The organism is Microbispora triticiradicis (assembly GCF_005864065.1).
In the GTDB taxonomy this organism is placed as follows: domain Bacteria; phylum Actinomycetota; class Actinomycetes; order Streptosporangiales; family Streptosporangiaceae; genus Microbispora; species Microbispora triticiradicis.
Map to the genome: position 1 here is coordinate 1 of NZ_VANP01000003.1, position 57671 is coordinate 57671.

The following is a 57671-nucleotide window of genomic DNA, read 5'->3' on the forward strand; positions in this document are numbered from 1 at the left end:
CGGTGAGGCACAGGCCGCTGGCGCCGTTGACGATGCGGTAGGCGCCGGTGGTCGGCGCGGCGTTGGAGACGCCGGTGAACACACCGCCGACCAGGGCCACGACCCCGGCGACGGCGCCGACTACCCCCGCTGCGTTTCTGGTGCTCCTTCTCAAGGCCGAGCTCCTTGCGTGTCGTGCAGGACCCCTGACCGAGGGGATGAATCCTGGTCCCACGAGGAATTCATGAATGTAAACGGCATTCATGAATCGGAACTGACTCCAAGTTACGGAGCACGCGGATACGGGTCAACGCAGCACCGGGCATCTCACCGTCCGCTCCGGCCGCCCGCGGGTCCGACCAGGTGAGAGCCGAAGTGCCGCGGCCATCGCGGTGAAAGTTTCATGAAACACACGTGTGACGCTCCCGGCGGGCGCGCCCCCGCAACGACCGCCGGCCGCCGTCGTGGACACGACGGCGGCCGGTGTGTGGGAGGGCTCAGCGCGCGCCGGCGCCGGCCGTGACGACGGACTTGACGCTCGACGGGGTGTCGAGGGAGTAGGAGTAGGGGATGGAGGCCACGCTGCCGCCGGCGTCCCCGCTTCCCGAGCCGACCAGGTAGTTGTTGCGCGCCACGAGGTTGCCCGGGGCCGACGACCCCTCACCGCGGTGGTAGGGATCCTGCACGTTCTCGAAGTAGTTGCCCTCAACCAGCACACCCGCCCCCTCGGTGGAGGCGACGCCGTACCCGCTGTTGCGGTTGTAGTAGTTGTTGAAGACATGCACCGGGTTGCCGAAACGCACGCGCGGATGCCGCTGGGTGGTCCCGTCGAACCAGTTGTGGTGGTAGGTCACCCGAAGGTGCCCGCGGTCCTCCGCGCCGTTGTCGTCGCTGTGACCGAGCAGCATCGTCTTGTCGTGGTTGAAGAGGTGGTTCCACGACACGGTCACAAAGTCGCTGGCCCGCTTGACGTCGATGGCGCCGTCGTAGCCGTGCGACAGTGTGTTGTGGTCGATCCACACGTTGGTCGAGTACTGCACGTTGATCGCGTCGTCGCTCCAGTCCCGGAAGACCAGGTTCCGGATGATCACGTTCTTGGCCTCCGACACGTTCAGGCCGCAGCCGACGATCGTGGCCCCGGAGGCGCCGACGATCGTCTTGTTCGACCCCACCCTGAGCATGCCCGAGCACGAGATCGTGCCGGACACCCGGACCACGGAGGCGGTGGTCCCCTGGATCGCGCTCGTCAGGGCCGAGGCGCTGCTGACCGTGACCGTGCCCGCGTTCCCGCCGCCGGTGGTTCCGCCGTTCTGAGTGGCCCAGCCGACCAGGCCGCTGCCGTTGCCGCCCGGGGTCTGGGACGGGCTGGGCGACGGACTGGGTGACGGGGTGCGTGAGGGACTGGGTGACGGGGTGCGCGACGGGGAGGGCTGGCCGGACGGCGATCCGGTGACCCCGCCGGTGCAGGACACCCCGTTGAGGGTGAACGCGGTGGGCACGGGGTTGGACGAGCCCGACGTCCCCTGGAAGCCGATCGAGGTGCTGCCACCGGTGCCGATCGACCCGTTGTAGGAGAGGTTCGTCGCGGTGACACCGGCGCCGCTCTGCGCGAACGTGGCGCCCCAGCCGCTGCTGACCGTCTGGCCGGCCCCGAAAGACCAGCCGAGGGTCCAGTTGGACAGCGGGTCGCCGAGGTTGGTGATCGCGATGTCCGCGACGAACCCGCCGTCCCACTGCGAGGCGACCTTGTAGTCGACCCGGCAGCCCGAGGCGGCGTTCGCCGCCGAGGAGGTCACTCCGACGAGCCCGGCGGCGGCTGCGGCCACCGCGGTGACCGCTCCAAGTAACGCCGCGTGATGTCTGCGTACGGACATCTTCCTGTCCCCTTTCAACCCAAGGATGATGACGACACCGGTCCAGCCGACCGGCGTTCGAGCAGGCAGCGCCGAGATGAGGCGCGCGGATCCCAGGCGGTGACCTCGTTCGGCTACATGGATGCGGTTTACATACGGGTGGTGGTGGCGTGAACGTAACCACGAGGACGGGACGGGTCAACGAAGCGCTTCGACACCGCGGCCGCATCCCGCGAACTGCCTGACAGGGGGCCTCATCGGCCGGAGCGCGCACCTGAAAGTTGCAGGTTCGAGACGCGAAGCCGCGGCCGGCCGCGTACGGGAACATGACCGCGGTGTTAGCGGGGCGAGATGATCGGCAACTAAGGTGATCCGCCGTTCGTCGGGATTAGTACCGGTATCCCGTTGACATGAAGGAGATCCGTGTATCCCCCACCGCAGCAGAAGCGCCGCCGCAGCGTGGCCCCGTTCATCGTCGCGGTCATCGTGGCGGGAGCGCTCATCGTCGGCCTCAAGACGGTGTTCGGCGGGATGCCCGACGTCGGGAAAGCCTTCCGCGGCGACGCGGGCGGCGACTCGGCCGGACGTGCCTGCGGGGACGACGGGATCACCCTGACCGTCTCCGCCTCCAGCGACAAGGCCGAACTGCTCCGCACGATGGCCAAAAGCTACAGCGGCCACGAGGTGGACGGCCGGTGCGTGGACGTCGTGGTGAGCTCCAAGGCGTCCGGTGACGCGATGCAGGCGCTGGCACGCGGCTGGAACGCGCGGCAGGACGGGCCGAAGCCGGACGTGTGGACGCCCGCGTCCGCCGGGTGGGTCGCCCTCCTGCGGCACCGCGTCGAGGGCGGCGACCGGCAGTCGCCGGCCTCCGCCGACAACCCCACGATCGCCAAGTCGCCGCTGGTCATCGCGATGCCCAAGCCGATGGCGCAGGCGCTCGGCTGGCCGTCGAAGAAGATCGGCTGGTCGGACGTCCTCGATCTCGCCGACGACCCGAAGGGCTGGGCGAAGTACGACCATCCCGAGTGGGGCCGGTTCCGCCTCGGCAAGACGAACCCGAACTTCTCCACCTCGGGCCTCAACGCGACCGTCGGGGCCTACTTCGCCGCCACCGGGCTGTCGGGCGACCTCACGGAGCGGGACGTCACCGGGGCGAAGGCGCGCGACTTCGTCAAGGGCGTCGAGCGGTCCATCGTGCACTACGGCGACACCACGCTGACCTTCCTGACGAACCTCCAGCGCGCCGACGACGCGGGAACGGCCATGTCCTACATCTCCGCGGTGACCGTGGAGGAGAAGTCGGTGTGGGACTACAACCAGGGCAACCCGACCGGCGACCCGAAGACACTCGGCGACCACGCGAAGCCGAAGGTCCCGCTGGTGGCGATCTATCCCAAGGAGGGCACGCTCTTCTCCGACCATCCGTACGCCGTGCTGTCCTGGGCGGACGCGGCGAAGAAGGCCGCGGCGGCCGACTTCCTGAAGTACCTGCGGGCGTCCGACCAGCAGAAGGAGTTCGCGAAGTACGCGTTCCGGTCGTTCGACGGCAAGCCGACCGGCCACATCACGGCCGCCGACGGCCTCGACCCCAAGCAGCCGGCGACCACGCTGAGCACCCCGACCCCGCAGGTGCTCGACCGGATGTTGCGAAGCTGGGCGGAGCTGCGCAAGCCCGCCAACGTGCTGATGGTGATGGACGTCTCCGGCTCGATGGGCGCCGACGTCTCCGGCACCGGCAAGACCAAGCTCGACCTCGCGAAGCAGGCCGCGGTCAACGCGCTGCCGCAGTTCGGCCCGAACGACCGCGTCGGCCTGTGGATGTTCTCCCTCAAGCAGGACGGCGAGAAGGACTACCGCGAGCTCGTGCCCATGGGCAGGAACAACCAGTCGCGCCTCAAGAGCCGCATCCAGGGCCTGATCCCCAGCGGCGGCACGGGCCTGTACGACACCGCCCTCGCGTCGTACCAGGAGGTGCTGCGGCACCAGAGCGGCGACGCCATCAACGCGGTCGTGTTCCTGACCGACGGCAAGAACGAGGACAACAACTCCATCTCCCTCGACGACCTGCTGCCGCAGCTGCGTCAGGAGACCGGCCAGGACACGGTGCGCATGTTCACCATCGCGTACGGCGGCGACGCCGACCTCGACGTGCTGCGGCGCATCTCGCAGAGCACCGACGCGGCGGCCTACGATTCCCGCAAGCCCGTGAGCATCGACCAGGTGTTCACCGCCGTCATCTCCAACTTCTGACGATCTCCGACTTCTGACCGGGAGCCCCCTTGTCCCGCTTCACCGAGGAACTGCGCGACCCCTGGGCGCTGCTCCTGGGCGCCACGGCCGCCGGCGCGGCCTGGGCGGTCGACGTCCATCCGGCGGGGGCGGCCGTCGCCGGCGTGGCGGTGTGGCTCACCAAGGCCTTCGCCTCCGCGTGGCAGTCCACAGGAGACGAGAGCCGCCCCGAGCCGCAGGGGCCGCCGGTAGCACGCGGCAGCGCGGAGGAGGCCTGGCTGCGGCGGGCCGAGCGCGCCGCCGGGTCGTTCGCCGACCTGGCCGGCTCGATGCGCGGGCAGATCCTGCTCGACCGGATCGCGGACATGCGCCCGCAGGTGGACGACACGGTCGGCACGTTGCGGCGGCTGGCCGGGCACGCCTCCGTCACCGGGTCCGCGCTCGCCCGTTTCGACCCCCGTTTCCTCGACCAGGAACGCGCCCGGCTCACACAGGCCCGCCGTACGGCACGTCAGGAGGTCGCGGGTGAGCTCGACCGGTCGATCGCCGCGCTGGACGCGCAGCGTGAGGTGTACGGCCGGCTGTCCGGCGCGCGGGAGCGGGTGCTGGCCCGGCTGGAGTCCGGCGCCATCAGCCTGGAGGGCCTGGTCGCGCGGGCCGTCGAGATCTCCGCCATGACCGCGACCTCCGGCGGCGCGGACGGCGGCGGCCAGGCGCTGCACGACCTGACGACCGAGCTCGAACTCACCCGGCAGAGCCTGCACGAGGTCGAGGAGGCGACCCGCCGCGACCTCGGCCCCTGACAGAGGCCCAAAGGGCGGCGCGAAGGGCGGCACAGAGGGCGGCTCAGAGGGCGGCGAGGAGGCGGGCGAGTTCCTTCGGGCCCGCGTTGCCGCCCGTGCAGACGACGGCGACCCGCCGCCCGGCGAACTCCTCGCGCCGGGCCAGCAGCCCGGCCAGGGCGGCCGCTCCCGCTCCCTCGGCGAGCGTGTGGGCCTCGCCGAGCAGCATCCGCTGGGCCCGCAGGATCTCGTCGTCGCCGACCAGGACGAAATCGTCCAGCCGGTCCCGCATCACGGCCTGGGGCGTCGCGAACGCCGAGCCCGTGGCGAGGCCCTCCACGACGGTCTTGACCGGCCGGTTCACCAGGGCGTTCAGCCGCCACGAGTCGTGCGCGGCGGGGGCCTGCGCCGACTGGACGGCGATCACCCGGCAGCCGGGCGCGAGCGCGGCCGCGGCCAGGCACGCCGCCGCGGCTCCGGTGCCGCTGCCCACGGGCACGAACACCGCGTCAAGGTCCGGCCGGGCGGCGAACATCTCGGCGTAGAGCGTGCCGACCCCGGCGATGATGTCCGGCTCGTCGGCCGGGCCGATCAGCCTGCGCCCGGTGCGCTCGGCGAGATCGCGGGCGTGCCCGGCGGTCTCCACCATCGTCGCGCCCCGGACCTCGACGGTCGCGCCGAGCGCCTCGACCGCCGCCACCTTGGCCGGGTTCGGGTTGTCCGGCATCAGCACCGCGCAGGGCACGCCGTACAGGCGGGACGCGTACGCGATCGACTGGGCGTGGTTGCCGGTGGAGTACGTGACGACCCCGCGACCGCGGTCGGCCATCCGGGCCAGCAGCGTGATGCCGCCGCGCACCTTGAACGCTCCCGTGGGCTGCACGTTCTCGTGCTTGACGTACACCTCCACGCCGACCGCCGCGTTGAGCACCGGATAGGACCACATGGGCGTCTCGGGGAGCTGGTGGGCGATAAGCCGCCGAGCGTCCAGAATGTCGCGAATGCCTGTCATACGCACCAGCGTGGCCGCACACTGGTGAATACGTCCAACTGAAGTGTTCGAGGAAACCGATAGACATGGTTGATAGATGACGATCGACGTCGTACGACTGCGTGTCCTCGTCGCGCTGGCCCGCGCGGGCACGGTGACGGCGGCGGCCCGCGAGCTGCACTACTCACAGCCGTCGGTGAGCCACCACCTCGCCCGGCTGGAGGCGGAGACGGGCGCCAAGCTGGTGCAGCGGGTGGGGCGCGGCGTCCGCCTGACGGAGGCGGGCCGCCTGCTCGCCGAACGCGGCGCCGAGATCCTCGGCCGCCTCGACGCGGCGTCCGCCGAGCTGTCCGCGCACGTCGGGCTGCGGGCCGGGCGCGTACGGCTGGCCGCCTTCCCCTCGGCCCTGGGCACGTTCGTCCCCGCCGCCGCCCAGCGGCTCGCCAGGGAGCATCCCGGGCTGGACCTGCGCCTGATGGAGGCCGAGCCACCCGAGGCGCTGCGCCTGCTGCGGGCGGGCGAGGTCGACGTGGCCGTCGTCTTCCGGTACGGCGGGACCGGCCCCGAGGACGACGGCGTCCGGCTGGTCCACCTGCTCGACGATCCGAGCCTTCTCGTCACTCCTCTGGGGGCCGCCTCAGGAAGCGACCTGGCGGCGTACGCCGACGCCCCCTGGATCGCGGGCTGCGAGCGGTGCCGCGCCCATCTGCTCGCGCTGTGCGGCGAGGCGGGCTTCGAGCCGCGCGTCTCGTTCACGACGGACGACTACGTGGCCGTGCAGGCGATGGTCGCCGCCGGGCTGGGCGTGGCGGTCCTCCCCCGGCTGGCGCTGTCGGCCCATCGTCATCCGGACGTGCTGACCTCCGATTTACCGGGCCCGGCCCGCCGGGTCCACGCCGCCACGTACGGCGAGCCGCCCGACCCGCCCGCCACGGCGGCCCTGGTCGCCGCCCTGCTCCGGGCTCAGCTCGGCGCGGGCGACGGTGCGGGGGACGGCGTGGGGCCGTCGTTGTCCAGTTCCGTGGCGCTCCAGACGGCGGTCCCGGTGCCGGGAAGCTGACTGATCCGGGACAGGAACGTGGCGGTGCCGTTCGACGAGTCGGCGTCCTCCTCCGCGAAGACGAGGAGCGTCTGCCAGGTGCTCCACGTGTCCGCGGGGAAGAGCAGCCGGGGGCCGATCAGCAGATCGGAGTCACCGGACAGCCGCTCGCTGTCGACGGTCACCCAGCCGTACGACGGCCGGCCGCTGAGCCGTACGTGGATGACCGCCGAGCCGCCCTCGGGCACGGCGATGTGCGACGGCGAGACGATGACGCCGGGCGTGGGAGTGACGGTGGGGGTCGGCGAGGGGCTCCACGAGGAACTGGAGACCGTTGTTCCCTGAGCGGCGACGGCCGCACCCGGACCGGCGAGCCCGGCCGCGGCGGACGCCGTGGCCACGACGGCCGCGAGAACGGCCGCACGACGCAGGCGGGCGGGGGCGAGTCGCATCGACACCTCCACGAGGAAGACGCAGGACCATCCGGCGATCACCGGCGGTGCTCCCAGCGTCGTTTCTTCTCCGCGGCCTGTACAGGAACCGCGGCCTGGCGCTCTCGTCCCACCACCCTCGTCCCACCGGCCGTACGGCACGCCGCCGGGCCGGTCCACCTGGGCGAACGCCGCCCGAGACGGTCGCCGGTGGCCGGGCGATGCGGCCGCGGGCCGGTGAAAGATTCAGCCGGCCCGGCGAAACTCCGCCGCGGCGTTCGGGCCTTCCGCACAGGCGGCGGCGAGTTCGTCCAGGGACAGGCCCAGCGCGGCGGCGAGCGCGGCGACCGTGAAGAAGGCCGGGGTCGGCGCGCGGCCGGTCTCGATCTTGCGCAGCGTCTCCGCCGACAGCCCGGCCGCCGCGGCGACCTCGATCATGCTGCGTTCGCCACGCGCCTGCCGGAGCAGGGCGCCGAACCGCTCCCCCCGCTGCCGCTCCTCGGGGGTCAGGGGCACTCTCACCATGACTGTGATACTAATACCGGGATACTTATACCGGTATAGTTATTGGTGCCACTTGGAGGGGTGCGTCATGGTGGAGATCAAGACCGACGCAGCGCTGGACGCGATGCGGGAGGCGGGGCGCGTCGTCGCCCGCGCGCTCGACGCCGCGCGCCGGACGGCGGCCGTCGGGATGCGGCTCAGGGAACTGGACGAGACGGCGCGGGAGGTGCTGCGCGAGGCGGGGGCGCGTTCGCCCTTCCTCGGCTACCGGCCGCACTTCGCGCCGAGCCCGTTCCCCGCGGTGATCTGCGTGTCCGTCAACGACGCCATCGTGCACGGCGTCCCGGGCGACTACCGGCTGCGTGACGGGGACGTCGTGGGCGTGGACTGCGGGGCGGAACTGGACGGCTGGACGGCCGACGCCGCCGTCACCTTCGTCGTCGGCACTCCCCGCGCCGGTGACGTGGAGCTGATCGACACGACCCGGCGGGCGCTCGACGCGGGGATCGCCGCCGCGACCGTCGGCAACCGCATCGGGGACATCTCCGCGGCGATCGACGCGGTCGCCCGCGACGCCGGGTACGGCATGCCGAGGGACTTCGGCGGCCACGGCATCGGCCGCCGGATGCACGAGGACCCGCCGGTGCCCAACCACGGCCGCCCCGGGCGGGGTTATCCGCTGCGGCACGGCCTGGCGCTGGCCATCGAGCCGATGTTCATCGCCGGCGGCCGGGACGGCTACCTCACGGCGGCGGACGGCTGGACGTTGCACACCACCGACGGCAGCCGGGCCGCCCACATGGAGCACACGATCGCGATCACCGAGGACGGCCCCCGGGTGCTCACCCTGCTCTGACCGGGCGCTTTGAAGGGGCGCCCTGACTGGGCGCTCTGACCGGGCGTTCGCGAAAAATCGGGATGCCCGCACGAGGGCGGCGTCCGTACGATCCGGACATGCCTACGCTGCCCGCACTCGCCCTCTTCGCCGCCGCCACGCTCGCCCTGCTCGTGGTGCCTGGACCCGCCGTGCTCTACATCGTCACCCGCAGCGTCGCGCAGGGCCGTACGGCGGGGCTGGTGTCGGTCCTCGGCGTCCACGCGGGCTCACTGGTGCACATCGCCGCCGCGGCGCTCGGGATCACCGCGCTGCTCGCCGCGTCGGCCACGGCGTTCGCCGTCGTCAAGTATCTCGGCGCCGCCTACCTCGTCTACCTGGGCGTACGCAAGCTGCTGCGGCGGCCGGAGACGGAGGCCGCCGAGGTCAGGGTCGCCTCGCACAGCCGCCTGTTCGGCGAGGGGTTCGTGGTCAACGTGCTCAACCCGAAGACCGCGATGTTCTTCCTGGCGTTCCTGCCGCAGTTCATCGATCCCGCGCGCGGGCCGGTGGCGCCGCAGGTGCTGGTGCTCGGGGCCGTCTGGGTGGCGCTCGGCATGGCCAGCGACGGCACGTACGCGCTGCTGGCCTCGGTGCTGGCCGGGCGGCTGCGGTCGTCGGCGCGTGCCCGGCGGCGGCTCGACCGGGGCAGCGGCGTCGTCTACCTCGGTCTCGGCGTCGTCGCCGCCCTGGCCCGTGAGGGCGCCGCGAAGGCCTGACCCGCCGGTCGTGCGACCCGGGACATTTGTACTGCCGGAGTCGGGATCGGCGAATCTGTCCGGCGGAACCGGGTTCCGGGAGGCTTGAGGCGCAGGAAGACACCAGCGCCCACCCCCGGAGGAGCCGCGCCGATGACGCAGACCCTGACCTCCCCTGCCCTCCCGGCCGCTTCGGCCGCTTCACCGGACGCCGCCCAGGCGCGGAAGGGCAACCTCCGCCGGATGCTCGTCCCGCTGGCGCTGGACATCGCCGCGCCGCTCGCCTGCTACTACGTCCTGCACGGCGCGTTCGGGCTGAGCGAGGTCGCCGCGCTCGCCGTGAGCGGGGTGATCCCGGCCATCCGGGTGATCGCCGGGATCGTCCGCGAACGGACCCTGAACGGCATGGCCGCGCTGACGCTCGTGGTCAACGTGGCGGGCATCGCGCTGAGCTTCCTCACCGGCGACGCCCGGATGATGATCGCCAAGGACTCCGGTCTCAGCGGGGTGCTCAGCCTGGCGATCCTGCTCTCGGCGTTCACGCGGCGGCCGGTGATGACCGCGGGCATGCGCCTGTTCGTCACGCAGGGGAACGCGGCGAAGGAGGCGGCCTGGGAGCGGCTCGCGGAGGGCTCGGCCCGGTTCCGCCGGGCCGAGCGGAGGTTCAGCGCGATCTGGGGCGGCGTGCTGCTCGCCGAGTGCGTGGTCCGGCTGGTCGGCGCGTTCACGCTGCCGGTCGCCACGATGATCTGGCTGTCCAACGTGCTGCTGCTCGCCGCCATCGCGCTGGGGCTTGTGCTCGCGGGCGCGTTCGGTTCCGGGCCGATCATGGGGATGGTCGGCATCGAGGCCAGGAGTGGGCGATGAGAGGCAGAGGCATCAATTACGACACCGGTTTCCTCCCGGGTGGACACACCTCGCGGGAGAGCTTCGACCCGGAGACGGTCCGGGAGGAGATGCGGGTCGTCGCCGAGGAGCTGAACTGCACCGCCGTACGCGTCACGGGCGGCGATCCGGAACGGATCGGCGTCGCCGCCCGGCACGTGCGCCAACACACACGTGCGCCTACACAGGGGCAGGCGCACGTGGCGGCATGGCGTGGGCCATCGTCGACGACACGGCCCAGCCGCCCCGGCTGAACGGCGACTGCCTCCGCGACGAGGGCGAGCAGGTCCGCTACCTGCTTCTAGCCCACCTGAGGACCGCCGCGGCCCTGGATCATGGCGTGGGTGCCGCTGGTGCGCCAGGCGCGGCCGGTCGCGTCCAGCTCGGCCACGGTGCGCTCGGGCACGCCGACGAGCGCGTCCGACTTCAGCGTGCGGAGCGCGACGACCGGACCGGGGAAGTAGCCGGTGACCGCGGCGAACGGGGTGGCCGGGGGCCACATCCGGTCACCGGTCAGTCTGCGGTAGTTCAGGTCGCCCTTCATGATCGTGAGGTCGGCCGCCGCGAACTCGCCGCGCAGGTCGTCCGGCATGTCCGCGTACGGCAGCGGGGCGCACGCGAACGGATGCGCCCGCAGCGTGAGCCGCCCGTCCTCCGTCGCCGCCCAGAGCCGGGCGCCGGCCTCCCCCGCCCGGCCGGGGGCCGCGGCGAGCCACCGCAGGCACGCGAGCACGTCGGACGGCGTGGCGTCGGACACGAAGTAGGGGACCGGCTTGACGTGCAGCGCGACCTCCCTCGCCTGCCCGTGGGCGAGGAGATGGTCGGCCAGCACGAGATCGGGCAGCAGCTCCCGCCCGGCGTTGTCGGCGACCAGGCAGATCCTCGCCGGAGCCAGGTCGCCGAGCAGCGCCCGCAGCAGGGGGCCGTCGTCCACGACCAGGCCGGTGGCCCGCTCGCCGCCGCCGGCGCCTGTGGCGCCGTGGGAGAGGTCCGCGCGGTTGCCCCAGAGTGAGCCGAGCAGGAGCGCCTCGGCCCGCTCGTCCGGGGACAGCGCGGCGGTCTCGTCGAGCGCGGCGAGCTCTCCGTCCACGTCCGGCCCGTCGAGCTCGGCCTGCTTCAGGGGGCCGAACGGGTCGACCCCCCGCCACGGGCCGTCGCCGAAGTATCCGGTGGCCTCCAGCAGCTTCCGGTAGAAGTAGCTCTCGGCCCACAGGAACGGCGCGTCGACCCAGCGGCCGCCGATCTTGCCGCGGCCCCACTCGGCCCAGGCGGCGCCGTCGTGCGCGGACGGCTCCAGCGGCTCCATGACGTCGCGCTCGACCTCGCCGAGGAGCCGGTCGAGCGCGCGCCGCCGGTCCGGTGTGTACGGCAACGCCTCCCTGACCTGCTTGATCAGGACGGGATGCCGCTCCCGGAACACGCTCAGCGCGTACGACCCCGGGACGTTGCCGAGGATCGGCGCGGCCTCCGGCGTCTCGTCCCGGGCATCGTCCAGGGCACGGCTCATCCGGCGTCCTCCCCCGCTCGTGACACTCCACCGTCAGTAAAGCGCAGGGCGCCGCACGAGCCGCACCGCCCCCTCTGCTCACGCGTTAAAGTCAAATTTCATGACAATGTGGGATTGCGGCCATACCACTGTCGCCGTAGTTTCCCGGTATGGATCTGGAGATCCGCCACCTCAGGATCGTGCACGCGGTAGCCGAAGCCGGGAGCGTCACGAAGGCGGCCACCCGGCTAGGCCTCGCCCAACCGTCCCTCACCGCCCAGCTCAAACGCATCGAACGCTCACTCGGAGGGCCGCTGTTCGAACGCGACCGCAACGGCGCCCGCCCCACTCCCCTCGGTGAGATGGTGCTGGCCCGCGCGCGGGTGCTGCTGCCCGCCGTACGCGACCTCCAGGAGGACGCCGTACGGTTCGCCAACACCTCGGTCAAACTGCCCGGCTACCGGCTCGGCGCCACGCACGGCCCCATACTCGGCGGGCTCGTCGAACGGCTGACCGCGGCGCAGCCCGGGATCCCGATCACCACCCGCACCTCCTGGTCGGCCGACGAGCTGACCGGGCTGGCCGCGGCCGGCCGGCTCGACTTCGTGCTCCTCGGCAGGTGCGGCGACAGCCCCCCGCCTCCGGCCGACGCGATGAGCTGGACCACGGTGGGCATGGACCCGGTCTTCGTGCTCCTGGGCGAGGAGCACCCCCTCGCCGGGGAGAAGGAACTGGAGCTGTCCCGCCTCGCCGACGAGCGCTGGGTGGTGGCCCCGGGGGACGGGTGCTTCTCCGACTGCTTCGCCACCGCCTGCGCGCGTGCCGGGTTCGTGCCCGAGTCCATCTACGAGACGGACGTCGGCACCTGCCTGCACCTGGTCGGCGTCGGCAAGGCCGTCGCCCTGTGCCAGGCCACGTTCCAGCTCACGTCCGGGCTCGTGATGATGCCGCTGGCGGGGGCTCCGCTGGGCTGGCGGCACCTGCTCGGCTGGCACTCGGGATCGATCGGCGCGCGGGCCGCGCCGGTGGTGGCGGCCCAGGCACGAGCCGCGTACGCTGACGCCGTCAGGCGCAGCTCACGCTACGCGGACTGGCTCGTCACCAATCCTGACTATGGTGCCGTGCCGTGACATCCTTCGCGGAGGAGCTTTCCATAACGCCGTGATAGGGGCGAACTGATAGATCCGCGTGACGCGGATGGTCGGTTACGTTGACGGCACCCCCCGAAGACAAGGAGAGCCCCACATGCTCCGCAGACGCACGGTAACCGCCGCATGCGCCCTGGCCGTCACGGCCCTCGCCACGGTCGCCACCCCGGCCCTGGCCGAGCCGAGCAACTCCTCCGCCTCTTCCATCGGCACTCCGTCGCCCGGCATGATCGAGGCGATGCAGCGCGACCTCGGGCTCAGCGCCGACCAGGCCAACGCCCGCCTGGCCAACGAGGCCAAGGCCATGAACACCGACGCCAAGGTCCGGGCCACGCTCGGCGACGCCTACGCCGGATCCTGGGTCTCCGGCGTCACCTCCGACAGCCTGATCGTCGCCACCACCGACGCCTCGAAGGCGGGCGCCATCCTGTCCGCGGGCGCGCAGCCGACGGTCGTCTCCCGCAATCTGGGCGCCCTCGACGCCACCGCGGCCGCGCTGGACAAGGCCGCCGCCGGCGCGCCCGCCTCCGCCGCCTCTCTCTGGTACGTCGACGTGCGCACCAACAGCGTGGTCGTGCTGGCCTCCGACACCGCCGCGGCGGAGAAGCTCGTCGCGGCCAGCGGCGCCGACAAGTCGGCCGTACGCGTCGAGCGGTCGGGCGAAGCGCCGCAGACCTTCTACGACATCCGCGGCGGCGACGCCTACTACATCGGCAGCTCGGCCCGCTGCTCGATCGGCTTCTCCGTGCGCAAGGGCAGCACGCCCGGGTTCGTCGACGCCGGGCACTGCGCCACCGCCGGAAGCACCGTGTACGGCTACAACCACGTCCTCATGGGCACCTTCCAGGGCTACTCGTTCCCCGGCAACGACTACTCCTGGGCGGCGGTCAACAGCAACTGGACCGTCAGGCCCTGGGTGAACAACTACAGCGGCGGCAACGTCGTCGTGAAGGGCTCTTCCGTGGCAGCCGTCGGCTCCTCGATCTGCCGGTCCGGCTCGACCACCGGCTGGCACTGCGGCACCGTGCAGCAGCTCAACGCCAGCGTCCGCTACTCGCAGGGCACGGTCAGCGGGCTGACCCGCACCAACGTCTGCGCCGAGCCGGGCGACTCCGGCGGCTCGTTCATCTCCGGCAGCCAGGCCCAGGGCGTGACCTCCGGCGGCTCCGGCAACTGCTCCAGCGGCGGCACCACCTACTTCCAGCCCGTCAACGAGATCCTCTCCGTCTACGGCCTCACCCTGGTCACCGGCTGATCACCAGCTCAGGAAGGCTCCTCCGCCCGACCGGCGGGGGAGCCTTCCCGCGTTCCGCCGCCGCGCCAGACGGGCATCGGCCGCTCGCCGACGGCGACCTCGTAGGCCGCGCGGGCCAGCAGACGGGTCGAGTCCAGGGTCGGCAGGGCGGAGACCTCGGGCGTGATCAGCAACGGAATCTCGGTGCAGACGAGGGCGACCGCGTCGCAGCCGCGGGCGGCCAGCCGTTCGATGACCCGGAGGTACTCCCGGCGCGACGCCTCGCTGATCACGCCGTTCACCAGTTCCGTGAAGATGACCTTGTCGACCAGGTCGCGGTCGCCGGCGTCCGGCAGTTCGGCGGCGATCCCGCGGGCGGCGAGCGCACGGGGATACAGCGGGCCGTCCATCGTGAACCTGGTGCCCAGGACGCCGACGCGCGTGCGCCCCTCGGCCGCCGCCTGTTCCGCGACGACCTCGGCGATGTGCAGGCCCGGCAGCGGCAGGTCCGGTCCCGGCGCCTCCAGAGCCAGGTGGGCGGTGTTGTCCGGGCAGACGAAGAAGTCGGCGCCGGCCCGCGCGAGCCGATCGGCGCTCCTGGCCAGGGTGGCGCGGACGGTCGCGTGGTCCCCCGCCTCCCAGGCGGTCATGCTGTAGCCGAAGGCGATGTAGTCCAGGGTGATGTCGGGATGCTCGTTGCGGCCGGTCCGGTGGAAGCCCTCCTCGCAGAACGTGAGGAAGCAGAGGGCGGCTCCTCCCGTGCTGTGCGCGAGAACGCCGAGATGTCTCACGACGGCTGCTCCGAATACTCGAACCGCTCCGGTCGCTCGGGTCGCATGAGCCAGCCGCCGACGAGGAGGAACGCGAGACCGACGATCAGCGAGACCAGCGGGATCGTGGTCTTGAGCAGCGCGATCTGGTTCATGTTGTCCCTGGCCGTGCGGACGAGCGAGCCGACCGTCTCCGGGGTGTAGGTCGCGGTACCGACGAGGGCGGGGGTGCGCTCGACACCGTCGACGGTCTTCAGCACCTCGTGGCGCCGCTGCTCCTGCTTCACCGGCAGGCCGGTCTCGGGCTCGACCCAGAAGGTGGTCGTGCCGTCGTACACGCGCTCGGCCTGCTTGTCCCCCTTCCCCTTCATCCCGAGCACGGTGGCGGGCACCTTGAGCGTGTCGGTGACCGTCGGGGGGATCTTCTGCACGAACCGGTAGACCCGCAGCCCGTCCAGCACCTCCTCCCCGGCGAACTCCGCCGGGAAGGCCTGCTTGGCGGCGGGGTTGTAGACCGGGTAGGTCTTCTTCTCGACCCCGAAGGGGAACAGGAAGATCTGCCCCTGCAGCCGCACCGGCGTCTTGTCCACGTTGACCTGGCAGCAGTTGACCCCGGTGCCGTCGTACTTGTTGAAGGCGCTGCGGAACAGGCTGAATGAGATGCCGCGGCGTTCGTTGGTGACGTCGTTGACGTTGGTGAACTGGTCCCACACGACGTGGTCGCCGGCCGACTCCGCCGTGTCGCCGCGGGTGGTCACGGTGATGGCGAGGTTCCCGGTGAGGACCTTCATGTCGGCGACGCTGAAGTAACGGGCGTTCGGCGCGCTCAGTTCCGTCGTGCTGTCCTGGTCCGCGGGCGCGTGCACGAGCCGGTCCGCCGCCCAGAAGCGGAGCAGCGGAGCCAGCACGACGAAGAACACCCCTAGCGCGAGGAGAACGAGTCCACCGGTCCGTCTCATCAAGTCCTCCGGGATCTCCCCAGTACGGCCTGGAACCTGTTATGCCGAATTCGTCTGGTTGGCCCGCGTATCGTAGTGCGGGCTCGTGACCGCCGCCAGCGACGGCCGCCAAATCGATAAGAACACGTTCTATTTACGGACGTCTGCGGCGCCGGACCTGAGATAAAGTGTGCCGATCGTACGCCTATGTGCCGGAGTGATCAGTTTTGACCGCCACGCAGGTCGACCTCGACACGCCCGCGGGACCGGTCCCCGGCGACGGCGGTCATCTGAACTCCCTCGACGGAATCCGGGCGGTCGCCGCGCTGCTCGTGCTGACGCTGCACGTCGCCTCGGTCACCGGGGAGATGTACGGGGACACGGAGTTCTCCTGGCTCGTCGCCCACGGCGACGTGGGCGTCGCGATCTTCTTCGTGCTCTCCGGCCTGCTTCTCTACCGCCCCTGGGCGGCCGCTCTCCTCGGCTCGGGGCGACGCCCCGACGTACGCGTCTACCTGTGGCGGCGCGCGCTCCGCGTGCTTCCGGCCTACTGGGTGGCGGTGATCGCCGGGCTGGTCGCGTTCCACTCCGCGCGGCTGGGCTCGGTGCGGACGTGGGTCGAATGGCTCGGCCTGCTCTCGATCTACGATCCCGACCCCTGGTGGACCGGGACCGGCCCCGAGGGGCTCTACCAGATGTGGACCCTCCCGGTGGAGGCGACCTTCTACCTGGCGCTCCCGCTGTTCGGCGCGGGGGTCGCGTTCCTCGCGACGCGCCGGGACGGTGACGTGGACCGGAGAGGTTCCCGCGCCCTGGTGGCGCTCGCCCTTCTCGGCTCGGTCTCGTTCGCCTACATCGCCCTGACCTTCTGGCCCACCTGGAAGCCGACGATGGGCATGCACCTGCCACGCTACCTGCTGTGGTTCTCCCTGGGGATGGCCGTCTCCCTGCTCGCCGCCTGGGCGAAGGCGCGGCCGAGCGGCCGGGTGAGCGTGCTGTGCCGCGCGCTCGGGTCCTCCGCCGGTCCCTGCTGGCTGATCTCCGCGCTGACCTTCGTCGTCGCGAGCACCGAGCTGACCGGTCCCAGGACCCTGAGCGGGGACACGTTCTGGGCCTCGTGCTTCAAGACCGCGCTCTACGGGATCACGGCGGTCTTCCTCGTCGCGCCCCTGGCGCTCTCGGACGGACGGGCGAGCTTCGCCGACAGGGCACTGGGCAACCCGGTGATGCGCTTCCTCGGCCGTGTCTCCTACAGCCTGTTCCTGTGGCACGTGCTGGTGATCGCCGCTCTCTACCGGCTCGCGGACATGAAGCCCCTAACGGGCGGGTTCTGGCCGGTGCTGCTCGTGGTCGTGCCCGTCTCGGTCCTGGTCGCCGTCCTGAGCCACTTCCTCGTCGAGCAGCCCGCCCGGCGACTCGGGCTTCGACTCGGCCGCCGTAGGCGCCGCGAGCCCGACCAGTAGCGCCGAGACAACGGGAAGGCAGAGCAGTTGCGCGGCCCGCTGCTGCCAGGAGTCGCCCCACGAGAGGGTCGCCAGCACTCCGGCGGGCACGAGCAGTGACACCACCGACATCGACACCACAGGCAGCGACACCACAGGCAGCGAAACCGCCGGCAGCGGCGACCGCAGGAGACGGCCGAGCGCCGGCCTTCCCCACAGGGCGGCGAGAACGCAACCGGTGACCACCGCGAGGCCCGCGGGACCGGCGATCCACCACCCCGCCGCGGCCGCCGCCGCAGGCAGCAGCCGCCGGTCCACCGCCCCCGCCCTGGTCCGTACGGTCCGCGGGGCGCGCAGCCGAACCGGACGCGTCGCGAGGCACACCACCAGGAGCAGACCGGCGAGGCCCGCGACCAGCACGACGCGGTAGACCCGGTCGGGCGTGTAGTCGAGCCGGACGACCCCCGACGTGCCCGCGGGGACCCGCCACGCCTGCCGCCAGCCGTCGATCCGCACGGCCGTCAGGGCGCGCCCCGCCACGGTGGCGGTCCAGCCCGGGTTGAAGTTCTCCCCCACCACCAGGTAGGCGTCGGCCTCCGCCGAGACGGACACCGTGCGGCGCGAGGCGCCCCAGGACTCGACCGAGACCCTTCCGGAGGGCTTCGAAACGGTGGGGTGTGCTGAGTCCAGTACGACGGGATCCAGTACGGCGGGGTCCAGTACGACGGGGTCCAGCACGACGGAGTCCACCCGGAACGGGTCCAGCGGCACGGCCCGGATCCGGTTGGCGCCCGCGGCGACGCGCACCTCGCCGCAGGAGGTGAAGCGCAGCGGGCGCCCGGTCAGCACGTCGCCGTAGACGCCCTCGACCCGGGTCGCCACCCGCTCGCCGCCGATCGTCAGAGCGGGCCCGAAGCCGCAGTCGAGTGTGAACGGAACCCCGGCGATGTCCGGCAGCGGCCGGACCCCGTCGACCAGCACGTCGGTGACCTGCAGCGGCGGGGCCGCCGGGGAGAACTGGATGCGCAGGCGGTCGGTCTTCACCGGGCGGAACCGCACCTCGCCCTCGTCGTCGTGCCAGCCGCCGCGCACGCTGCCGTCGCCCGCCGTGAGCAGCACCGACGTCCACGGGCGCGCTCCCCTGGGGCGCTGGACGACGATCCGGCCGACCGTCCTGGCCTTCGCCCACCGGATCGACAGCTCCGGATGGCGGTCGTTCTCGCCGCTGATCCAGGTGGTGCGCGCGTCGCCGTCGAAGGCCGACCTGGCCGCCGCCACCGGCTGGTCGACGGCCACACTCGACCCGCTCACCTGCGGAAATTCAGTCAGTCGCGCGTACCGGTCGATGGCGGCGGCGTCCCGCAGCACGGCCCGGCCGGTCAATGTCGGAGAGCCGGCGGCGGGGACGGTGACGGTGTGGTCGAAGGTGTAGCCCTCCTCTCCCTGCCGCTCCGCCGACGGCTGACACAGCCACCGGACCGGCCCGAGCACGCAGGGCGGCTCCTCTCCCGCCGCCCTCGTCATGACGTACGTCGTGGGCGTCCCGGCGGTCCGCCCGGAGACGTCGGGCGACCGGTACGTCCGGCCGGCGGCGAGGCCGGGAACGGTGATCTCCGCGATGCCGACCGAGCTGCCGAAGGGAGAGCCGGACGCGTCCTCCGGCTGTTCGGCCAGCCGCAGGACGCGCAGCCGCAGCCAGGACGACGGCCCGTCGGGCACCCGCAGGCTCTGGGCGTCAGTGCCCGACCCATCCGTGAGGTCCTGCTCGACGCGGCCGGCCGCGGTCTCCACAGCGACCCGGACGGGCGGCGGCCCGAGGACCGGATCGGTGACGAACCGCACCCCGATCCGGGTGAGCCGCAGCGGCCGCTCGAAGTCGACCCTGATCCACTGGCCGAGCGGCCCGTCCGTGCCGCCCGACCGCCACATCGTCCAGGGGTTCCCGTCGAGGGCGGCGTACGGGAGGCGGCCGGGCGACTGCGGCATGGCGATCGTTCCCGGGTCGGAGGCCGACGAGGAGGCCGACACGCCCGCTATGCCGGTGTAGGCGGCGGTGGCGGAGAACGGCGCCCAGCCCGGCTCCAGGTAGTCGTCCACGACCCCGGTCCTCGGCGGCGACTCCCCATCGGCGAGCGTCGGCGAGACGCCCCTCCGGATGGTGCCGAAGTGCCGCTGCCTGCGGCGGAGCGAGTCGGTGACGACGGCCTCACGGGCGTCGCCGGGGTCCGCGTTCAACACGGTAGGCCGCCCGCTCAGCAGGCCGTGGTCGGCGAGGTCGAGCAGCCCTTCCGGAGCGCCGTACACGCGCAGCAGGTCACCGGCCGGGAGCAGCGAGACGACGCCGGCGGCGCCGCCGACCTCGTACACCTCCAGCGCGGGGTAGGCCGGGTCCTGGCCCAGCACGGCGTCGTCCATGTCCCAGCTCGACCCGACGTCGGGGCCGAACGAGGCGACCCTGGAGATGCCGCCGGTGTCGGCGAGCGCCTGGTGCACGCGGGCGGGAAGGGTGCCCTCCATGGCGCGGCGGTCCAGGTCGTTGCGCACCAGGAGGAACCGGACGCCGAGGCGGGCCAGCACCTCGCGCAGGCCCGGGGACCCGCGCCCGGCGGCCACCTGCCGGTCCACCGCGTCGAGCACCCTCGTGAGCCCGGTCGAGCCCGCCGCCCCGATCTGCCGCTCGGCCCAGCGCACCGTGAACAGCTGCTGCATGGGCTCGTCGAGCGGCCGTCCCCAGGTGTACTCCCCGAACGCGGACCCGGGCAGCGCCAGCACCGCCTGGTCGCCGGCCCGGCCGTTCAGCCATCGGGCGGCCTCGTGCCAGTAGCCGGGAATCTCCCGGAACGTCCCCGGCCCGGCCAGCCCGAGCTGGATGACGGGCAGCGTGATCCCCGCCAGCGCGGCCACCACTCCGGCGGTGAGGAGCCGCGCCCTGAATCGCGCCCCGAGCTGTGTCCTGGACTGTGCCCTCGCGTCGGGACGCCGTACGGCGGCGAGCACGTGGGCGATGCCGAGGGCGAGCGGCAGACGCACCACGGGGTCGAACTTGCGCAGGTTCCGCAGCGGCGCGAGGGGACCGTCGATCAGCTCGCGGATCGCCGGGGCGAGCGGCGACTCCAGCGCGCCCAGGTGGCCCGCCGACATGACGAACAGGCCCGCGAGCAGCGTCAGCGTCAGGAACAGCCGGTGCGGGACGTCGGCCCGCAGCACGCCGGCCAGCCCGACCGCGGCCAGCAGGCACGTCGCCACGGCCGCCCAGGTCGCGTGCGTGAGCTCGAAGCCGACCGGCATTCCCGGGCCCGCACCGCCCGTGATCGAGGCCACCCAGTCCGCGGTGCCGCGCAGGATGTTCGGCAGCGAGGTCACCTGGGTGGTCGTCGCCGCGCTCTCGGTGTAGGGCAGGAACGAGAACGCGTACCTGCCCATGAGCAGCAGCGGGACGGTCCACCACAGGGTCGCCGCGGCCACCCCCGCCAGCCACCAGGCCAGCAGTCGCACCCGCCGGACCTCCCGGTCGCGGGTGGCGACGAACAGCACCGGGACGACGAGGACCGCGCCCACCGCGACCGCGTTGACCCCGCCGCACAACGCCACCGCGAACGCCGAGCGGGCCGCGCAGACCATCCGGTTGCCGCCGCGCGCGGCGGTGACCAGGGGCAGCAGGATCCAGGGCAGCAGCGCCATCGGCTGCACCTCGGCCGACAGCACTCCGAGGTCGGACACCGCGCGGGGCGCCAGCGCGAAGGCGAGCGCGGCGACGAGGCGGGTCTCCGGCGTCCCGATCCCGAGCCGGGCCGCGAGCCGGTTCATCCCGGCGAAGGCCGTCACGGCGAGCAGCGCCATCCACAGCCGCTGGACCACCCACCCGTCGAGCCCGAGCAGCTTCCCGCCCAGGAAGAACTGGCCCATCGGGAAGAGATAGCCGGAGACCTGGTTCTGCAACTGGCCGAACTGCGCCGGGTCCCACAGGCCGAGCGCCCGCCCGAGGAACGCCGCGGGCGCGACCGTCAGGTCGATCTTCGTGTCGGCCAGCAGCTCACCGGGCCTGGTGCGGAACACGAGTGCGACGAGCAGGAGCGCGGCGGCCAGCAGACGCAGCCGGTTCCGCATCCGGGCGCCGCTCATGGGGCTGCTCTGGTGGCCGCTCATGGCGCCGCTCGGGTGGCCGCTCATGGCGCCGCTCATGGGGCTGCTCATGGGGCTGCTCGGGTGACTGCTCGTATGGCTGTCCGGGAGGCTGCTCATCGGCCCTTCCGTGGCGCGTCCGGCAGGAGCCCGGCGAACATCGCGGCGCTGCGGTCCCAGGTGAACCCGGCCGCCCAGGCGCGGCACTCCCGCGCGACATCGGCCGCCCGGGCGGGGTCGGACAGCAGCGCGAGCGCCTCCGACGTCACCTTGGCCAGCGACCGGCCCTCCCCCGCCAGCCAGCCCGTACGCCCGTCGCGTACGGCGTCGCGCAGGCCGTCGACGTCGAAGGCGACCGTCGGCACGCCGAGCGCGGCCGCCTCCAGCACGCTCAGCCCCCAGCCCTCGCCCTGGGACGCGGACAGATGCGCCCAGGCCCGGCCGACGAGCCGCTCCTTCTCCTCCTCCGGGACGTGCCCGTGCAGCCGTACGACGTGGGTGAGCCCGCGCTCGGCCACCAGGGCGGTGAGGCGCCCGAATTCGGGACCCCGGCCGACCAGGTCGACGGTGAGATCCGGCCACTCCGCGCGCAGCGTCTCGGCGAGGCCGACGACGAGCTCCATCCGCTTGTGGGGCACCATCCTCCCCACGCAGACGAGGGAGGGCCGCTCGGTCCGTTCGTGGCGGGCCTGCCGGGGCGGGTGCCCGCCGTTGGGCACGACGGTGATCGGCCCCGTCCAGGCGAGCCTGCGCCGCATGGCCTCGACGGTGGACGGGGAGACCGCCACGCAGAGGTGCCGCCGGTAGACCCGGCGGGCCGCCGGGCCTTCGAGGAACCGCCCCAGCCGGGCGAGCCAGCCGGGGAAGTGCACGCCGAACTGCGCGTCGTGGACGTGGTGCACGACGCACAGCACCCGCACCGACCGCGGCACGAACAGCGGGGTGAAGAACGGGATCCCGTTCTGGCAGTCGATCACCACGTCGAACTCGCGGCGGCGACGCAACAGCCACGCCGCCGCACGGGCGTACACGGTGAAGGTGCCGCCACCGCGGACGATCCTGATCCCCGCCACGCTCTCGGCGGCCGCCTGCCCGGGGCCGCGCGCGGTGCGGAACGTGAGGTCCGCCCCCTGCTCCGCGAGCCGCCTGCCGATCTCCCAGGCGTACGCCTCGGCGCCCCCGGCCCGCTCGTGCCAGGGATCGCGCCAGTTGACGAGGGCGACACGCAGGCCGGCGCGGCAGGGGTCAGGCGGTGACGGAGGAAGCATGATCGGATGACGCGTGATCGGAGGACAGGGAGAGACGGGGGCGGGCCGCGCGGCCGCCGGGCCGCGTCCTGACCCAGATGACCGCGATCTGCAGGAAGACCCCCCAGCTGTGCCGCCAGCACGAGAACGTCGAGCCGCCGACGTCCCTCCAGGCCACCGGGATCTCCCGGACGCCGGCCCCGAGCAGGTGCACGTGGGCCAGCAGTTCCACGTCGAAGGCGAATCCGGTCGTGCGCAGTCGCCGGGCGGCCCTGCGGCCGAGGTCGCCGTGGAAGAACTTGAACCCGCACTGGGTGTCCCCGATGGGGCCGGTGACCCGGCGGGCCAGGGCGCGGAAGACCCAGGCGCCCAGCCTGCGCACCCGGCTGTGCCGCGCCTCGACGACCGAGCCCGGCGCGGCGCGGGAGCCGATGACCGCGGGCTGCCCGGCGCCGAGCAGCCGGACCACCGTGTCGAGGGCGGCGAGGTCGGTGGCCATGTCCACGTCGCAGAACCCGATGAGAGGCGCGGTGGTGGCGAGCAGCCCGGCCCGGACCGCCGCGCCCTTGCCGCGCGTCTCACAGCGGATCAGCCGGATCGGCGTCGTACGCGGGGGCAGGGCGCGCACGACGTCCGGCGTCGCGTCGGTGCTGGCGTTGTCCACGACGACGATCCGCGCGGGGTACGGCAGCGCGGCGAGTCTCTCGCACAGCTCCGTCAGTCCCCTGGCGATCCGCGCCTCCTCGTTGCGGGCGGGGACCACGATCTCCAGCAGGGGACGGGCCTCCTGCCGAGGCTGGGGGGCGGGCACGGCGGGGCGGTCAGCGGCTGCCGTAGTTGTACAGAGGCTTGTTCACCGGGCTCGGAGCCGTGTCGGCCACGTTGACCAGGCCCACCGTGGCACCCACGGCGAGCAGACCGCCGACGGCCACCGCCAGAAGCACGCGCATGGAAGGGCTCCTCACTCGACCGTTTCAGCCACGCCTGAGATCGACATTCGACGATCGACGCCTGACGACACTAGAACCAGATTCTCTTACCATAAGGTAGATATACGAAAAAGCGACAAACCAGCCCAGGATAACGATGAAGGCCGGCGGACCCGTATCGGGCGCCTGCTCAGGGGCGTCGATGGCGTACAGCGCGGCGTGCCTGCCGGTGTAGACGGGCCGGGCGCCCCGGAGCCGCGAGTGGAACTCGTTCCAGTTCGATTGGTCGCCGTCGAGCACGACGAAGCGGAATCCGGCCCGCCGCAACCCCTCGGTCAGCGGGGCCCCCGACCGCACCAGCGGCGTCAGCGCCAGGGCACGCGGGTCCTCGGCACCGACCACCCCGCCTCCCGCGCCGTCTCTCCCTCTGTCCCCCACCCGCACCATGTCGTTCCACGCCACCCGCCGGGTCAGATAGCGGGGCAGCGGATCGAGCACCGAGCGCCGCGCGTTCCAGTCGTAGGCGCGGTACGCCTCCCACGGCAGCAGCAGCACGTCCCCCGGGACGGGATCGGCGGCGACCCGGGCGCGCACCTCGTCGAAATCCCGCGGGTACGGCACCGCCGCGAGCCTGCCCAGACCACCCAGGGCCAGCGTGGGGAGCAGCAGCAGCGGCGCTCCCGCCGCCACCACACTCGTCACCACACCGGCCGCCGAACTCGCCGGCGCACCCCGTAAGCGGGCCGCGACCGCCCCGAGGCCGAGCGCCTGCGCCAGCGCGAGCGGAGCCACGTACTGCTGGGCGTCCCGGAGAACGGCGAACCCCGCCCAGTGCGTCACCAGCACGCGCAGGGCCGCCCGCCCCGCCTCGGTGACGCCCAGCGCGGCCACGGCGAACCCCACCACCGCCGCCACCGCCAGACCCGGCCGTGCCGGAACCCCTCTTCCAAGGGCGAAACCGGTCAGCGTCACGACGACCGCCGCCAGGCGCAGGATCTGCGGCAGCGTCGCGCCGTACCCCGGCGGCACCGCCTCGGCGTTCCAGATCCCGGACAGCACGAGGAGGCTGCCGAGCGTTCCGAACGGCGTGTCCGCGCGGGCCGCGAACGCGTCGACACCCGCCGGGTCGCCGGGCACCCCTCCCGGCCGCAGCAGGCTCGGCACCAGCCAGGGCAGGCTCAGCACGACCCACGACACCGCGAACACGCGCAGCGGTTCACCGCGTGTCCCGTCACGGGCCCTGGTGCGCGCGTACGCCGCCACGGGCGCGGCGGTCACGAGCGTGATGATCATCGCCATGAAGCCGCCGGCCGCCGCCGGCAGCAGCGCCACCACGATCGCCCGCCGCCCTCCGCCGGACACCGCGCGTACGACCCAGGGCAGCCCCGCGTACCCCAGCAGCAGCGCCCAGTGCCCGAGCAGCAGCCGTTCGGCGACGAAGGGGTTCCAGGTGTAGAACACGGCGGCGGCCACCCGCGCCGTGGGCGGCCACCGCTCGGTCAGGGCCGCCACGCCGCAGCAGGCCAGCACGAAGATCCCCAGCAGGACGGCCTTCTGGACCAGTGCTCCGGGCAGGACGAGGCCGAGCGCCGCGACCAGCGCGTCGCTGGGGACGGCGCGGGGCAGCGTGCCGGACAGCCCGAAGGCCGCCGCGCCGAACACCGGCTCCGGGACGAACACGAGGTCGTAGGCCAGCGTGAACCCGGGCCCGAGCGCCGGGCCGAGAGCGAGCACGCCGACCAGCAACCCGCCCCAGATCGGCCAGCGGCGTCCGGCCGCGTCCCAGAAAGACATGTCTCCCAGTTCCAGTAGCGGCGTTCCAGTAGCGGCCGGACGTCGGGGACTACTTGCCCGGCTCGGGGTCGCGGGGCAGGCCCAGCAGGCGCTCGGCGATGATGTTCAGCTGCACCTCGGTCGTGCCACCGTAGATCGTCATCGCGCGGGTGGCGAGCACGGCCCGGTTCCAGTAGCCGGCGTCGCCGAGCCTCCAGTCGGCGGCGGTGACGGCGGCCGGGCCGATCAGCGACACCGCCGCCTCCGACACGTGCTGGGCGTGCGCGGTGGACAGCAGCTTGCGCACCGAGGCGTCGGCGCCCGGCTCGTCGCCCGCGAGCTGCCTGAGGGTCACCCGCAACGACAACGCGTTGATGGAGTGCGCCTCGCAGACGACCCCGGCGAGGTCCTGCCGTTCTGCGGGGGTGAGCTCGCGGCCGAGCCGGCCCGCCAGGCCGAGCAGGTCGGGCACCGACGCCCCGGTGCCGCCCGAGCCGGACGACAGGCTGACCCGCTCGTTCGACAACGTGTTCCGGGCCACCCGCCAGCCGTCGTTCACCTCTCCGACGACCATCTCGTCCGGCACGAAGACGTCGTCGAGGAACACCTCGTTGAACAGGTTCTCCCCGGTCATCTCGGTCAGCGGCCGTACGGTGACGCCGGGCGCCTTCATGTCCACCAGGAAGTAGGTGATGCCGTCGTGCTTGGGCCTGGAGGTGTCGGACCTCGCGATGCAGATGGCCCACTCGGCGACGTGCGCGACCGAGGTCCAGATCTTCTGTCCGGTGAGCCGCCAACCGCCCTCGGCCCTCTCCGCCTTCATCTGCAGCGAGGCGAGGTCGGACCCCGCCTCGGGCTCGGAGAACAGCTGGCACCAGACCAGCTCACCGCTCAGCGTGGCGGGCAGGAAGCGCTCCTGCTGCTCCGGCGTGCCGTACGTGACCAGCGACGGCACCACCCATGCACCGATGATCATCTGTGGTGGCCTGATCCCGGCCGCCCTGACCTCCTGGTGGATGAGCACCTGCTCCAGCGGTGAGGCCGCGCGGCCCCAGGGGCGGGGCAGGTGCGGCATGACGAACCCGGCCTTCGCGAGAGCCCTCCTCTGCTCGGCGCCCTCCAGGGCGGCGATCCCGGCCAGTTCCGCCCGGATCGCCTCGCGCAACGGCCGCGACTCCTCGGGCAGGTCGATCTCCATCTCCCGGGTGACGCCCTTCAGCGCCAGCGCGGCCACCCGATCGGACCATTCGGAGGACGCGCCGAGCAGCGCGCGGATCGTCAGCGCGCGGCGGTAGTACAGGTGCGCGTCGTGCTCGAAGGTGTAACCGATGCCCCCGAAGATCTGGATCGCGTCCCTGGCGCACTGCACGGCGGCGTCGGGCGCCATGACCGCGGCGATCGCGGCGGCGTAGTCGCGCTCCGCGCCCTCGGCCCGGGTGGCGTCCCAGACCGTGGCACGGGCCTGCTCCAGGGCCACCAGCATGCGGGAGATCTTGTGCTTGACGCCCTGGAACTGGCCGATCGGCCGGCCGAACTGCACCCGCACCTTGGCGTAGTCGGCCGCGGCGGCGACGCACCAGGCGGCCACCCCCGCAGCGTCCGCGCCGAGGACGATCGCGGCCGTCGTGAGCACCTCGTTCCTGGTCAGACCGGTCAGCACACGCTCGGCGGGCACCTCGAGACCGGACACCTCGACCATGGCCACGCCGCGGGTGAGGTCGAGCGGCCGGACCACTGTGATCTTCGCCTGGGCGGCGTCGACCGCCACCCATTCCTCCCCGGTGTTCGTGGTCACCGGGAGCACCAGCACGTCGGCCACCCCCGCGCCGAGGACGTGCGCGGCGGTTCCGCTGATCGTGAGCCCGCCCCCCTCGCTCTCACCGGTCGCCTCGCCGGTGATCTCTCCGGTGATCTCGCTGTCGAGGGCCAGCGCGCCGGTCAGCGACCCGTCGGCGAGCCCGGGCAGCACATCCGCCCGCGCCTTGGCCTCGGAGGCGAGGATCGCTGCGCCGGCGAGGATGGTCGGCACCATCGGGCCGGGCGTCATCCGCTCCGACAGCGCCTCGATCGCCACCGCCGCCTCCAGCAGGCCGTAGCCGGAGCCGCCGTACTCCTCGGGCAGGTGCAGCCCGAGCAGCCCCTGGCCGGCGAGGGCGGGCCAGAAGGCGGGACGCTCCTCCACTCCCGGCTCGGCACCCTGCTCCGCGCCCTGCTCCGCGCCCTGCTGGGCTTCAGGCCGAGCTCCAGGCCAGGCTCCCGGCTGGGCGAGGACGCCGACCACGTTCCGTACGACGTCGGCGGGCACGGCCCGCTCGGCCCATCCGGTCACCGACTCGCGGAGCGCCTCATGCTCCTCGTTCAGCCCGATCGCCATGTGATCCTCCAGCTCCGACTCCGCGTAGAACCATATTCTAGAGGAATATTCGTCAACGGGTCCGGGACCGGTCATGACCTGCGCGCAAGGCGGCGCGCCGCCTTGCGGCCACGATCACCGCAGGTAGACAGGGGCTATGCAGCTCTCACGGAAGGTCCTCCGTACGGCCGCCGGCACGGCCGTGGCGGCGCTGGTCGTCGGAGGGTGCGCGCCGCGGACCCCCGGCGTCGAGACCACCCCGCCTCCGGCGGGGACGGCGCCGGGCACCCCACTCGCGCCCACTCGGGCGGTGGAGCTCGAGTCGGCCTACGAGCAGGTCATCAAGAAGGTCCTTCCGTCGACCGTGCAGATCACCACCGGGCAGGCGCTGGGCTCCGGCATCGTCTACGACACGGAGGGACGCATCCTGACGAACGCCCACGTCGTGGGTAACGCCACGGAGTTCCGGGTCACGCTGGCGACCGGCGGCAAGCCCAGGAAGGCCCGGCTCGTGAGCAGCTATCCGGCGGGCGACCTCGCGATGATCCGCGTGGAGGACGCCCACGGGCTGACACCCGCGACGTTCGGCCGCTCCGCGAACCTCAAGGTCGGGCAGATCGTGCTGGCCATGGGCAACCCCCTCGGCTTCTCCGGCAGCGTGACCGACGGCATCGTGTCGGCACTCGGCCGCACCGTGACGGGCGAGCGGCACGCCGGCGGCGGGGCCGCGACCATCACCAACGCCGTACAGACCTCCGCGCCCATCAACCCGGGCAACAGCGGCGGCGCCCTGGTCGATTTGTCCGGGCAGGTCATCGGCATCCCCACGCTGGCCGCCGTCGATCCCGAGCAGGGCACCGCGCCCGGCCTCGGCTTCGCGATCCCGAGCGACACCGCGACCGACGTCGCCCGGCAGATCATCAAATACGGCCGGGTCGTCAACACCCGCCGGGCCGCCCTCGGCGTACGGGTCGGCACCGCGGTCGACGCGAACGGCGACCCGATCGGCGTGGTGGTCGGCTCGGTGACCCCCGGAGGCGGCGCGGACAAGGCGGGCATCCGCCCCGGTGACGTGATCGTGCGGGTCAACGGCACCGCGACCCCCACCGCCACCGCGCTGTCGCAGATCATGGCCACGCTCCGGCCGGGAGACAGCGCGCGGGTCGAGATCCTGCACCCGGACGGCACCAGAAGCACGGTCTCGGCCGTACTCAGCGAACTGCCTGCCGGGCAATAGGCCGCAATCCTGACAAAGTGGTGTGAGATACCGGGAAATCGCTTGGAGCGAGCCTCCACGCGGTTGTTACGGTCGGGGGCGTGATCTCCCCCGAACTGACCCGGTTCATCGCCAGGCTGCCCAAGGCAGAGCTGCACGTTCACCACGTCGGCGCGGCGTCACCGCACATCGTGGCCGGCCTCGCGGCGCGTTACGAAGGCTCGACACCCGTGCCCGCCGACCCCGCGCTGGTGGAGAAGTTCTACGACTTCCGCGACTTCGCTCATTTCCTCCAGGTGTATCTGCAGGTCGCCGACCTCATCAGGAAGCCCGAGGACCTGTGGACGCTCATCCATGGCGTCGGCGGCGACCTGGCCGCCCAGCGGGTGCGGTACGCCGAGGTCACCGTCACCCCGCACTCCCACCTGGCCCGGGGGTTCGCGCCCGAGGAGATCTGCGAGGTGATCGAGGACGCCAGGCGCCGGGTCGAGGCGGACTTCGGCACCGTGCTGCGCTGGTGCTTCGACATCCCCGGCATCCCGGGCCCGGCCGCCGACGAGACGCTCTCCATCGCGCTCGACCAGCGGCCGGACGGCCTGGTCAGCTTCGGACTCGGCGGCCCGGAAGCGGGTGTGCCCAGGGCGTGGTTCGCGCCGCACTTCGCCGCGGCCCGCGCCGCCGGGCTCCGTTCGGTGCCGCACGCCGGCGAGGTCACCGACGCCCAGTGCGTCTGGGACGCCGTACGGGATCTCGGTGCGGAGCGGATCGAGCACGGCATCCACAGCGTGCAGGACCCGGCGCTGCTGGAGCACCTGGCCGAGCACGACATCACGCTGGACGTCTGCCTCACCTCCAACGTCCGGACGGGGGCCGTACCGGACCTGGCGCGGCACCCGCTGCCCGCGCTGGTCGCGGCCGGGGTGCCGGTCACGATCAACACCGACGACCCGCCCATGTTCGGCACCGATCTCAACCAGGAGTACGCCGTCGCGGCGGAACTGCTCTCGCTGGACGCCGACGGAGTGGCCGACCTGGCGCGCGCCGCCGTCCGGGCGTCCTTCCTCGACGGCCCGGGCAAGTCGGCCCTGCTCGCGGAGATCGACGCCCATGTCGCTCAGAACTCGTCGGCGCCGCTCACCTGAGTGATCTCGAAGATGTGGCGAGAGGCGGCGCAGACGGTCTCCAGCACGTGGATCGGGAGATCGTCGGCCGAGTAGGCGGCGCGCACGATCCGGACCACCCATTCACCGGGGCCGAGATCGAGCGTGACCGCCTCCTCCCCTTCCGCCGGCCGGGCGATCAGATGCTCCTCCGCCCGGCCGAAGCGGTGTCCCAGTGCCTCGATCGCCGCCTGAAGGCTGGGACGCAGGAAACCGGGCTCCACCAGTGGCGTCCCCCCGAACAGGTCGAGCCGCAGGAAGCTGGTGGCCACCCGCACCGGCACCTCGTCGGCGAGCAGCAGCTTGCGCCGGGCCAGCACCGGCGTTCCGGGCTCGACCCGCAGGCCCGCCGCCACATGCGCCGGCGCGGGCTCCGGCCCGACGTACAGCATCGTGCGGCCGGCCCGCACCCCCTGCCGCTCGGCCTCGGTCAGGAACAGCGAGGCCGACGCCCGTACGGCGGGCTGCGACGGCAGTGACCTGCGCACCACCACCCGCGGCTCCCCCGCACGCTCCGCGCCCGGCTCTGCCGACCGCTCCCCCACCTGCTTCCCCTCCTGGCTCCTGACGTGGGACTCCCTCCCACGCACGCCACGACTCTAGGCCCCTCCGCGCGGCCGCGCGGGCACCCGGGTGCCGGCGGCGAGGTGGTCCTGCAGGTCGGCGTGGCGGAACTGGTAGACCGGGCCGACCACCCGCAGCAGCCCCAGCCGGTGCGCGTCGTCCAGGAAGTCCATCAGGTCCCTCGGGCACTTCCCCTGTTCGGCCAGGTGCCGGGTGGTGATCAGGTAGGCGGGCCACGCGCTGTGGCGGAGCATGGTGAGCCCGAGCCCGAGCGCCAGGAAGGCTCCGGACAGGACGCCGAGCCTGAGCCCGAACCAGGGTCCGTTCGCCAGCCCGCTGACCAGTCCGGTGACCACCCCGCCCCCGACTCCCGGCACCGCCGCGCACAGGACGGCGAGAGTACGGCTCGCCCGCCAGCCGTGGTACGGCGTGGTCGCCGCCGTGAGAGGGGTGGGCTGCTGCATCCACTGGATGAGCACGAGGCCCGGGCCGAGCGCGAGGCCCGCCCAGATCCCGGCCTCTATCGCGAGTCCGGGCTGCGCGTCCGCCACGAGCGCCGCGCCGGAGACGCTGACCATCCCGATCAGGATCCTGAGCAGGAGCACGATCGTGATCTGCCGTGCCAGATCCCGCACCCTGCCGCGGAACTCGACGCTGACGTGACCGGGTGTCCCGGTGAACCCGCGCAGGGTGGTGGTCATCACCCCCAGTCCCGCGCTGAAGCCCACCGGAAGGGTGACCAGCGGATGGAGCCGGCCCGCGAACGCGGCGACCATGCCGAAGACCACGCCGACGACCAGGCAGGTGGTGGTGGCCGCCCGCCTGCGCTCGTCGGCGTCGAGCACCAGGCCGCCCAGCCGCCACCAGGCCAGGTCGCGGGTGCCGTTCTTGCCGAGCACACGGGCCAGGTAGCTCAGGTGGCGGCGCGTCTGGCCGGCGTCCCACACGTGCCTCGGCGTCAGTTCGGGCGGACCGGCGCGGCCGGCCGGCGACGCACCGGGCGAACGCGTGGTGAGAAGCACCGAGATCAGGCCGTCCCACAGATGACCCCGCAGTTCGTCGGGATCCTGCCCCAGTCGCCCGGTCAGCGGGGCCGGATCGGCCTGCGGGTCGATGTAGACGGCGCGCAGGAGCCACAGGCCGAGAGGGGCGGCCGTCAGCTGTGACAACCCCTTCAGCTCTCCGGTACGCAGGCCGTCCAGGACGTTCTCCCAGACCGGGCCGGGCGCCGGCGGCAGGCAGGTGCGCAGGTACCCTTCGGCGTCGGCCGGGGTGAGCGGCGCCGGCGCGATGACGGCCGCGGACGGCAACGGCTGCTTCGCGTCCTCGACGGCCTCGGCCAGCTCCTCCGTACGGCTGGTGAGGATGTACGACTCGGCCGCGTCCAGTGAGGCGTTGAGCGCCCTGACGATCGCGGCCCGGTGCGGGCGGGGCAGCTCGTCCAGGCCGTCCATGACGGGCAGGATGTGGCCGCCCCTGACGAGTTCGAGGGCGACCCCGGAGCCGAACTCCGCCGAGCCCAGGGCCTCGTAATTGCGCTCCAGGCTCCTGGTCAGCCAGGAGTGCAGGTCCTCGGCCGCGGGATCCCAGCTCGACAGCGACAGCAGCACCGGCACGGGATCGGCCGGGTCGCGCCCCTTTCCCGTCAGTTCCAGCAGGAGCTGGATGGCCAGGGTGGTCTTGCCGGCGCCGGGACCGCCGGTGATGACCAGACGACGCCGCCGGAGCTTCAGGAAGTCTCCGGCCAGTTCCGCGACCGCGTTGCCGACTCCTTCGAGGCTCCCCTCGCCGATCAGGTGCCGGTGGTGCAGCAGGCCGGTGTCGTCGGTGAGCCGCCAGACCACCGGAATCGGGTCGGGCTCCAGTCCGCGGATCATCGATTCGGCCCGCCACGCGTTGCGCACCAGGGCGACGAGTGTGTCCTTGGCCGCGGACACCTGATCGGGACGGGCCGCACGGGGCGCGGCCCGATTCCGCGCCCATCCCAGCACCGCCACCCCCGAGGTCACGGCGGCCAGCGCGACCGCCACCGCGTCGGCGACGTTCGGCGCCTCCTTCGAGGACACGGCCCTGACCACGACGACAACGGCCGCGCCCAGGGCGGCCACGCTGAGCGCGGCGGCCGGGAGCACGATCCACGATCTGCGCCGGTTCACCCGCACATGATGGCGATCCCCTGGTGGACGGATCCGCCGATCGGCACTAACCGTTACCATCCGGATACTCCGGGCGGCAATTCGGCCGCCCGAAACAAGGCCGGCCATCACAGAAGACGCCCGGACAACGCGAAGGCCCACGGGAGCGAGCATCCGCTCGCGGCCGTGGGCCCTCGTGTCCGGTGGAGGTGGCGGGAATCGAACCCGCGTCCTTCAACACCAAGACAGGACTTCTCCGGGTGCAGCCTGTTGTGCTTTTCTCAGCCCCGGCGATCACACAGGCGAGTCGCCGACGGGCTCAGTCACTGTTTGTTTTCCCGTACGGCCCCGTGACCGGGTCGGACGGTTGAGCCTCCTAGCGATGTCAGTTCCGGGCCGGAGGCACTCCCGGGCTGACAGAGGTTTTTCGCTGCTTAGGCGGCGAGAGCCAGGGAAGCCTGGCTCACCTCAGTGCTCTTCTTATTGGCACTTAATTGTCGCGGTCACAGTGTTGACGGGGTTATGTCCGCAGTCCCCGACCCGCTTCTCCTGACTTGCAATGCCGAAGTCGAAACCGGTCACCCCCCTGGTTGTACAGCTGCACGGTCGTCCAGCTGCCTGGTTGTCGAGCCGGACCCGAGAGCCCGGCACCACAAGCTTACTCATGACAACAGCCGCGACGCGACTTCGATTCCTCCCGCCGGGACGCCGAGGCCCCCGGGGCGCGGCGTGACGCGGCGCCCCGGGGGCCGACCGGCAGGGTCGAGCCGGTCCGGATGGCAGGGCTCCCCCCGAGATGGAGCCCTGTCCTCATCACGACGACTGGGCCCGCAACCCCCCGAGCGGGTCCCAGTCACCTTGAAAGACGCCGGTCAGGCCCCCAATGGTTGCCTCGCGCTCCCCGGTTTTTCTCAGGTCGGCACTGTCTCAGGTCGGCACTGTCTCAGGTCTGCGGCTGGGCGCCCCGGAAGAAGCCTCCCGCGACCGCCGGAGCGGCCTGAAGGTCACCGCTCTCCACCAGGACGGCGAGCGCCACGTCCCCCTGCCAGCCGACGAACCACGACAGCCTCGTCCGCTCCTTCTTCTCCGCCTGGGTCACCTGGGCCGCCACTCCGTACACGGGTTCGCCGGGGGCGGTGGCGAGGGCCGCCGCGCCCGAGGTGACGCCGGCCCGCATGAGCGTGCGCAGCTTGGCCGTGACCGCCGGGTCGAGCGTGGCCGGCGTGACCGCGGCGGACCCGCCCGCCTCCCCCACCGCCGGGTCGGGGGCAGCGGGCGAGGTGACCAGTGTCGGGGGGCGCCAGGTGCCGGACTTGACGGCTCCCGCGACCAGGGCCATCGCGAGCGGGCTCACCTTGGCGCCCTGCCCGGCGATGATCTTCGCGACCGCGGCGTCGCCCTGGGCGGCGGGCACCGAGCCGCTGAAGGTCCGCAGCGGCAGCTTCCAGCCGGAGCCGATCCCGAACTGCTGCGCGCTGCGGCTGATCGCCTGGCCGTTGATCCGCCGGGCCAGCGACGCGAGCGCGGTGACGCAGCCCTGGGCGAAGTCGGTCTGGAAGCTGGGGACCGTCACGCCGTCCACACCGGGCTGCTGGAAGCGCGCCCCGCCCACCGTCCGGTCGGCGCTGCACGGCACCTTCTGCTTGGGATCGAGGCCCGACCTGAGCAGTCCTTCGGCCACGACGATCGAGAAGGCGGTGCCGGCCGCATACCGGCCCGCGAGCGCGTCCCGCTCCTGGTGAAGCTGGTTGGTGGAGACGGCGAGCACCTCGCCGGTGGACGCCTTCACGGCGACGAGAGCGGCCGGGCGGGACCCCGCGACGGCGGCGTCCCCGGCGCTCTGCAGGCGGCTGTCGATCGTGGTGCGGACCGGCTCGTTCTCCCGCCCGGGCCACGCCTTGAGCTCCTTGACCTGCCGCCCGGTGGCGTTGTCCAGGATTACGACCCGGGTCTCGGTGGAGCCGGTGAGCTGGTCCTGGTAGGCCTTCTGCAGGCCGTCCCTCCCGAGGGTGTCGCCGGCCCGCTGCGGGCCGCCGAGCCGCTGCTCCGCCTCCGGGGTGATGGCCGTCACGACCCCGACGATCTGCGTCGGCGACTTGGGGGCCACCGGCGCGTTGTCGATCTCGAACCGCAGCCCGCCGATGGCCTCCAGCTTGGACTTGAGCTGGGCGAACTTCGTCCGGCCGAAGGTCGCGAGCGGGACGAAGTCCTGCGGCGGCGACGACAGGATGCGGCTCAGCAGCCGGTCCTGGGCGAACCCGGTGATCTTCGACAACTGCTCGCACAGGTGGGCGGGGTCCTTGACCTCGGCCGGGGTGACCCCCGCAACGTGCAGCATCGTCTCGTCCTGCAGGGGGTCGCCCGCACGGTCGAGGATGGGTCTGCGGCCCTTGGGGACCGTGGCGACCGCGAGACGCTGCCCGGCGTGCAGGTCCGGGTGGATGACGCTCGGCGACCACCGCACCTTCCACTGGCCGCCGGCCAGGTGCAGGGGCAGGGTGCCGTCGTACTGCCAGAGGGGGTTGTTCTCCCCGAGGTCCACCTCGGCGTGGTAGGCGGCCTGCGCGGCCTCGCCGTCCTGGCTGATCCCCTTGAGGGAGAAGCGGACCGAGGCGGCGTCCAGCTGGAGGCGGGCGTCCTCCAGGGCCTTCCGTACGGCCGCCTGGTCGCCGTCGGCCCGCCGTGCGGCGGCCGCGTAGTCCCCGGTCTGCCAGCCGACGAGGAAGTCGCGCACCGCCTCGTGGGGCGACGGCTCCTCGAAACAGCCGGTGAGCAAGGGCGCGGTCAACCCCAGGGCGAGCGCGGCCCGTACCACTCTGGCGCGCACGGTCTAGCGGCCCCCCCGCCGGCGGACGGCGTTGGACATCGCCCGCGACATCTCCCGGCTGGCCTGCTTCTCCATCAGCGTCTGGCGCTTGTCGTAGTCCTTCTTGCCCCGGGCGATACCGATCTCGATCTTCGCCCGGCCGTCCTTGAAGTACATCGACAGCGGGATCAGGGTGAGGCCCTTCTCCTTGAGCGTCGCGTCGATCTTGCCGATCTCCTTGCGGTTCAGCAGGAGCTTGCGGGTGCGCCGGGCGGCGTGGTTGGTCCAGGTCCCCTGGCTGTACTCCGGGATGTACACGTTGATCAGCCAGGCCTCGCCGCCCTCGACCGAGGCGTAGCCGTCGGTCAGATTGGCCTTGCCCGCCCGCAGGGACTTGACCTCGGTGCCGGTCAGCACGAGCCCGGCCTCGTAGGTGTCCTCGATGAAGAAGTCGTGCCTGGCACGCTTGTTCTGGGCGATGAGCTTGCGCCCGGTCTCACGTGGCATAAGGGGAGCCTACCGTCGCCGCGAAGGGCGAAAACGAGCTACGGGAAGCTACGCGGTCCGCGGAACTCACACCCGCAGGTAGCGGCGCAGCGTGACGAACGACGCGAAGACACAGATCAGCACGCCGATGGCCATGGTGCCGGTGATCACACCGGCGACGGTGTCCCAGCCGAGGGGCGCCACCATGTACGTCTGGATCTCCTCGAAGATGAAGATCTTGACGAGGATCAGCAGGACGCCGGACAGGACGCCGCCGATCAGGCCCGCGATCAACCCCTCCATCACGAAGGGAAGCTGGATGTAGATGTTGGACGCGCCGACCAGCCGCATGATCCCGGTCTCCCTGCGGCGGTTGTACGCCGACAGCCGCACGGTGTTGCCGATCAGCAGGGTGGCCGCGAAGACCATCAGGATCGCGATGCCGAGCGCCATGTTGCGCAGGGTGTCCATGAAGCCGAAGACCGACTGGAGCAGGTCGCGTTCGTTGACGACGTTGGAGACGCCGGGCTGCCCCTTGAGGTTGCTCGCGACGACCGCCGCCTTCTCCGGGTCCTTGAGCTTCACCCGGAAGGACTCCGGCATGTCCTCGACCTTGGTCACCGACAGCAGCAGCGTGTTGTTCTCGGTGTTCTGCCAGTTCTTGTACGCCTCGGCCTGAGTCTCGAACTTCACCGACTCGACCTCGGGCAGGCCCCGGATCGTCTGCTCCAGGCTGCCCTTCTCCTCCTGCGTGACCGCGCCCTTGTTCTTGCACGCGTCGAAGGGCGAGCCCTTCACACACAGGTAGACCGACAGCTCAACCTTGTCGCTCCAGAAGCCGGTGAGCTTCGAGACCTGAGAGTTGATCATCAGTCCGACGCCCAGCAGCGCCATGCCGACGGCCACGGTCACGATCACCGCGATGGTCATCGTGAGATTGCGCCGAAGGCCGATCCAGACCTCGGAGAAGATGAAGTTGGCCCGCATGGTCCCAGTTACTCCTAATACGCCTGGCCGTACACGCCGCGCGACTGGTCGCGGACGATCTTGCCGTCCTCGAGCTCGACCACGCGCTTGCGCATGGAGTCGACGATCGCCGCGTCGTGTGTCGCCATGAGGACGGTCGTGCCGGTCCTGTTGATTCGGTCGAGCACCTTCATGATGCCGATGCTCGTGGCGGGGTCGATGTTTCCGGTGGGCTCGTCCGCGAGCAGGATCATCGGCCGGTTGACGAACGCGCGGGCCATCGCGACCCGCTGCTGCTCGCCGCCGGACAGCTCCTCGGGCATCCGGTGGGCCTTGCCCTCCAGGCCGACGAGCTCGATGACCTCCGGCACGACCTTGCGGATGAACCGGCGCGGCTTGCCGATGACCTCCAGGGCGAACGCCACGTTCTCGTAGACGTTCTTGTTCGGCAGCAGCCGGAAGTCCTGGAACACGCAGCCGATGCGGCGGCGCAGGTGCGGCACCTTGAAGTTGGACAACTTCGCGAGATCCTTGCCGGCCACGTGGATCGAGCCGGAGTTGGGCCGTTCCTCCTTCAGGACCAGCCGGAGGAAGGTGGACTTCCCCGACCCTGACGGACCGACCAGGAACACGAACTCGCCCTTGTCGACATCCACGCTCACGTGGTCGAGGGCGGGCCGGTTTTGGTTCGCGTAGACCTTGGTGACATTATCGAAATGGATCACGGGCGCATCACGGCTAGCCAGTCTAGGGGGTGGGACGGCCGGTGCGGGGGTCGCCGGTCACTTTGCTGTCGATCGACGTTCCGTTTGGCCGAAGGCCAGTCTAGGGGTAACACTGGCATGGAACGTCCATAACGGAAACAAAACGATTAGCCCTCGAGCGATGGGCCGGTAAAGCTGCTATGAGCTGCGAACATCTGATCTGCGCCGCCTGCGCGGGCCCCGTGGTGGAGGGCCGCTGCCCCGTCTGCCGCGAAGGCCGCGCCAAGCTGCACAACCACGGATTCCTGGGGCTGACGCCCCTGACCATCACGTTGATCGTGCTCCTCGTCCTGGCCCTGGTCGCGACGGTCGGACACGTCAGCGGTTACTGACGCCGCCGTCTCTACTGGGCGTCGCCGGCTTCCTGGCGGCGCATCCAGCGGATCTCGCCCTCGATGAACTCGTCGAGGTCGCCGTCCAGCACGGCGGAGGGGTTGCCCGCCTCCACCCCCGTGCGCAGGTCCTTCACGATCTGGTACGGGTGCAGCACGTAGTTGCGGATCTGCGTGCCCCATGACGTCGTCGACTCGCCGCGCAGCTCGTTCATCGCCGCGGCCTCCTCCTGGCGCTTGCGCTCCAGCAGCTTGGCCGAGAGGACGGCCATCGCCGTCGCGCGGTTCTGCAGCTGGGACCGCTCGTTCTGGCAGGAGACCACGATCCCGGTCGGGAGGTGGGTGATCCGCACGGCCGAGTCGGTCGTGTTGACGCCCTGGCCGCCAGGCCCGGACGACCGGTAGACGTCGATGCGCAGGTCGTCCTCGTTGATGTCGATGTGGTCGGTCTGCTCGACCACCGGGACGACGTCCACGCCCGCGAAGGAGGTCTGCCGGCGGCCCTGGTTGTCGAACGGGCTGATCCGGACCAGCCGGTGGGTGCCGTGCTCGCCCCTGAGCGTGCCGTACGCGTAGGGGGCCTTGACCGTGAAGGTCGCCGACTTGATGCCGGCCTCCTCGGCGTAGGAGGTCTCGTAGACCTCCGCCGGGTAGCCCTTGCGCTCGGCCCACCGCAGGTACATCCGCAGCAGCATCTGCGCCCAGTCGGCCGCGTCGACGCCGCCCGCCTGCGAGTTGATGGTCACCAGGGCCTCGCGGGCGTCGTACTCGCCCGCCAGGAGCGTGCGCACCTCCAGCGCGCCGACCTCGGACCTGAGCGCGGCGAGTTCCTTGTCGGCCTCGGCCAGCGCGTCCTCGTCGCCCTCCTCGGCCGCGAGCTCGAACAGGACCGGGAGGTCCTCCAGGCGGCGGCTCAGGCCGTCCACACGGTTCACCTCGGCCTGGATGTGGGAGAGCCGGCTGGTGACGCGCTGGGCCTGGTCGGGGTCGTTCCACAGGTCGGGCGCGGCAGCCTGCTCCTCCAACTCGGCGATCTGCTTGCGCAGGGCGTCGAGGTCGAGCACGTCCTGGATGCCTCTCAGCGTGCCGCCAAGCTCGTTGATCTCTTCGGCTGGATCGATGACTGCCACGTCTGTAAAGGGTACGCGAACCGGAGACCCTGTCAGGCAGCGCGCCTCGGTAGCATGTGCATCGATCGCATCGGGAGGCTGGCGTGAACGGGGTCGTTCGGAGTGCGCTGGCCCTCGCCCTCCTGGCGTCCACGGTCCTCGCCTGCTCGGGCGGGGAGCCGCCGCGGGCCCCTGCCGCGGCCGTCTCCACCGTTCCGGGCGACGGGCACGGCGGGCGTGGCGCGAGCCCCGCGCCGTCCCCCTCGCCCTCGGCGTCGCCGAGCCCGCCCGCGGTGACGCTGAAGGACGCCTCGCGGGCGCTCGACACGTTCCTGGAGACCGACGAGGTGCTCAGGGCGGCCCACGCCGACCGCTGGGCCTACCAGCTCACCCAGGACGGCCAGCGCCCGATCACGATCGCCGAGATCCGTACGCAGGGCGGCAGGCGGCCCGCCAGCTACCGCTGGGACCACCGCACGGTGCTCGTGCCCCGGCAGAGCGGCGCGGCCCAGTGGTTCGCGGCCACCGCCGAACGGCACGGCGGGCCGGGCGGCGCCCGCACCGGCGTGTTCACCTTCGTCCGGCAGGGCCAGGACGGCCCGTGGCGCAACAGCTTCACGTCGCTGCTCAACCCCGGCGAGAAACCGCCCGCGGTCGAACTCGACGTGGAGGGGTACGCCATCGCCCTGGGGTCGCGCGACTCGTCGGTGGCGATCAGTCCCAACCTGATGGGCCCGCTGCACGCGACGGTCGCCGAGGAGGGCCCCAAGGGATACGCCTCCGGGCTGATCGCCCCCGGCCCGCAGACCACCGGCTTCTACGACGAGATCAGCAGGACCAAGGTTAAGGCGAAGGCCGACGACTGCATGGCGTACGAGTCGATCTTCGCCTCCGCGCCGAACTACCCGATCTTCGCGCTGCGCACCCGGGACGGCGGCGCGCTGACGATGTACACGCTGATCCGGACGTCCTCGTGGATCACCAGCGCGCAGGGACCGGGCCAGGGCCAGGGGGTGAAGTGCAGCGAGGGCCGCCCGGTGGCGGTCCCCGCCGCGGCCCGCTGGCTGCTGAGCCCCACGAAGGACCTGATGATCCACCAGAAGCGGCAGATCGTCGAGACCCAGCAGTACGTGAGCGCGGTGCCGCCCAAGGCGTCCACCGCGCCCGTGCACGTCGTCGGCTACCAGGGCGTCGTCACCGGCGGCTTCAACCGCTGACCCGGGACCGGCGGAAGGAGGCTACGCCTCCGCGTGCGGCAGGTTGCTGGTGGAGACCAGCGTCCGCACCGCGCGCAGCGCGACCGACAGCGTCGCCAGGTCGAAGGTGTCGCTCTCCCAGATCTCCGACAGCGTCTGCCGCGACCGGGTCACCGCGGCCTGGTTGGCCTCCGTCCAGCTCGCCAGCCGTTCCTCCGGCGACAGGCCCGGCCGGCTGTGGATCAGCACGTCCCGGGTCAGCGTGGCGTGGGCGGCGTACAGATCGTCGCGCAGCGCCGACCTGGCCATCGAGTTCCACCGGCTGTCGCGCGGCAGCGCGATCACCCGTTCCCGCAGCCGGGCGAGCTGGAGCCGGTCGGCCAGGTCGAAGTAGACCTCCGCCACCTCGCTCACCGGCCTGCCGGTGTACGTCGCGATCTCCACGAGGTCGAAGGTGGAGTAGGCCGGCACCATCGCCGCGACCCGCTCGGCCAGGTCGCCGGGCACGCCCCTGGCCGTGAAGGAGTCCCTGCGCTCCTCGTACGCCGCCAGGTCGGGGCCGGTCAGCAGCTTCGGCAGGTGCGGCAGCAGGCCGCCCGCGCCGTCGATGAAGTGCCGCGCCGTGGAGGCGAGGTCGAGCGGGGGGCGGCGGTTGCCGAGCAGCCAGCGGGTGCCGCGCTCGGACAGCTTGCGTCCCTCCAGCAGCATGGCGAGCTGGGTCGCGGTGTCGACCTCGTTGTCCAGCGCCTCGACCTGCCGGACGAACGACGGCAGGTCGAACACCTCGCGGGTGACCAGGTAGGCCCGCACGATGTCGGGCGCGGAGGCGCCGGTCTCCTCGCCGAACCGGAAGACGAAGCTGGTGCCGCCGAAGTTCACCACGTCGTTCACGATCCGGGTCGTGATGATCTCCCGGCGGAGCGGGTGGGAGTCCATGTACGGCCGGAGCCGGTCGCGCAGCGCCGAGGGGAAGTACGACACCAGCCACGACGCGAGCGACGGGTCGTCGGGGATGTCCGACTGCAGCAGTTCCGCGTCCACGACGAGCTTGGTGTAGGCCAGCAGCACCGCGAACTCGGGGTTGGCCAGCCCCAGCCCGGCCTGGCGCCGCTCGGCGAGCACCTTGTCCGACGGCAGGAACTCCAGCTCCCGGTTGACCAGCCCGGCACGCTCCAGCCTCCGCAGGTAGCGGGAGTGGATGTGCAGCATCTCCGGCGCCTGGGCGCGGGCCGCCGCGAGCACCACGTTCTGGGCGTAGTTGTCCTCCAGCACCAGCCGGCCGACCTCGTCGGTCATGTCGAGGAAGAGCAGGTTGCGCTGCTTGTCGGTCATCTCGCCGTCACGGACGACCTGGTCGAGCAGGATCTTGATGTTGACCTCGTGGTCGGAGGTGTCCACGCCGGCCGAGTTGTCGATGAAGTCGGTGTTGATCAGGCCGCCGTTCAGCGCGAACTCGATCCGGGCGCGCTGGGTGAAGCCGAGGTTGCCGCCCTCGCCCACGACCTTGCAGCGAAGGTCGGCCGCGTTGATCCGGAGCACGTCGTTGGCCTTGTCCCCGGCGTCGGCGTGGGTTTCCGACGACGCCTTGACGTACGTGCCGATGCCGCCGTTCCACAGCAGGTCGACCGGGGCCCGCAGGATCGCGTTGATCAGGTCGTTGGGGGCGAGCGCGGTGACGCCGTGGGGCAGGCCGAGCGCCGCGCGCGTCTGCGGGGAGAGGGGGATCGACTTGGCGGTGCGCGGCCACACGCCGCCGCCCGCCGAGATCAGCGACTTGTCGTAGTCGGCCCACGAGCTCCGGGACAGCCCGAACAGGCGCAGCCGCTCGGCGAAGCTCCGCGCCGGGTCGGGGTCGGGGTCGACGAAGACGTGCCGGTGGTCGAAGGCCGCCACGAGGCGGATGTGCTCCGACAGCAGCATGCCGTTGCCGAACACGTCGCCGGACATGTCGCCGATGCCGGCCACGGTGAAGTCGGTGGTCTGCACGTCCACCCCGAGCGTGCGGAAGTGGTACTTCACCGACTCCCAGGCGCCCTTGGCGGTGATGCCCATGGCCTTGTGGTCGTAGCCGACCGAGCCGCCGGAGGCGAAGGCGTCGCCGAGCCAGAAGCCGTACTCCTTGGCCACTCCGTTGGCGATGTCAGAGAACGTCGCGGTGCCCTTGTCGGCGGCCACCACGAGGTAGGTGTCGTCGCCGTCGTGCCGCACCACGTCGGGCGGCGGCACGACCTCCCCCGCGACCAGGTTGTCGGTCAGGTCGAGCAGGCCGGAGATGAACTGGCGGTAGCAGGCCACCCCCTCGGCCATCATCTCGTCCCGGCCGCCCGCGGGCGGGTTCTTGACGACGAATCCGCCCTTGGACCCGGTCGGCACAATGACGGTGTTCTTCACCATCTGCGCCTTGACCAGGCCGAGGATCTCCGTGCGGAAGTCCTCCATCCGGTCAGACCAGCGCAGGCCGCCGCGGGCGACCTTGCCGAAGCGCAGGTGCACGCCCTCGACCCGGGGCGAGTACACGAAGATCTCGTACTTCGGCCGCGGCAGCGGCAGCACGCTGATCGCCTGCGGGTCGAACTTCAGCGAGATGTACGGCTTGCGCCTGCCGGTGACGAACTGGCTGCCGGCCGCCCCGGCGTCCCGCCCGTCCGTACGGTCCGCCTGGAAGACGTTGGTGCGCAGCGTCGCCTGGATCATCTCCAGGTACGCCCGGAGGATGCGGTCCTCGTCGAGGGAGGCCACCTCGTCCAGCGAGGCGAGGATCTCCTCGGTCAGCGCGTCGCAGACCTCCGGCCTGGCGTCGTCCGGCCGCCGCGGGTCGAGCCTGGCCTCGAAGAGCCGCACCAGCAGCCGGGCCAGCCGCACGTTGCCGCGCAGCACCCGCTCGATGTACGACTGGCTGAACGTGCTCCCGGCCTGCCGCAGATACTTGGCGTACGCCCGCAGGATCTCGGCCTGCTCCCAGGTCAGCCCGCCGGCCAGCACGAGCGCGTTGAAGCCGTCGTTCTCCACCTCGCCGCGCCACAGCACGGCGAACGCGTCCTGGAACAACCGCTTGAACTCGTCGCGGTGCACCTCGTCCGAAGGGGTGTAACGCAGGCCGAAGTCGTAGATCCAGGCATCCTTGGTGGCGGGGTCGTGGTCGCGGTCGATCTCGTACGGCCGCTCGTCCACCACCTCGACGCCCATGCGCTGGAGCAGCGGCAGCACCCGCGACAGGGAGATCGGCGCGCCCAGCCGGTACACCTTGAACCGGCGCTCCCCCTCCGCCGCGCCGTACGGCTCGTAGAGGTTCATGCCGATGGCGTTCGGCTCGTCGCCGAGCGCCTCCAGCCGCTTGAGGTCGGCGACCGCCGTACGGGCCGGGAAGTCGGCCTTGTAACCCTCGGGGAAGGCGACGCCGTACCGGCGCAGCAGCGCGGGCGCGTCCTCCTCCGGGCACAATTCGTTGATCGCGTCGGTGAGGTCGTCCTCCCAGGAGCGGGTGGTGGCGGCCAGCCGCGCCTCCAGCTCCTCCAGGTCGACCGGCGTCTCGCCCAGCGGCCTGCCCCGCTCGCCGCGGATCACCACGTGCAGCCGGGCCAGCGCCGACTCGCCGATCGAGGTGCTGTAGTCGAGCGAGGTGCCGCCGAGAGCCTTGAGCAGGATCCGCTGCATGTCCAGGCGGACCTTGGTGGTGTAGCGGTCGCGCGGCAGGAAGATCATGCAGGAGATGTAGCGGCCGTAGTCGTCGCGGCGCAGGAACAGCTTGACCTGCTTGCGCTCACGCAGCCGCAGCACGCCGAGCGCGATCGGCAGCAGCTCGTCCGCGGGGATCTGGAAGAGCTCGGCGCGGGGGTAGGTCTCCAGGATCTCGATGAGGTCCTTGCCGTCGTGGCTGTCTGGCGACAGCCCGGCCCGGTCCAGCACATCGGCGAGCTTGCGCCGCAGGACGGGGATGCGGGAGATCGACTCGTTGTACGCCACGTGGGTGAACAGCCCGAGGAACCGGCGCTCGCCGATCACCTCGCCCTCGGGCGAGAAGACCTTGATCCCGATGTAGTCGAGGTAGTGGGGCCGGTAGACGGTCGCCCGGCTGTTGGCCTTGGTGACGATCAGCAGCTGTTTCTCCCGCGCCTTCGCGCGGACCTCCGGCGGCAGGGCCGCGAAGCTGGCCGATCCGGCCTTGTCGGCCCGCAGGATGCCGAGCCCGGTGCCGGGCAGGGCGTGCAGCGCCACGCCGCCGTCGGTGTCCTCAAGCCGGTACTCCCGGTAGCCGAGGAACGTGAAGTGGCCGTCGGCGAGCCAGCGCAGCAGCTCCATGCTGTCCTCGACCTGCGCGGTGTCGAGCGGCGGCGGCTCGGCCGACAGGTCGTCGGCGGTCCGCACGGCGAGCGCCCGCATCTTGGCGAAGTCCTCGACCGCGCAGCGGACGTCCTGCAGGACCCGCTGCAGGTCGCTTTCCAGCTCCTTGAGCACGGCGGGATCGGACTGCCGGTCGATCTCGATGTGCATCCACGACTCGCGGATGATCTGCCCGGTCACGTGCTCCTGGTCCGGGCCGAGCAGCTTGCCGGTCATGTCCCGGCGCACCCGAATCTGCGGGTGGATGAGCAGGTGCGTGCCGATCTCGTGCCGGTCCAGCTCGGTCGTCACCGAGTCGACCAGGAACGGCATGTCGTCGGTGACGATCTGGATCACCGTACGGCCCGGGTCCCAGCCGTTCTCTTCGAGGGTGGGGGTGTAGACGCGCACCAGGGGGCGGCCCTGCGGGCGGTTCTGCGCGAGGTGGCGGTGGGCCGTCGCGGGCCCGTACACGTCCACCGGGTCGCGGTCGGCCAGGTCCTCGGGGGGGACGTTCCGGTAGTACCGCCGCAGGAAGGTAAGGGGGTCCTCCCCGGCCACGTGCGGCGCTCCCGGCGCGTGTGCGCAGGTCTCGGCGGCGGTGCGGAGAAGCGCGTCCAGCGCTTCATCCGATTCCTGCCGGTTCAGCGCCATCTCGAGCGGCATGTCGCTAACTCACTCCCTTGTGAGGATTTCAAAGCCAGGCCCGTAGTTCCCATAGGAGGGGGAAGAAGTGCAAACGCGTCCGCCCCCGGAGATAAGGTGCCCCAGACGAGCCGCCGGTACCGGATTTCGTCCCGATTTGGCGCTCGACCATCTGTACGTGTCGCATCCGCCACAGGGCGGTCGTCTCGTCGTGGGTGAGGAGATCCTCGGCCAGGTCCCACAGATCGTCATGCGATCCCCGGTCGCGGGCCACGGCCAGCAGGGAGTCCATGATCTCCTCGTCGGAGACCGGCAGGCCACGCTGGGAGAGGGCGGTGAGATAAGCATCCCACAGCGTGGGCTCGGCGAGCCGACGCCGCAACCTGGCGATTTCCGCGTCGCCCGCGCCCCGCAGCCTACCGAGGTAGGAGGGGTCCTTGGCCCCCGACAGGAACTCGAGCTCCCGGAACTGCACCGACTGGAAGCCGCTCGCGGGGGCGAGCACCGACCGGAACTCCAGGAAGTCCTGCGGCGTCATGGTCTCCATCACCTGGACCTGGTCGACCAGGACCTTCTCGACCGCGTGCACCCGGCGGAACAGGTGCCTCGCCCGCCACAGGGCGCCCTCGGTCATCGCGTCCCTGATCCGCTCCAGCTCGTGCAGCAGGAGCTTGAACCACAGCTCGTAGACCTGGTGGACGGTGATGAACAGCAGTTCGTCGCTGGCCCCGGACCGCTGCTCCTGCTGGGCGAGCAGCTCGGGCAGCCGGAGGTAGCCGCCGTAGGACAGGCGCCCGCCCTCCTCGCCGAAGCTGCGCGGAGGGGGCAGCACGTCCCCGGACCCGGCCCGGCCGTACGGCGTCGCAGGCATGCGCCACTCCTCCACGATGGGCGCGTCCCTTTTTCCGATCCCCATTGACCGAAAGCCCGGCACCACCGCACCCGATATCACCCCATGACATCACAGACGTCAACTCGGCGCGCACCGGACCTAGCTGGAGGTCCGTGCCCGGCCGGGGCGGCGGGAGACGGCCACCCCCACCAGGCACAGGGCCCCGCCGGCCAGCGTGAGCGGGCCGGGAACCTCGTCGAGCAGCAGCCACGACATGAGCACCACCAGGGCGGGCACGAGGTAGGTGGTCGCGCCCATCCGGCCGGCCGTCGTGCGGGCAAGTGCGAACGCCCAGGTGGTGAAGGCGACGGCGGTCGGGCCGACGCCGAGATAGAGCATGTTCAGCGTCGCCGGCAGCGGGGCGCGCGCCGCCTCGGAGACGAGGACCCCCGCGAAGGGCAGGCACGCCGCCGCCCCGATCAGGCAGCCGAACGTGGTCACCTGCAGCGCCCCCGCGTGCCGGAGCGCCGGCTTCTGGACGACCACCCCGCCCGCGTACGCCGCCGCGGCCAGCAGGCACAGCACCACGCCGAGCAGGGAGGAACGGCCGCCGCCGGACATGGAGAGCCCGACGACCGCCGCGCCGGCGAACGACACCGCCATGCCCACGAGCAGCGGGCGCGGCAGACCCTCGCCGAGCAGTCTGCCGCCGAGGAGCGCGATGAGGATCGGCCCGATGTTGACCAGCAGCGCCGCCGTGCCCGCGTCCACCTCACGCTCGCCCCAGTTCAGCAGGACCATGTAGCCGCCGAACCAGAGGATTCCCGAGCAGACGATCCCCGGCCAGGCGGCACGGGCCGGCCACCCCGGCCGGCGGACCAGCGTGATCACGCCCAGCACGAGGGCCCCGGCGAGGAGCCGTCCCAGGGCCAGGGCTCCGGGAGAGTAGGCCTCTCCGGCGCTGCGGATGGAGACGAAGGCCGAAGCCCACAACAGGACCGTGACCCCCGCGGCCGCGAGGGCGGCGCGAGCCGCGGGACGGTGGAGCTCTTGGCCGCGGTCGACGCGCGTTTCGGTTCTCACCCGGCCAACGTTAGGACCAGGACGTTTCGCCCGATATCGAATTATCCGCGAGCTGATCGATAGCTCCACGAACCAGACGACAGCTCCCGAAACGGATAGCGGTCCCGGAAGCTGGACGGCGGTCCGGGAAGCTGGACGGTGGCCCCGCGAGCCGGACAGCGGTCCCAGGAGCCGGACGGTGGCCCCGCGTTCCGGACGACTCGGCGTTCTGGACGGCTCGGCGTTCCGGACAGCTCGGCGTTCCGCCCAGTCGCGTCGCCGCAGGCTCTGTCGCCACGGACTCTTCGGTCGCGACCGCAACGTGGGTGCCGCATCCTGGGGCCATGCCGTCTCCGCCGTCCACGCCGTCCATGCCGTCCACGCCGTCTTCCGGGCGGGTCACCTCCGGTCTGGCCGCGCTCGCCGCGCTCCTCGCCGACGAGACGCGGGCGCGGTTCTGCCTGGCATTGCTCGACGGCCGGGCCTGGACGGCGGGCGAGCTGGCCCGGCACGCCGGAGTGGCCCCCTCCACCGCCAGCGCGCACATCGACCGGCTCGTCGAGGGCGGGCTGCTCACCGCGGAACGGCAGGGCCGGCACCGCTACGTACGGCTGGCGGACGCCCAGGTGGCCCACCTGATCGAGGACCTCGCGGCGCAGGCCGCACCCGAGCACGGGCGGCCGGACCAGCCGCGTACTTTGCGGGCCGCGAGCGCGGCCGGGGCGCTGGCGCGCGGCCGCACCTGCTACGACCACCTGGCGGGCCGGCTCGGCATCACAGTCACGGAGGCGATGACCGAACGCGGGTTGCTGCGCCAGGACACCGGCTTCGCGCTCACGGACGCCGGTCTGCGCTGGTTCGCCGACCTGGGAGCGCCCCTCGCCCCGTCGGGCCGGCGCCCGCTGGCGCGCGGGTGCCTCGACTGGACCGAGCGCAGGCCGCACCTGGCGGGGCTCGCCGGAGCAGCGCTGTGCCGCCACGCGCTGGAGACGGGGTGGTGCGTGCGGATCGGCTCGACCCGCGCCGTCCAGGTCACCCCCGAAGGCGAACGCGCGCTGGCGGAGCTGCTCGGCCTCCCGGCGACTGCTCTGCGCTGACCGGGGGCTGACAGGGGTAGGCGCTGACAGGGGGAGGCGCCGACCGGGGCGGGCGGAACGCCGGGAGCCGGCCGGTCAGGGAATGGTGCGTTCCGAAGGGATGGAGCCGTCCTTGAAGGCGTCGAGCATGCCGGGCAGGTCCTGTGTCTCCAGCAGTTCCGCCCGGCACGGCGCGCAGTCGTCGAGGTGCCGCTCGAACTCCTCGGCCTCGTCGTCGTCCAGCACTCCCAGGGCGTACGCTGCCACGTCGAAGTGCGGCGACGACGCGGACATCAGCTGGCCACCCCCCTCTCCTTCAGGGCCGTACGAAGTGCGCGCAGGGCGTAAAAGAGCCTCGACTTCACGGTACCCGGTGGGATGCCCAGAACTTCGGCCGCTTGGCTTACTGTCCGGTCGCGTAAGTATGTCTCTTCGATAACTTCCCGGTGCTGGGCGGACAGGTTCCGCAGCGCGTCCGCGACCACGATGGCCGCCAGCGTGCGGTCCGCGCCGTCCGGCACGGCAAGGCTGTCCTCCTCGGGAGCCTCCACCTCCCTGGGCCGGACGCCGCGCCGGCGGCGTCCGTCGATCACGATGCGGCGGGCGACGGTGAGGAGCCACGCCCACAGCAAGTGGGGCTCCCATGTCAGCTTCGCCGAGTTGCGCCAGGCACGCACCAGCGTCTCCTGGACGACATCCTCAGCCCATTGCAGGTCGTTGCCGGTCGTCTTGCGCACCTGACGCAGCAGCGGACCGCCGAACTCGCGGTAAAGCTCCCTGATCAGGAGTTCCTCTCGATCGGGGTCGTCGTAGTCATTGGAGTCCAGACGCACGAACCGGCTGTCGAGTTGTCGACGCACGGCCACATATTTGCACCAGCGTTAGTTGTTCGTACACCACATCCGTAACTCCAGTTATTTCTGACTACGTCCTGAACCTCCCCCGGCGACGCCGCGTACCTCCGACCGAAGGTCACGAAAGGAGGCACGATGCGGTTCCGTTTCGGGGAACTCCTGGTGCTCGGCGTCTTCCTCTTCGCGGCGGCCGTCACGGTGATCGTGGTCGTCCCCAGGAGCGCGTCGTCAGCCCAGGCGGGCTGGACGCAGACCCCCTACGGCCCGCTGGGCCCGGCCGACCGCGACCTGCTGGTCAGGGTGCGCTGGGCGGGGCTCTGGGAGATCCCCGCCGGGCGCTGGGCCCAGGACCGGGCCGGTAGCGAGAAGGTCAAGGACGTCGGCAGGCACCTCGTGGAGGACCACACCAAACTCGACGCGCAGGTCAGGGAGCTCGCCGCCAAGCTCGGCGTCCCGCTGCCGGACCAGCCGAACCCGGACCAGCGGGGGTGGCTGGACGAGATGGCCGCCGCGCGCGGCCCCGAGTTCGACCGCGTCTTCGCGGACCGGCTGCGCAACGCCCACGGCAAGGTGTTCACCTTCGTCTCCGCTGTCCGCGCGGGCACCCGCAACAGCCTGGTCCGCGACTTCGCCGGGCAGGCCGTCGACGTCGTGATGAAGCACATGACCCTGCTCGAAGGCACGGGACTCGTCGACTACTCCACCCTTCCCACCCCCACCGTCTAGAAGGTGCATCCATGCGAAAACGGCTCATTCTCGCCATGGCGGGCGTGCTGCTCGGAGGCTCGCTGAGCCCGCTGAACCCGCTGATCGGTGGGGTCCGGCCCGCCCTCGCCGACCACTGCGATCCGTCCGTCCAGGGCGCGGGGTGCGAGGACGTCGGCCCGGCTCTGGAGGACTTCGCCGACATCCGGCGGGTGCCGCCGGGCGACGGCGGCGTACGCGCCGGGCGCGGCTCGTTCACCTCCCGCTGCGGACGCAACGAGAACGGCCACCGCAACTCCGACAACCACATCGTCGCGCCCGGGGTGTCGAACGGCGCGCACCACGTCCACGACTACGTCGGCAACCTCACGACCAACGGGTCCTCCACCGACGAGAGCCTCGCCGCGGGCGGCACGACCTGCCGGCTCGGCGACAGGTCCACGTACTTCTGGCCGGTGCTGCGCAGCCGGCAGGGCCTCGGCGCCCAGCCGTCCGCCTCTCCCTCCCCCTCCCCCTCCGCCGACGCCTCCCCCGCCGACGTCCAGGACGCGACGGCAGAAGACGTGACAGCCGAGAACCCGGCGGCACAGGACGTGACAGCGGAGGACACGACGGCGGAGGACGCGACGGCGCGGCACGCGGAGGAGCCGGGCGGCGCGGCCGAGGGCAACGTCGGCACGATCCTCCTCGCCCGGTCGGTCACGCTGCAGTTCCGCGGCAACCCGGTCAGCAGGGTCGTGGCGATGCCCCGGTTCCTCCGGCTCATCACCGGGGACGCGAAGGCGGCCACCAACGGCGGCGCCAACGCCCGCGCGCAGTGGACCTGCAGCGGCTTCACGAACCGGCTGACCGGAAAGTATCCGCTCTGTCCCCGGGGCAGCCTGGTGCTGCGCGTGCTCGACTTCCCCAGTTGCTGGGACGGCCAGAACACCGACAGCGCCAACCACCGGACGCACGTCGTCTTCCCCGCCCGGAACGGCGCGTGCCCGGCGGGCACCCGGGCGATCCCGCAACTGCGCATGACCCTGGCCTACTCGGTGCCGGGCGGGCCGTCGTTCGCGGTGGACAGCTTCCCGGAGCAGCGGCACAACCCGATCACCGACCACGCCGACTTCGAGAACGTGATGCCCGACCGGCTGATGCGGTCGGTGGTCACCTGCATCAACCGCGGCCTGCGCTGCTGAGCCGCGCCCCGATCGTGCCGTTCCCCGCCCGGTCCTCACGCAGGCCACCCCCACCCGAGGGCCCCACCCAAGTGGGCGGGGAACGGCGCCTCCACACCCCCCAGGCAGTACGACGGAGGAAATCAGTGCCCAACAGAGGGGCTTCCCGGCACACCCGGCCGAATCCCGGCCTCGACCTCGAACGGCGCGGCGTACGCGTGAGCCTCGGCGTCGTGGTCGCCGTGATCATCACCGGCGGGCTGGCCGCCACCCGGACGTCCGGCGGCTCGGCGTTCCTGGCCGAGGCCCAGTCGTTCCTCACGTTCTACGCCGGCGTCTTTGCGCTGGTCGGCCTCACCACCACGGTCGCCCTGGGCCTGGCGGCGACCGACCGCGTGATCCTGCCCATCGCGCAGCGGGTGCGCGTGCAGCTCGTCCACCGGGCCATGGCCCTGCTCGGCATCGGCTTCCTCATCGTGCACATCGGCATGAAGATCGCTGCCGGGCTGGTGCCGCCGTACGGGTCGGTGGTGCCGTCCACCAACGTGTACGTCTCGCTGGGGGTCGTGGCCTCCGACCTGTTCATCGTGATCGTCGCGACCGGCGTCATGCGGGGCAGGTTCGCCCAGGCGGAACGGCCCTGGCTGTGGCGAGGGCTGCACGACCTGGCTTACCTCGCGTGGCCGGTGGCGATCCTGCACGGCCTGACCGCCGGCCGGGCCGCCGCGCCGTGGGTCACCTTCAGCTACGTGGCCTGCCTGGCGGCGGTCGGCGCCGCCCTGCTGATCCGCCTCGCGGCCGCCACCCGGCCGGCCCGGCAGGCCGCGACCGACGAATGGAGCGCCGCCCCCGCCGCCGTCACCACTACCGGCACCGGGCGCCGTACGGTCCGCGAGGAGGACGGCAGGCGCCCCGGCGAGCGAACCGCGCGGCCGGTCAGGCCGCAGGCACGGCCCGAGGTGGCCGTCCTCGCCCGCACCGGCACCGATCCCGCCGCCCCCGACGTCCCCCGCTACATCCTGCGGGACGTCTCAGGCGGTCTCCCGGACGACGTTCTGAACGACGTCCTCAGTGATGCTCCGCCCACCCCCCAGGAACCCCGCCTCCGGAGGATCGTGTGATTCCCTACCGCGTCTCCAACGTCCGGCGGCTCGGCCCGTCCCGGCTGACCGCCGGGCTCGACGAGCATCGCAGGCTCGACCTCAACGCCCATCACAAGTACCACGACCGGCTGCCGGGCCAGACGGTCGACGCGCTCATCTCGATGGCCGAGGAGGTGGACCTGCGGGGCCGGGGCGGGGCCGCGTTCCCGTTCGCGCGCAAGCTGCGCGCCGTGTCCGCCCGTGACGGCGAGACCGTCGTGCTGGTGAACGCCGCCGAGGGCGAGCCCGCGAGCCTGAAGGACAAGACCCTGCTCACCCGGGCGCCGCACCTGGTGTTGGAGGGCGCCCTGCTCGCGGCCAGCGCGCTCGGCTCCCGCGAGGTGGTGGTCGCGGTCGGCGCGGGCGAGCTGGCCGAGGCCTCGGTCACCGCCGCCGTGGCCGAGCGCGGCCTGACCGGGCTCGTACGCGTCGTGGCGATCGAGGAGCGGTTCATCTCCGGCGAGGGCGGCGCGCTCGTCCGCGCCGTCAACGGCGAGATGGGGCTGCCGCCGGGCCGCAAGGTCCGCTCCAGCGACAGCGGCGTGTACGGCCTGCCGACCCTGCTGTCGAACACCGAGACCTTCGCCCAGCTCGCCGTGCTGGCCGAGCTGGGCCCGGAGGAGTACGCCGCGGTGGGCACCGTGCAGGAGCCGGGGACCATCCTGCTGACGGTCGGCGGCTCGGTGGGCGCCCCCGCGGTGGTCGAGGCCCCTCCGGGGGTGCCGCTGGCCGACGTGCTGGCCCTGTGCGAAGCGAAGATCGGTGACGGCCTGCTGCTCGGCGGATACCACGGCACCTGGATGTCCGCCGAGGCGGCGTACGGCACGGTCCTGTCGCGGCGCGGCGCGAAGGAGGCGGGCGGCGAACTGGGCGCGGGCATCGTGGTCGTGCTGGGCGAGGACACCTGCCCGCTCGGCGAGACCGCGCGGGTGGCGGGCTACCTCGCCGCGCAGTCGGCCGGGCAGTGCGGCCCGTGCCGTCTCGGCCTGCCCGACCTCGCGCGGGCCTTCCGGCAGCTCCAGGACGGCGACCCGGACGGCCCCGAGGCGGTCCGCCGGGCGGCCGCCGCCGTGAAGGGCCGGGGCGCCTGCTTCCACCCGGACGGCTCGGCCAGGTTCGTGCTGTCGGCCCTGGACGCGTTCGCCGACGACGTGGAGGAGCACCGCTTCCACGGCGGCTGCGGACGGGAGACGAAGGGCGTGCTCCCCCTGCCCGTGGAGGAGGCGCGGGACGTCCGGCTCATGGTCGACTGGACCCGCTGCCAGGGCCACGGCCTGTGCGCGCATCTCGTGCCGGAACTGGTCAAGCTGGACCACCACGGCTTTCCGGTGTTCATGGACACCGGCGTCCCCTCGTGGCTGCTCGGCGACGCGCAGAAGGCGGTGGAGATGTGCCCCGCGCTGGCCCTGCGGATCGGCGCGAAGTGAGACCCGACACGAGGGACGAAGTGATGACACTGTAACCAACCGGACCGGATCAGCACGCGTCTCACGAGGTAGATCACCACCTCGGGAGTACGACCATGATCGACAGACGGAGCTTCCTTCGCGTCTCGGCCCTCGCCGGGACCGCCGCCTTCTCCGGCGCCTTCTCGGGCACGGCGTTCGCCGCCGCCGGTCCCCGTCCCGCCGACTGGTCCGCGCTCGGCCGGGGGCTGGACGGCAAGCTGATCCGGCCGGGCGACGCGTCGTACGACAACGCGCGCCACGTGTTCAACGCGGCCTTCGACTCCGTACGGCCGGCCGGGGTGGCGTACTGCGCGACGGCGGCCGACGTGTCGGAGTGCCTGGCGTTCGCGCGGCGGTTCGGCGTGCCGGTGACCTCCCGGTCGGGCGGCCACAGCTACGCGGGCTGGTCCACGGGCGCCGGGCTGGTCGTCGACGTGTCGCGGATGAGCGGCGTGTCGTACGCGGGCGGTCACGCCACGGTCGGCGCCGGCGCGCGGCTCGTGGACGTGTACGCGAAGCTGGCCGCGCACGGGGTGAGCATCCCGGCGGGCTCCTGCCCGACCGTCGGCGTGGCGGGTCTCACGCTGGGCGGCGGCATCGGGGTGGTGTCGCGGCAGTACGGCCTGACCTGCGACGTGCTGGAGTCCCTGAAGATCGTCACAGCCGACGGGAAGACGCTGACCTGCTCCCCCACGTCGCACCCGGACCTCTACTGGGCCTCGCGCGGAGGCGGCGGCGGCAACTTCGGCGTCGCGACGTCGTTCACGTTCCGCACGCACGCCACCCGTCAGGTGACGCTGTTCTTCCTGCACTGGCCCTGGTCGAAGGCGGCCGCCGTGCTCAAGGCGTGGCAGGCGTGGGCGCCGTCCGCGCCCGACGCGCTGTGGTCCAACTGCCACCTGAACCACGACCCGTCCCCGGACGTGATGGTCGGCGGCCTCTACCTCGGCGGCAAGGCGGCGTGCGAGAACCTGCTGCAGAAGCTCGTCGACCGGGTCGGCTCCGGGCCCAAGACCCGTTATGTCGCGGTCTCCGCGTACGACCACGCGATGATGGTGGAGGCGGGCTGCTCGTCGCTGACGGTGGCGCAGTGCCACCGTCCTGGCACGCTCCCCGGCCAGAACCCGAGTGGAAGGCTCGTCCGCGACTCGTTCACCGCGAAGTCGCACTTCGCCTACACGCCGCTGTCGTCCGCCGGGATCAAGGCGCTGCTGGCCCAGGTCGCCGCGCCGGGACGGCACTCGGTGCTGCTCGACGCGCTCGGCGGCGCCGTCGCCCGGGTCCGCCCGGACGCGACCGCCTTCCCGCACCGCAAGGCGCTGTTCAGCGTGCAGTACTACGCCCACAAGTCCGGCGCCGCCGCCTGGACCCGCGCCGCCCACGCCGCCATGCGGCCGCACCTCGGCGACCACGCGTACCTCAACTACGCCGACCCGGAGCTGACCAACTGGCGGCAGCAGTACTACGGTGCGAACGCCGCGCGCCTCGCCGAGGTCAAGGCGGCCTACGACCCCGGCCGCCTCTTCCGCCTCCCCCAGGGCATCTGACGACGGGCTACGGAGTGCGGAAGGGCTCGATGCCGGCGGTCACGAACGTGGCCAGGGCGCGTACGTCCTCGTCGAGCATGTCGGGCGGGTGGTGGGCGAACCGCTGCGACGCCTGCCCGGCCGCCATGCCGAGCACCGTGGTGGTGACGATGCGTTCGAGCCGCTCGACGTGGTCGCCGCCGACGCCCGCCTGACGGAGCAGGTCGTGGATGTGCGCGCGGACCTCGCGCGCGGCCGCGGAGGCCGCCGGCCGGCTCAGCAGCAGGGTGAACGCCTCCGGGTGCCGGGACGCCACCGCCCGCGCACGGCCGGCCGTCCGGACGAGCGCGTCCAGCCAGGCGTCACGTCCGGCGGCCGGACCCGGCGCCGGCACGTCCTGCACGATCTCAGCCATCAGCAGTTCGACGATGCCGTCGAGCAGATCGGCCTTGTTGGCGACGTGCCGGTAGAGCGCCATCGGTGTCACCGCCAGTCGTCTGGCGACCGCGTGCATGCTCACGGCCGCGACGCCGTCGGCGTCGGCCACGTCGAGCGCGGCACCCAGGATCGCCGCCCGGTCGATCGTCTTCGGGCGTGGCACCGGGCACCTCCCCTCACTTGAATGTATACGACATATACTTACCCTGTGCTACCGCATGTCCGCCGCGTGCCGCGGCACACCGCCTGGGTCCTCCCCCTGTCCGTTGTCACGCTCGTCGCGGTCTTCCTGCTGATCATGGCCCACGGCGACGCCGCGTACGCCGTGCGGGTGCTGGCGCACCAGGACTCCGGCATCACCGACGTCGAATGGAAACAGCACACCTCGGTGCACGCGGCCGCCGTGCCCCGGCCGTGGCCGGCGACCGGCGACTGCCCGATCCGCGACGCGCTGCCCACCGAGAAGGCGCAGAGCATCGTCGTCGTACACGACGGCCGGTTGGTGTGCGAGTGGTACGGCAACGGCGGGGCGCCTGATCGCCCTGCCTCCGCGTTCTCGGTGTCCAAGACGGTGATCTCGTTGCTCGTCTCGCGGGCCGTCGCGGACGGCACGATCAGAGGTCTCGGCATGCCTGTCACCCAGGCCGTTCCCGAACTGCGCGCCAGGGATGCCCGGTTCTCCGCCATCACGCTGGGCGATCTCGTCGACATGCGCTCGGGCATCGCCTTCTCCGACGACATCTCGTTCCCCTGGGTCAACCGGGACTATCCGTCGGTCTACTACGCGACCGACCTGGCCGGGACCGTCGTCCGGCGGCCGGAGATCGCGAGCGCGCCGGGACCGTTCACCTACAACGACTACGCGCCCAACCTCGTCGGCCTGGCGTACCGGCGGCTGACCGGGACGTTCCTCACGCGACAGCCGCTGCAGCGCCTGTGGGACGATCTGGGCGCGGAGTATCCCGCCGAATGGTGCGTCGACGACCACGGTTTCCCCTACCACGAGAGCGGTCTCGTGGTGACCGCCCGTGATCTCGCCAGGATCGGCGGGCTCCTGCTCGACGATGGCCGAGTCGCCGGACAGCAGGTGGCGCCCCGAGCGTTCCTGGACCGCAGCCTCGACCCGGGCAATCGTGAACCGGTGACCACTTTCGCCGGCATCGCCGTCGGATACCGCAACGGCTGGTGGATCCTCCCGCGAAGCGACGGCGGAGGGGACCTCGCCGCGATGGGCGCGCACGGTCAGATCATGGTGGTGTCACCGGCCACCCGGACGGTGATCGTCCGCATGGGCGACGACTACCAGACCAACATCCAGATCGCCGCCACACTCCAGAAACTCGCCGACCGGCTGGCGTCCGGCTGATCGTTCCCGGCCTCGACACCCCGGAGGTCGCGCGGAAGGCACGTTCCCGGCGGCTCTTCCGCCACGCGAGGCTCGGCTACAGATCGTCCGGCAGCAGCCGGAACGCCTTGTGCGGAGTCAGAGGGCGCACCGCCCGGAAATCACGCCGGTCCAGCGTGAGCAGGGCGTCGGTCCGGAACTCCGCGGCAAGGACGACGTTGACCGCGTCGGCGAGGTCCAGGTCCAACGAGGCGTAGCGGTGCCGCAGCGCACACGCCGCGTCCAGAACCTCCGTCGAGACTTCCGGAATCTGGAAGCGCAGACGGTGCGCGTTGGAAAGGATGAAGGCGGTGATCTGCGTCCGAGCGGCGGAGCCGAAACGGACCTTGGCCAGGTGGTCGACCTCCGCCAGTACCAGTGGAGAGACGACCACCGTCCCAGCCTCACGGAGAACGGTCTGACAGCCGACGCTGTCAGAGGCGTTTCGATCAGAGGCGGCGATGATGCCGGAGGTGTCGGCGATGACGATCACCTGCCGGTGGCCTCCCTGGCCACCACCGACGTGATCTCGTCGCTGGTGACCGGCTCACCGCTGCCCTCGAAGGTCGGCCAGTCCAACGGCTCGTCCCACACCCGGTTCGCCATCGCAGCCAGATGGATCCCTTCACGGA

48 protein-coding genes, 1 other RNA gene and 1 pseudogene (1 of these 50 running past the window's edge) are annotated in these 57671 nt (G+C 71.9%); 21 read left to right on the forward strand and 29 right to left on the reverse strand.

Annotated features, from left to right (window positions below):
• Positions 1-476: 476 nt before the first annotated feature.
• Positions 477-1853, reverse strand: coding sequence for a pectate lyase family protein (locus FED44_RS08190; protein ID WP_138460281.1), 1377 nt, complete (start codon positions 1851-1853; stop codon positions 477-479).
• A 402-nt stretch (positions 1854-2255) separates the two neighbouring features.
• On the opposite strand from FED44_RS08190, the gene FED44_RS08195 reads away from it, so the two are divergent.
• Positions 2256-4085: a substrate-binding and VWA domain-containing protein gene (locus tag FED44_RS08195; RefSeq protein ID WP_111699451.1), complete on the forward strand. Its 1830-nt coding sequence runs from the start codon at positions 2256-2258 to the stop codon at positions 4083-4085.
• A 29-nt stretch (positions 4086-4114) separates the two neighbouring features.
• On the forward strand, positions 4115-4867 hold the full coding sequence (locus FED44_RS08200; RefSeq protein ID WP_138460282.1) for a hypothetical protein: 753 nt from the start codon (positions 4115-4117) through the stop codon (positions 4865-4867).
• 43 nt (positions 4868-4910) lie between these two features.
• On the opposite strand, the gene FED44_RS08205 is transcribed toward FED44_RS08200, so the two are convergent.
• Positions 4911-5858: a threonine ammonia-lyase gene (locus FED44_RS08205; RefSeq protein WP_138460283.1), complete on the reverse strand. Its 948-nt coding sequence runs from the start codon at positions 5856-5858 to the stop codon at positions 4911-4913.
• Between the two features lie 76 nt (positions 5859-5934).
• On the opposite strand from FED44_RS08205, the gene FED44_RS08210 reads away from it, so the two are divergent.
• Positions 5935-6897 carry a LysR family transcriptional regulator gene (locus FED44_RS08210; protein ID WP_138460284.1) on the forward strand — a complete coding sequence of 321 codons (963 nt, stop codon included), beginning with the start codon at positions 5935-5937 and terminating at the stop codon, positions 6895-6897.
• On the opposite strand, the gene FED44_RS08215 is transcribed toward FED44_RS08210, so the two are convergent.
• Positions 6801-7370: a hypothetical protein gene (locus tag FED44_RS08215; protein WP_111699447.1), complete on the reverse strand. Its 570-nt coding sequence runs from the start codon at positions 7368-7370 to the stop codon at positions 6801-6803. The genes FED44_RS08210 and FED44_RS08215 overlap by 97 nt on opposite strands.
• 183 nt (positions 7371-7553) lie before the next feature.
• Positions 7554-7832 carry a helix-turn-helix domain-containing protein gene (locus tag FED44_RS08220; RefSeq protein WP_138460285.1) on the reverse strand — a complete coding sequence of 93 codons (279 nt, stop codon included), beginning with the start codon at positions 7830-7832 and terminating at the stop codon, positions 7554-7556.
• Positions 7833-7899: 67 nt separating this feature from the next.
• Here FED44_RS08220 and map point away from each other — a divergent pair, with 67 nt between their 5' ends.
• The 4 genes from map to FED44_RS08240 all read left to right on the forward strand — a co-directional run bounded on the left by map (position 7900) and on the right by FED44_RS08240 (position 10522).
• Positions 7900-8667 carry a type I methionyl aminopeptidase gene (map, locus tag FED44_RS08225; protein ID WP_138460286.1) on the forward strand — a complete coding sequence of 256 codons (768 nt, stop codon included), beginning with the start codon at positions 7900-7902 and terminating at the stop codon, positions 8665-8667.
• 98 nt (positions 8668-8765) lie between these two features.
• A complete protein-coding gene (locus tag FED44_RS08230) occupies positions 8766-9404 on the forward strand; it encodes a LysE family translocator (protein ID WP_111699474.1) in 639 nt (212 codons plus the stop codon).
• Positions 9405-9536: 132 nt separating this feature from the next.
• Positions 9537-10250, forward strand: a complete 714-nt coding sequence (locus FED44_RS08235; RefSeq protein WP_208758892.1) for a VC0807 family protein — start codon at positions 9537-9539, stop codon at positions 10248-10250.
• Positions 10247-10522 (forward strand): hypothetical protein, encoded by a 276-nt coding sequence (locus FED44_RS08240; protein WP_187406055.1) that lies wholly within the window; start codon positions 10247-10249, stop codon positions 10520-10522. The genes FED44_RS08235 and FED44_RS08240 overlap by 4 nt, the downstream gene beginning before the upstream one ends.
• 47 nt (positions 10523-10569) lie before the next feature.
• Here the strand turns inward: FED44_RS08240 and FED44_RS08245 are convergent, their stop codons facing one another.
• Positions 10570-11775 carry a damage-control phosphatase ARMT1 family protein gene (locus tag FED44_RS08245; protein WP_138460287.1) on the reverse strand — a complete coding sequence of 402 codons (1206 nt, stop codon included), beginning with the start codon at positions 11773-11775 and terminating at the stop codon, positions 10570-10572.
• A gap of 149 nt (positions 11776-11924) precedes the next feature.
• Here FED44_RS08245 and FED44_RS08250 point away from each other — a divergent pair, with 149 nt between their 5' ends.
• Both FED44_RS08250 and FED44_RS08255 read left to right on the forward strand, forming a co-directional pair.
• The gene (locus FED44_RS08250) at positions 11925-12884 is read left to right on the forward strand and encodes a LysR family transcriptional regulator (protein WP_111699443.1); all 960 of its coding nucleotides are present in this window, start codon (positions 11925-11927) and stop codon (positions 12882-12884) included.
• Between the two features lie 115 nt (positions 12885-12999).
• On the forward strand, positions 13000-14157 hold the full coding sequence (locus tag FED44_RS08255; protein ID WP_138460288.1) for a S1 family peptidase: 1158 nt from the start codon (positions 13000-13002) through the stop codon (positions 14155-14157).
• An 8-nt stretch (positions 14158-14165) separates the two neighbouring features.
• Here the strand turns inward: FED44_RS08255 and FED44_RS08260 are convergent, their stop codons facing one another.
• Entirely contained in the window at positions 14166-14927 is a 762-nt protein-coding gene (locus FED44_RS08260) for an aspartate/glutamate racemase family protein (protein WP_138460289.1), read from the reverse strand.
• A complete protein-coding gene (gene pgfA, locus FED44_RS08265) occupies positions 14924-15865 on the reverse strand; it encodes a cell envelope lipid trafficking protein PgfA (protein WP_138460290.1) in 942 nt (313 codons plus the stop codon). The genes FED44_RS08260 and pgfA overlap by 4 nt, the downstream gene beginning before the upstream one ends.
• 206 nt (positions 15866-16071) lie before the next feature.
• On the opposite strand from pgfA, the gene FED44_RS37160 reads away from it, so the two are divergent.
• Positions 16072-17307: an acyltransferase family protein gene (locus FED44_RS37160; protein ID WP_138460291.1), complete on the forward strand. Its 1236-nt coding sequence runs from the start codon at positions 16072-16074 to the stop codon at positions 17305-17307.
• Positions 17308-18291: 984 nt separating this feature from the next.
• Here FED44_RS37160 and FED44_RS37165 read toward each other — a convergent pair.
• The 6 genes and pseudogenes from FED44_RS37165 to FED44_RS08295 all read right to left on the reverse strand — a co-directional run.
• Positions 18292-21528 (reverse strand): annotated as a pseudogene (locus FED44_RS37165) (alpha-(1->3)-arabinofuranosyltransferase domain-containing protein); the annotation flags it as partial.
• A complete protein-coding gene (locus FED44_RS08280; RefSeq protein ID WP_138460293.1) occupies positions 21525-22676 on the reverse strand; it encodes a glycosyltransferase family 4 protein in 1152 nt (383 codons plus the stop codon). The pseudogene FED44_RS37165 and the gene FED44_RS08280, both read right to left, overlap by 4 nt.
• Positions 22654-23466 carry a glycosyltransferase gene (locus FED44_RS08285; RefSeq protein WP_111699436.1) on the reverse strand — a complete coding sequence of 271 codons (813 nt, stop codon included), beginning with the start codon at positions 23464-23466 and terminating at the stop codon, positions 22654-22656. Before FED44_RS08285 ends, FED44_RS08280 begins: the two co-directional genes overlap by 23 nt.
• A 10-nt stretch (positions 23467-23476) precedes the next feature.
• Positions 23477-23605 carry a hypothetical protein gene (locus tag FED44_RS38040; protein WP_259402704.1) on the reverse strand — a complete coding sequence of 43 codons (129 nt, stop codon included), beginning with the start codon at positions 23603-23605 and terminating at the stop codon, positions 23477-23479.
• 24 nt (positions 23606-23629) lie between these two features.
• Positions 23630-25378 carry an MmpA family trehalose lipid delivery protein gene (locus FED44_RS08290; RefSeq protein ID WP_138460294.1) on the reverse strand — a complete coding sequence of 583 codons (1749 nt, stop codon included), beginning with the start codon at positions 25376-25378 and terminating at the stop codon, positions 23630-23632.
• 49 nt (positions 25379-25427) lie between these two features.
• Complete coding sequence (locus FED44_RS08295) at positions 25428-27731, reverse strand: acyl-CoA dehydrogenase (protein WP_138460295.1); 2304 nt, start codon at positions 27729-27731, stop codon at positions 25428-25430.
• 136 nt (positions 27732-27867) lie between these two features.
• Here FED44_RS08295 and FED44_RS08300 point away from each other — a divergent pair, with 136 nt between their 5' ends.
• Both FED44_RS08300 and FED44_RS08305 read left to right on the forward strand, forming a co-directional pair.
• Positions 27868-28947, forward strand: a complete 1080-nt coding sequence (locus tag FED44_RS08300) for a S1C family serine protease (RefSeq protein ID WP_111699434.1) — start codon at positions 27868-27870, stop codon at positions 28945-28947.
• Between the two features lie 80 nt (positions 28948-29027).
• Positions 29028-30068, forward strand: a complete 1041-nt coding sequence (locus FED44_RS08305) for an adenosine deaminase (RefSeq protein ID WP_222867903.1) — start codon at positions 29028-29030, stop codon at positions 30066-30068.
• Here FED44_RS08305 and FED44_RS08310 read toward each other — a convergent pair.
• From FED44_RS08310 to ftsE, 7 genes are all read right to left on the reverse strand, one after another.
• Positions 30041-30676, reverse strand: coding sequence for a GntR family transcriptional regulator (locus FED44_RS08310; protein WP_111699433.1), 636 nt, complete (start codon positions 30674-30676; stop codon positions 30041-30043). The genes FED44_RS08305 and FED44_RS08310 overlap by 28 nt on opposite strands.
• Positions 30677-30685: 9 nt before the next feature.
• On the reverse strand, positions 30686-32806 hold the full coding sequence (locus tag FED44_RS08315; RefSeq protein WP_167521426.1) for an NACHT domain-containing protein: 2121 nt from the start codon (positions 32804-32806) through the stop codon (positions 30686-30688).
• 180 nt (positions 32807-32986) lie between these two features.
• Positions 32987-33371, reverse strand: a transfer-messenger RNA (tmRNA) gene (gene ssrA, locus FED44_RS08320).
• A gap of 357 nt (positions 33372-33728) precedes the next feature.
• A complete protein-coding gene (locus FED44_RS08325; RefSeq protein ID WP_111699431.1) occupies positions 33729-35612 on the reverse strand; it encodes a penicillin-binding transpeptidase domain-containing protein in 1884 nt (627 codons plus the stop codon).
• 3 nt (positions 35613-35615) lie between these two features.
• On the reverse strand, positions 35616-36098 hold the full coding sequence (smpB, locus tag FED44_RS08330) for an SsrA-binding protein SmpB (RefSeq protein ID WP_111699430.1): 483 nt from the start codon (positions 36096-36098) through the stop codon (positions 35616-35618).
• A gap of 66 nt (positions 36099-36164) precedes the next feature.
• Positions 36165-37064: a permease-like cell division protein FtsX gene (ftsX, locus tag FED44_RS08335; RefSeq protein ID WP_111699429.1), complete on the reverse strand. Its 900-nt coding sequence runs from the start codon at positions 37062-37064 to the stop codon at positions 36165-36167.
• A 14-nt stretch (positions 37065-37078) separates the two neighbouring features.
• Positions 37079-37768: a cell division ATP-binding protein FtsE gene (ftsE, locus tag FED44_RS08340; RefSeq protein ID WP_111699428.1), complete on the reverse strand. Its 690-nt coding sequence runs from the start codon at positions 37766-37768 to the stop codon at positions 37079-37081.
• Between the two features lie 179 nt (positions 37769-37947).
• On the opposite strand from ftsE, the gene FED44_RS08345 reads away from it, so the two are divergent.
• On the forward strand, positions 37948-38139 hold the full coding sequence (locus tag FED44_RS08345) for a hypothetical protein (protein WP_111699427.1): 192 nt from the start codon (positions 37948-37950) through the stop codon (positions 38137-38139).
• A gap of 11 nt (positions 38140-38150) precedes the next feature.
• Here the strand turns inward: FED44_RS08345 and prfB are convergent, their stop codons facing one another.
• Positions 38151-39269, reverse strand: coding sequence for a peptide chain release factor 2 (gene prfB / locus FED44_RS08350; protein ID WP_138460297.1), 1119 nt, complete (start codon positions 39267-39269; stop codon positions 38151-38153).
• A gap of 83 nt (positions 39270-39352) precedes the next feature.
• Between prfB and FED44_RS08355 the strand changes: the two genes are divergently transcribed.
• Positions 39353-40465 (forward strand): DUF8094 domain-containing protein, encoded by a 1113-nt coding sequence (locus tag FED44_RS08355; RefSeq protein WP_138460298.1) that lies wholly within the window; start codon positions 39353-39355, stop codon positions 40463-40465.
• 21 nt (positions 40466-40486) lie between these two features.
• Here the strand turns inward: FED44_RS08355 and FED44_RS08360 are convergent, their stop codons facing one another.
• The 3 genes from FED44_RS08360 to FED44_RS08370 all read right to left on the reverse strand — a co-directional run bounded on the left by FED44_RS08360 (position 40487) and on the right by FED44_RS08370 (position 47324).
• Positions 40487-45430 carry an NAD-glutamate dehydrogenase gene (locus FED44_RS08360; RefSeq protein WP_111699424.1) on the reverse strand — a complete coding sequence of 1648 codons (4944 nt, stop codon included), beginning with the start codon at positions 45428-45430 and terminating at the stop codon, positions 40487-40489.
• Positions 45431-45458: 28 nt separating this feature from the next.
• Entirely contained in the window at positions 45459-46280 is an 822-nt protein-coding gene (locus FED44_RS08365) for a tryptophan 2,3-dioxygenase (protein ID WP_111699471.1), read from the reverse strand.
• 120 nt (positions 46281-46400) lie between these two features.
• Complete coding sequence (locus tag FED44_RS08370) at positions 46401-47324, reverse strand: DMT family transporter (protein WP_138460299.1); 924 nt, start codon at positions 47322-47324, stop codon at positions 46401-46403.
• A 350-nt stretch (positions 47325-47674) separates the two neighbouring features.
• On the opposite strand from FED44_RS08370, the gene FED44_RS08375 reads away from it, so the two are divergent.
• Positions 47675-48400, forward strand: a complete 726-nt coding sequence (locus FED44_RS08375) for an ArsR/SmtB family transcription factor (protein WP_138460593.1) — start codon at positions 47675-47677, stop codon at positions 48398-48400.
• A 75-nt stretch (positions 48401-48475) separates the two neighbouring features.
• Here FED44_RS08375 and FED44_RS08380 read toward each other — a convergent pair whose 3' ends face one another.
• Positions 48476-48673, reverse strand: a complete 198-nt coding sequence (locus FED44_RS08380; RefSeq protein ID WP_111699420.1) for a zf-HC2 domain-containing protein — start codon at positions 48671-48673, stop codon at positions 48476-48478.
• A complete protein-coding gene (locus FED44_RS08385) occupies positions 48673-49245 on the reverse strand; it encodes a sigma-70 family RNA polymerase sigma factor (protein ID WP_244301792.1) in 573 nt (190 codons plus the stop codon). Before FED44_RS08385 ends, FED44_RS08380 begins: the two co-directional genes overlap by 1 nt.
• A 123-nt stretch (positions 49246-49368) precedes the next feature.
• Between FED44_RS08385 and FED44_RS08390 the strand changes: the two genes are divergently transcribed.
• The 5 genes from FED44_RS08390 (at position 49369) to FED44_RS08410 (ending at position 55238) form a co-directional block, all read left to right on the forward strand.
• Positions 49369-49959 carry a DUF4142 domain-containing protein gene (locus tag FED44_RS08390; protein ID WP_111699419.1) on the forward strand — a complete coding sequence of 197 codons (591 nt, stop codon included), beginning with the start codon at positions 49369-49371 and terminating at the stop codon, positions 49957-49959.
• A gap of 11 nt (positions 49960-49970) precedes the next feature.
• Positions 49971-51122: a DUF1996 domain-containing protein gene (locus FED44_RS08395; protein WP_111699418.1), complete on the forward strand. Its 1152-nt coding sequence runs from the start codon at positions 49971-49973 to the stop codon at positions 51120-51122.
• A 125-nt stretch (positions 51123-51247) separates the two neighbouring features.
• On the forward strand, positions 51248-52222 hold the full coding sequence (locus FED44_RS08400) for a hypothetical protein (RefSeq protein ID WP_138460300.1): 975 nt from the start codon (positions 51248-51250) through the stop codon (positions 52220-52222).
• Positions 52219-53670, forward strand: a complete 1452-nt coding sequence (locus FED44_RS08405; RefSeq protein ID WP_244301793.1) for an NADH-quinone oxidoreductase subunit NuoF family protein — start codon at positions 52219-52221, stop codon at positions 53668-53670. Before FED44_RS08400 ends, FED44_RS08405 begins: the two co-directional genes overlap by 4 nt.
• Positions 53671-53765: 95 nt before the next feature.
• Positions 53766-55238 (forward strand): FAD-binding oxidoreductase, encoded by a 1473-nt coding sequence (locus tag FED44_RS08410; protein ID WP_138460301.1) that lies wholly within the window; start codon positions 53766-53768, stop codon positions 55236-55238.
• A 7-nt stretch (positions 55239-55245) separates the two neighbouring features.
• Here the strand turns inward: FED44_RS08410 and FED44_RS36310 are convergent, their stop codons facing one another.
• Positions 55246-55818 carry a TetR/AcrR family transcriptional regulator gene (locus FED44_RS36310; protein WP_111699415.1) on the reverse strand — a complete coding sequence of 191 codons (573 nt, stop codon included), beginning with the start codon at positions 55816-55818 and terminating at the stop codon, positions 55246-55248.
• A gap of 45 nt (positions 55819-55863) precedes the next feature.
• On the opposite strand from FED44_RS36310, the gene FED44_RS08420 reads away from it, so the two are divergent.
• Entirely contained in the window at positions 55864-57021 is a 1158-nt protein-coding gene (locus FED44_RS08420) for a serine hydrolase domain-containing protein (RefSeq protein ID WP_167521427.1), read from the forward strand.
• 76 nt (positions 57022-57097) lie between these two features.
• Here FED44_RS08420 and FED44_RS08425 read toward each other — a convergent pair whose 3' ends face one another.
• Together FED44_RS08425 and FED44_RS08430 are read right to left on the reverse strand one after the other, a co-directional pair.
• Positions 57098-57532 carry a PIN domain-containing protein gene (locus FED44_RS08425; protein WP_138460303.1) on the reverse strand — a complete coding sequence of 145 codons (435 nt, stop codon included), beginning with the start codon at positions 57530-57532 and terminating at the stop codon, positions 57098-57100.
• Positions 57529-57671, reverse strand: the 3' portion of a protein-coding gene (locus FED44_RS08430) for a ribbon-helix-helix domain-containing protein (protein WP_244301794.1). 91 nt of this gene lie beyond the right edge of the window; only the last 143 of its 234 coding nucleotides appear in the window; its start codon lies off the right edge, out of view; it ends in the stop codon at positions 57529-57531. Before FED44_RS08430 ends, FED44_RS08425 begins: the two co-directional genes overlap by 4 nt.

What these genes read in the sequence shown, in the direction of transcription:
- FED44_RS08295 (WP_138460295.1), bottom strand. Translation starts at nt 27,731, where the DNA reads ATGGCGATCGGGCTGAACGAGGAGCATGAGGCGCTCCGCGAGTCGGTG.
- smpB (WP_111699430.1), bottom strand. Translation starts at nt 36,098, where the DNA reads ATGCCACGTGAGACCGGGCGCAAGCTCATCGCCCAGAACAAGCGTGCC.
- FED44_RS08395 (WP_111699418.1), top strand. Translation starts at nt 49,971, where the DNA reads ATGCGAAAACGGCTCATTCTCGCCATGGCGGGCGTGCTGCTCGGAGGC.
- FED44_RS08300 (WP_111699434.1), top strand. Translation starts at nt 27,868, where the DNA reads ATGCAGCTCTCACGGAAGGTCCTCCGTACGGCCGCCGGCACGGCCGTG.
- FED44_RS08230 (WP_111699474.1), top strand. Translation starts at nt 8,766, where the DNA reads ATGCCTACGCTGCCCGCACTCGCCCTCTTCGCCGCCGCCACGCTCGCC.
- FED44_RS08410 (WP_138460301.1), top strand. Translation starts at nt 53,766, where the DNA reads ATGATCGACAGACGGAGCTTCCTTCGCGTCTCGGCCCTCGCCGGGACC.
- pgfA (WP_138460290.1), bottom strand. Translation starts at nt 15,865, where the DNA reads ATGAGACGGACCGGTGGACTCGTTCTCCTCGCGCTAGGGGTGTTCTTC.
- FED44_RS08280 (WP_138460293.1), bottom strand. Translation starts at nt 22,676, where the DNA reads ATGCTTCCTCCGTCACCGCCTGACCCCTGCCGCGCCGGCCTGCGTGTC.
- FED44_RS08210 (WP_138460284.1), top strand. Translation starts at nt 5,935, where the DNA reads ATGACGATCGACGTCGTACGACTGCGTGTCCTCGTCGCGCTGGCCCGC.
- FED44_RS08240 (WP_187406055.1), top strand. Translation starts at nt 10,247, where the DNA reads ATGAGAGGCAGAGGCATCAATTACGACACCGGTTTCCTCCCGGGTGGA.
- FED44_RS08345 (WP_111699427.1), top strand. Translation starts at nt 37,948, where the DNA reads ATGAGCTGCGAACATCTGATCTGCGCCGCCTGCGCGGGCCCCGTGGTG.
- FED44_RS08290 (WP_138460294.1), bottom strand. Translation starts at nt 25,378, where the DNA reads ATGTCTTTCTGGGACGCGGCCGGACGCCGCTGGCCGATCTGGGGCGGG.
- FED44_RS08365 (WP_111699471.1), bottom strand. Translation starts at nt 46,280, where the DNA reads ATGCCTGCGACGCCGTACGGCCGGGCCGGGTCCGGGGACGTGCTGCCC.
- FED44_RS08360 (WP_111699424.1), bottom strand. Translation starts at nt 45,430, where the DNA reads ATGCCGCTCGAGATGGCGCTGAACCGGCAGGAATCGGATGAAGCGCTG.
- FED44_RS08255 (WP_138460288.1), top strand. Translation starts at nt 13,000, where the DNA reads ATGCTCCGCAGACGCACGGTAACCGCCGCATGCGCCCTGGCCGTCACG.
- FED44_RS08220 (WP_138460285.1), bottom strand. Translation starts at nt 7,832, where the DNA reads ATGGTGAGAGTGCCCCTGACCCCCGAGGAGCGGCAGCGGGGGGAGCGG.
- FED44_RS08380 (WP_111699420.1), bottom strand. Translation starts at nt 48,673, where the DNA reads ATGTCCGCGTCGTCGCCGCACTTCGACGTGGCAGCGTACGCCCTGGGA.
- FED44_RS08235 (WP_208758892.1), top strand. Translation starts at nt 9,537, where the DNA reads ATGACGCAGACCCTGACCTCCCCTGCCCTCCCGGCCGCTTCGGCCGCT.
- FED44_RS08205 (WP_138460283.1), bottom strand. Translation starts at nt 5,858, where the DNA reads ATGACAGGCATTCGCGACATTCTGGACGCTCGGCGGCTTATCGCCCAC.
- FED44_RS38040 (WP_259402704.1), bottom strand. Translation starts at nt 23,605, where the DNA reads ATGCGCGTGCTTCTGGCGGTGGCCGTCGGCGGTCTGCTCGCCGTGGGT.
- FED44_RS08375 (WP_138460593.1), top strand. Translation starts at nt 47,675, where the DNA reads ATGCCGTCCACGCCGTCTTCCGGGCGGGTCACCTCCGGTCTGGCCGCG.
- FED44_RS08390 (WP_111699419.1), top strand. Translation starts at nt 49,369, where the DNA reads ATGCGGTTCCGTTTCGGGGAACTCCTGGTGCTCGGCGTCTTCCTCTTC.
- ftsX (WP_111699429.1), bottom strand. Translation starts at nt 37,064, where the DNA reads ATGCGGGCCAACTTCATCTTCTCCGAGGTCTGGATCGGCCTTCGGCGC.
- FED44_RS08250 (WP_111699443.1), top strand. Translation starts at nt 11,925, where the DNA reads ATGGATCTGGAGATCCGCCACCTCAGGATCGTGCACGCGGTAGCCGAA.
- FED44_RS08245 (WP_138460287.1), bottom strand. Translation starts at nt 11,775, where the DNA reads ATGAGCCGTGCCCTGGACGATGCCCGGGACGAGACGCCGGAGGCCGCG.
- map (WP_138460286.1), top strand. Translation starts at nt 7,900, where the DNA reads ATGGTGGAGATCAAGACCGACGCAGCGCTGGACGCGATGCGGGAGGCG.
- FED44_RS08190 (WP_138460281.1), bottom strand. Translation starts at nt 1,853, where the DNA reads ATGTCCGTACGCAGACATCACGCGGCGTTACTTGGAGCGGTCACCGCG.